This window comes from Deinococcus deserti VCD115, assembly GCF_000020685.1.
Taxonomy (GTDB): Bacteria; Deinococcota; Deinococci; order Deinococcales; family Deinococcaceae; genus Deinococcus; species Deinococcus deserti.
Window position 1 is genome coordinate 340,001 of the sequence record NC_012526.1, and the last position, 54,914, is coordinate 394,914.

At 65.1% G+C, this 54,914-nt stretch carries 52 protein-coding genes and 3 tRNA genes (1 of these 55 cut by a window edge); 27 read left to right on the forward strand and 28 right to left on the reverse strand.

The annotated features are described in order from the left end of the window. The 5 genes in view from DEIDE_RS01720 to DEIDE_RS01740 are tightly spaced (at most 36 nt apart) and all read left to right on the forward strand, a layout consistent with a single transcriptional unit that may run on beyond the window. Positions 1-196 carry the final stretch of an ImmA/IrrE family metallo-endopeptidase gene (locus DEIDE_RS01720; RefSeq protein ID WP_049760425.1) on the forward strand. 599 nt of this gene lie to the left of the window's left edge, so only the last 196 of its 795 coding nucleotides appear in the window; its start codon lies beyond the left edge, outside the window; it ends in the stop codon at positions 194-196. 29 nt (positions 197-225) lie between these two features. Next, positions 226-1,062 (forward strand): dihydropteroate synthase, encoded by an 837-nt coding sequence (gene folP, locus DEIDE_RS01725; RefSeq protein ID WP_012692246.1) that lies wholly within the window; start codon positions 226-228, stop codon positions 1,060-1,062. After that, complete coding sequence (gene folB / locus DEIDE_RS01730; RefSeq protein ID WP_012692247.1) at positions 1,059-1,424, forward strand: dihydroneopterin aldolase; 366 nt, start codon at positions 1,059-1,061, stop codon at positions 1,422-1,424. Before folP ends, folB begins: the two co-directional genes overlap by 4 nt. A gap of 26 nt (positions 1,425-1,450) precedes the next feature. After that, positions 1,451-1,939: a 2-amino-4-hydroxy-6-hydroxymethyldihydropteridine diphosphokinase gene (gene folK / locus DEIDE_RS01735; RefSeq protein ID WP_338032133.1), complete on the forward strand. Its 489-nt coding sequence runs from the start codon at positions 1,451-1,453 to the stop codon at positions 1,937-1,939. 36 nt (positions 1,940-1,975) lie between these two features. Then, on the forward strand, positions 1,976-2,470 hold the full coding sequence (locus DEIDE_RS01740; protein WP_012692249.1) for a hypothetical protein: 495 nt from the start codon (positions 1,976-1,978) through the stop codon (positions 2,468-2,470). Positions 2,471-2,668: 198 nt separating this feature from the next. Here DEIDE_RS01740 and DEIDE_RS01745 read toward each other — a convergent pair whose 3' ends face one another. From DEIDE_RS01745 to DEIDE_RS19730, 4 genes are read right to left on the reverse strand one after another with little or no spacing between them, the layout of a single operon-like run. Continuing rightward, entirely contained in the window at positions 2,669-2,980 is a 312-nt protein-coding gene (locus DEIDE_RS01745) for a hypothetical protein (RefSeq protein WP_012692250.1), read from the reverse strand. A gap of 57 nt (positions 2,981-3,037) precedes the next feature. Then, on the reverse strand, positions 3,038-3,382 hold the full coding sequence (locus DEIDE_RS01750; RefSeq protein ID WP_012692251.1) for a YraN family protein: 345 nt from the start codon (positions 3,380-3,382) through the stop codon (positions 3,038-3,040). A gap of 36 nt (positions 3,383-3,418) precedes the next feature. Continuing rightward, positions 3,419-4,102 carry an HAD family hydrolase gene (locus DEIDE_RS01755; RefSeq protein ID WP_012692252.1) on the reverse strand — a complete coding sequence of 228 codons (684 nt, stop codon included), beginning with the start codon at positions 4,100-4,102 and terminating at the stop codon, positions 3,419-3,421. After that, entirely contained in the window at positions 4,099-4,506 is a 408-nt protein-coding gene (locus tag DEIDE_RS19730; protein WP_012692253.1) for a putative dsRNA-binding protein, read from the reverse strand. Before DEIDE_RS19730 ends, DEIDE_RS01755 begins: the two co-directional genes overlap by 4 nt. Positions 4,507-4,635: 129 nt before the next feature. On the opposite strand from DEIDE_RS19730, the gene DEIDE_RS01765 reads away from it, so the two are divergent. Next, positions 4,636-5,883, forward strand: coding sequence for a uracil-xanthine permease family protein (locus DEIDE_RS01765; RefSeq protein WP_012692254.1), 1,248 nt, complete (start codon positions 4,636-4,638; stop codon positions 5,881-5,883). Positions 5,884-5,953: 70 nt separating this feature from the next. On the opposite strand, the gene uvrB is transcribed toward DEIDE_RS01765, so the two are convergent. From uvrB to DEIDE_RS01780, 3 genes are all read right to left on the reverse strand, one after another. After that, a complete protein-coding gene (gene uvrB / locus DEIDE_RS01770; RefSeq protein WP_012692255.1) occupies positions 5,954-7,969 on the reverse strand; it encodes an excinuclease ABC subunit UvrB in 2,016 nt (671 codons plus the stop codon). Between the two features lie 213 nt (positions 7,970-8,182). Continuing rightward, positions 8,183-9,088 (reverse strand): LysR substrate-binding domain-containing protein, encoded by a 906-nt coding sequence (locus DEIDE_RS01775; RefSeq protein WP_012692256.1) that lies wholly within the window; start codon positions 9,086-9,088, stop codon positions 8,183-8,185. Then, on the reverse strand, positions 9,088-9,561 hold the full coding sequence (locus DEIDE_RS01780; RefSeq protein WP_012692257.1) for an Lrp/AsnC family transcriptional regulator: 474 nt from the start codon (positions 9,559-9,561) through the stop codon (positions 9,088-9,090). Before DEIDE_RS01780 ends, DEIDE_RS01775 begins: the two co-directional genes overlap by 1 nt. 94 nt (positions 9,562-9,655) lie before the next feature. Here DEIDE_RS01780 and yedA point away from each other — a divergent pair, with 94 nt between their 5' ends. The 3 genes from yedA to aceF all read left to right on the forward strand — a co-directional run bounded on the left by yedA (position 9,656) and on the right by aceF (position 15,332). Continuing rightward, positions 9,656-10,546, forward strand: coding sequence for a drug/metabolite exporter YedA (yedA, locus tag DEIDE_RS01785; protein WP_041226984.1), 891 nt, complete (start codon positions 9,656-9,658; stop codon positions 10,544-10,546). Between the two features lie 93 nt (positions 10,547-10,639). Then, positions 10,640-13,369, forward strand: a complete 2,730-nt coding sequence (aceE, locus tag DEIDE_RS01790) for a pyruvate dehydrogenase (acetyl-transferring), homodimeric type (RefSeq protein WP_012692259.1) — start codon at positions 10,640-10,642, stop codon at positions 13,367-13,369. Positions 13,370-13,469: 100 nt separating this feature from the next. Further along, positions 13,470-15,332, forward strand: coding sequence for a dihydrolipoyllysine-residue acetyltransferase (aceF, locus tag DEIDE_RS01795; RefSeq protein ID WP_012692260.1), 1,863 nt, complete (start codon positions 13,470-13,472; stop codon positions 15,330-15,332). A 9-nt stretch (positions 15,333-15,341) separates the two neighbouring features. On the opposite strand, the gene DEIDE_RS01800 is transcribed toward aceF, so the two are convergent. Then, complete coding sequence (locus DEIDE_RS01800; RefSeq protein WP_012692261.1) at positions 15,342-16,010, reverse strand: hypothetical protein; 669 nt, start codon at positions 16,008-16,010, stop codon at positions 15,342-15,344. Next, the gene (locus DEIDE_RS17870; protein WP_012692262.1) at positions 16,007-16,600 is read right to left on the reverse strand and encodes an HAD-IA family hydrolase; all 594 of its coding nucleotides are present in this window, start codon (positions 16,598-16,600) and stop codon (positions 16,007-16,009) included. The genes DEIDE_RS01800 and DEIDE_RS17870 overlap by 4 nt, the downstream gene beginning before the upstream one ends. Before the next feature lie 61 nt (positions 16,601-16,661). Here DEIDE_RS17870 and DEIDE_RS01810 point away from each other — a divergent pair, with 61 nt between their 5' ends. Beyond that, positions 16,662-16,808, forward strand: coding sequence for a hypothetical protein (locus tag DEIDE_RS01810; protein ID WP_162485372.1), 147 nt, complete (start codon positions 16,662-16,664; stop codon positions 16,806-16,808). Positions 16,809-17,688: 880 nt separating this feature from the next. Here DEIDE_RS01810 and DEIDE_RS19350 read toward each other — a convergent pair. Further along, the gene (locus DEIDE_RS19350; protein WP_012692264.1) at positions 17,689-17,859 is read right to left on the reverse strand and encodes a hypothetical protein; all 171 of its coding nucleotides are present in this window, start codon (positions 17,857-17,859) and stop codon (positions 17,689-17,691) included. A 67-nt stretch (positions 17,860-17,926) separates the two neighbouring features. Beyond that, the gene (locus tag DEIDE_RS01820; protein WP_012692265.1) at positions 17,927-19,300 is read right to left on the reverse strand and encodes a S8 family serine peptidase; all 1,374 of its coding nucleotides are present in this window, start codon (positions 19,298-19,300) and stop codon (positions 17,927-17,929) included. Between the two features lie 64 nt (positions 19,301-19,364). Here DEIDE_RS01820 and DEIDE_RS01825 point away from each other — a divergent pair, with 64 nt between their 5' ends. Both DEIDE_RS01825 and DEIDE_RS01830 read left to right on the forward strand, forming a co-directional pair. Further along, the gene (locus DEIDE_RS01825) at positions 19,365-20,144 is read left to right on the forward strand and encodes an SDR family NAD(P)-dependent oxidoreductase (protein WP_012692266.1); all 780 of its coding nucleotides are present in this window, start codon (positions 19,365-19,367) and stop codon (positions 20,142-20,144) included. A gap of 93 nt (positions 20,145-20,237) precedes the next feature. Beyond that, positions 20,238-21,332: an App1 family protein gene (locus DEIDE_RS01830; protein WP_012692267.1), complete on the forward strand. Its 1,095-nt coding sequence runs from the start codon at positions 20,238-20,240 to the stop codon at positions 21,330-21,332. 67 nt (positions 21,333-21,399) lie between these two features. On the opposite strand, the gene rnr is transcribed toward DEIDE_RS01830, so the two are convergent. Further along, entirely contained in the window at positions 21,400-24,771 is a 3,372-nt protein-coding gene (gene rnr, locus DEIDE_RS01835; RefSeq protein WP_012692268.1) for a ribonuclease R, read from the reverse strand. Positions 24,772-26,034: 1,263 nt separating this feature from the next. Then, on the reverse strand, positions 26,035-26,817 hold the full coding sequence (locus DEIDE_RS01840; RefSeq protein WP_012692269.1) for an exodeoxyribonuclease III: 783 nt from the start codon (positions 26,815-26,817) through the stop codon (positions 26,035-26,037). Positions 26,818-26,950: 133 nt separating this feature from the next. On the opposite strand from DEIDE_RS01840, the gene DEIDE_RS01845 reads away from it, so the two are divergent. Both DEIDE_RS01845 and DEIDE_RS01850 read left to right on the forward strand, forming a co-directional pair. Continuing rightward, positions 26,951-27,259, forward strand: a complete 309-nt coding sequence (locus tag DEIDE_RS01845) for a hypothetical protein (RefSeq protein WP_012692270.1) — start codon at positions 26,951-26,953, stop codon at positions 27,257-27,259. 205 nt (positions 27,260-27,464) lie between these two features. Next, a complete protein-coding gene (locus DEIDE_RS01850; protein WP_012692271.1) occupies positions 27,465-28,250 on the forward strand; it encodes an intradiol ring-cleavage dioxygenase in 786 nt (261 codons plus the stop codon). Here DEIDE_RS01850 and DEIDE_RS01855 read toward each other — a convergent pair. The 4 genes from DEIDE_RS01855 to efp all read right to left on the reverse strand — a co-directional run bounded on the left by DEIDE_RS01855 (position 28,243) and on the right by efp (position 31,621). After that, positions 28,243-28,866 (reverse strand): class I SAM-dependent methyltransferase, encoded by a 624-nt coding sequence (locus DEIDE_RS01855; protein WP_012692272.1) that lies wholly within the window; start codon positions 28,864-28,866, stop codon positions 28,243-28,245. The two genes, DEIDE_RS01850 and DEIDE_RS01855, sit on opposite strands and share 8 nt — an antisense overlap. A gap of 61 nt (positions 28,867-28,927) precedes the next feature. Further along, positions 28,928-30,265: an acetyl-CoA carboxylase biotin carboxylase subunit gene (gene accC, locus DEIDE_RS01860; RefSeq protein ID WP_012692273.1), complete on the reverse strand. Its 1,338-nt coding sequence runs from the start codon at positions 30,263-30,265 to the stop codon at positions 28,928-28,930. Between the two features lie 90 nt (positions 30,266-30,355). After that, on the reverse strand, positions 30,356-30,895 hold the full coding sequence (accB, locus tag DEIDE_RS01865; RefSeq protein WP_012692274.1) for an acetyl-CoA carboxylase biotin carboxyl carrier protein: 540 nt from the start codon (positions 30,893-30,895) through the stop codon (positions 30,356-30,358). 168 nt (positions 30,896-31,063) lie between these two features. Then, a complete protein-coding gene (efp, locus tag DEIDE_RS01870) occupies positions 31,064-31,621 on the reverse strand; it encodes an elongation factor P (RefSeq protein ID WP_012692275.1) in 558 nt (185 codons plus the stop codon). A 255-nt stretch (positions 31,622-31,876) separates the two neighbouring features. On the opposite strand from efp, the gene DEIDE_RS01875 reads away from it, so the two are divergent. After that, positions 31,877-32,596 carry a 50S ribosomal protein L25/general stress protein Ctc gene (locus tag DEIDE_RS01875; RefSeq protein WP_012692276.1) on the forward strand — a complete coding sequence of 240 codons (720 nt, stop codon included), beginning with the start codon at positions 31,877-31,879 and terminating at the stop codon, positions 32,594-32,596. Positions 32,597-32,842: 246 nt separating this feature from the next. Further along, the gene (locus DEIDE_RS01880) at positions 32,843-33,382 is read left to right on the forward strand and encodes a DUF4142 domain-containing protein (RefSeq protein ID WP_012692277.1); all 540 of its coding nucleotides are present in this window, start codon (positions 32,843-32,845) and stop codon (positions 33,380-33,382) included. A 75-nt stretch (positions 33,383-33,457) separates the two neighbouring features. On the opposite strand, the gene sufD is transcribed toward DEIDE_RS01880, so the two are convergent. The 3 genes from sufD to sufC form a co-directional block, all read right to left on the reverse strand. Further along, a complete protein-coding gene (sufD, locus tag DEIDE_RS01885; RefSeq protein WP_012692278.1) occupies positions 33,458-34,810 on the reverse strand; it encodes a Fe-S cluster assembly protein SufD in 1,353 nt (450 codons plus the stop codon). A 57-nt stretch (positions 34,811-34,867) separates the two neighbouring features. After that, a complete protein-coding gene (gene sufB, locus DEIDE_RS01890; protein WP_012692279.1) occupies positions 34,868-36,274 on the reverse strand; it encodes a Fe-S cluster assembly protein SufB in 1,407 nt (468 codons plus the stop codon). 115 nt (positions 36,275-36,389) lie between these two features. Continuing rightward, complete coding sequence (gene sufC, locus DEIDE_RS01895) at positions 36,390-37,154, reverse strand: Fe-S cluster assembly ATPase SufC (protein ID WP_012692280.1); 765 nt, start codon at positions 37,152-37,154, stop codon at positions 36,390-36,392. 180 nt (positions 37,155-37,334) lie between these two features. On the opposite strand from sufC, the gene DEIDE_RS01900 reads away from it, so the two are divergent. Genes DEIDE_RS01900 through DEIDE_RS01930 form a run of 5 tightly spaced genes read left to right on the forward strand, consistent with a single transcriptional unit; the run spans position 37,335 to position 42,086 of the window. After that, positions 37,335-38,033: a MotA/TolQ/ExbB proton channel family protein gene (locus DEIDE_RS01900; protein WP_012692281.1), complete on the forward strand. Its 699-nt coding sequence runs from the start codon at positions 37,335-37,337 to the stop codon at positions 38,031-38,033. Next, on the forward strand, positions 38,030-38,443 hold the full coding sequence (locus tag DEIDE_RS01905; RefSeq protein ID WP_012692282.1) for an ExbD/TolR family protein: 414 nt from the start codon (positions 38,030-38,032) through the stop codon (positions 38,441-38,443). Before DEIDE_RS01900 ends, DEIDE_RS01905 begins: the two co-directional genes overlap by 4 nt. Beyond that, positions 38,440-40,542, forward strand: coding sequence for a hypothetical protein (locus tag DEIDE_RS18950; protein WP_012692283.1), 2,103 nt, complete (start codon positions 38,440-38,442; stop codon positions 40,540-40,542). The genes DEIDE_RS01905 and DEIDE_RS18950 overlap by 4 nt, the downstream gene beginning before the upstream one ends. Positions 40,543-40,568: 26 nt before the next feature. Continuing rightward, positions 40,569-41,261, forward strand: a complete 693-nt coding sequence (locus DEIDE_RS01925; RefSeq protein ID WP_012692284.1) for a hypothetical protein — start codon at positions 40,569-40,571, stop codon at positions 41,259-41,261. A 48-nt stretch (positions 41,262-41,309) separates the two neighbouring features. Continuing rightward, entirely contained in the window at positions 41,310-42,086 is a 777-nt protein-coding gene (locus DEIDE_RS01930) for a type III pantothenate kinase (protein WP_041227333.1), read from the forward strand. 64 nt (positions 42,087-42,150) lie between these two features. On the opposite strand, the gene DEIDE_RS01935 is transcribed toward DEIDE_RS01930, so the two are convergent. The 6 genes from DEIDE_RS01935 to DEIDE_RS01960 all read right to left on the reverse strand — a co-directional run bounded on the left by DEIDE_RS01935 (position 42,151) and on the right by DEIDE_RS01960 (position 47,429). After that, positions 42,151-43,149, reverse strand: coding sequence for an inorganic phosphate transporter (locus DEIDE_RS01935; protein ID WP_012692286.1), 999 nt, complete (start codon positions 43,147-43,149; stop codon positions 42,151-42,153). Between the two features lie 16 nt (positions 43,150-43,165). Then, complete coding sequence (locus tag DEIDE_RS01940) at positions 43,166-43,804, reverse strand: DUF47 domain-containing protein (protein ID WP_012692287.1); 639 nt, start codon at positions 43,802-43,804, stop codon at positions 43,166-43,168. Between the two features lie 127 nt (positions 43,805-43,931). Next, positions 43,932-45,032 carry a GGDEF domain-containing protein gene (locus DEIDE_RS01945; protein ID WP_041226990.1) on the reverse strand — a complete coding sequence of 367 codons (1,101 nt, stop codon included), beginning with the start codon at positions 45,030-45,032 and terminating at the stop codon, positions 43,932-43,934. A 71-nt stretch (positions 45,033-45,103) separates the two neighbouring features. Further along, entirely contained in the window at positions 45,104-45,853 is a 750-nt protein-coding gene (pxpA, locus tag DEIDE_RS01950) for a 5-oxoprolinase subunit PxpA (RefSeq protein WP_012692289.1), read from the reverse strand. Then, positions 45,850-46,794: a 5-oxoprolinase subunit C family protein gene (locus DEIDE_RS01955; RefSeq protein WP_012692290.1), complete on the reverse strand. Its 945-nt coding sequence runs from the start codon at positions 46,792-46,794 to the stop codon at positions 45,850-45,852. The genes pxpA and DEIDE_RS01955 overlap by 4 nt, the downstream gene beginning before the upstream one ends. Beyond that, on the reverse strand, positions 46,791-47,429 hold the full coding sequence (locus tag DEIDE_RS01960) for a 5-oxoprolinase subunit B family protein (RefSeq protein WP_012692291.1): 639 nt from the start codon (positions 47,427-47,429) through the stop codon (positions 46,791-46,793). The genes DEIDE_RS01955 and DEIDE_RS01960 overlap by 4 nt, the downstream gene beginning before the upstream one ends. Positions 47,430-47,475: 46 nt before the next feature. Here DEIDE_RS01960 and DEIDE_RS01965 point away from each other — a divergent pair, with 46 nt between their 5' ends. The 4 genes from DEIDE_RS01965 (at position 47,476) to DEIDE_RS01980 (ending at position 49,081) form a co-directional block, all read left to right on the forward strand. Beyond that, positions 47,476-48,732, forward strand: a complete 1,257-nt coding sequence (locus DEIDE_RS01965; RefSeq protein WP_012692292.1) for a nitrilase-related carbon-nitrogen hydrolase — start codon at positions 47,476-47,478, stop codon at positions 48,730-48,732. Positions 48,733-48,800: 68 nt separating this feature from the next. After that, positions 48,801-48,888 (forward strand) — tRNA-Ser (locus tag DEIDE_RS01970). 15 nt (positions 48,889-48,903) lie between these two features. Continuing rightward, positions 48,904-48,991: transfer RNA gene (locus DEIDE_RS01975), tRNA-Ser, on the forward strand. Between the two features lie 13 nt (positions 48,992-49,004). Further along, positions 49,005-49,081: transfer RNA gene (locus tag DEIDE_RS01980), tRNA-Arg, on the forward strand. Positions 49,082-49,382: 301 nt separating this feature from the next. On the opposite strand, the gene DEIDE_RS01985 is transcribed toward DEIDE_RS01980, so the two are convergent. Together DEIDE_RS01985 and DEIDE_RS01990 are read right to left on the reverse strand one after the other, a co-directional pair. After that, positions 49,383-50,582 carry an RNA polymerase sigma factor gene (locus DEIDE_RS01985; RefSeq protein WP_012692293.1) on the reverse strand — a complete coding sequence of 400 codons (1,200 nt, stop codon included), beginning with the start codon at positions 50,580-50,582 and terminating at the stop codon, positions 49,383-49,385. 114 nt (positions 50,583-50,696) lie between these two features. Further along, positions 50,697-51,047 (reverse strand): hypothetical protein, encoded by a 351-nt coding sequence (locus DEIDE_RS01990; protein WP_162485374.1) that lies wholly within the window; start codon positions 51,045-51,047, stop codon positions 50,697-50,699. A gap of 917 nt (positions 51,048-51,964) precedes the next feature. On the opposite strand from DEIDE_RS01990, the gene DEIDE_RS01995 reads away from it, so the two are divergent. Together DEIDE_RS01995 and DEIDE_RS02000 are read left to right on the forward strand one after the other, a co-directional pair. Continuing rightward, complete coding sequence (locus DEIDE_RS01995; protein ID WP_041226991.1) at positions 51,965-52,219, forward strand: hypothetical protein; 255 nt, start codon at positions 51,965-51,967, stop codon at positions 52,217-52,219. A 194-nt stretch (positions 52,220-52,413) separates the two neighbouring features. Continuing rightward, positions 52,414-54,702, forward strand: a complete 2,289-nt coding sequence (locus DEIDE_RS02000; protein ID WP_012692295.1) for a LuxR C-terminal-related transcriptional regulator — start codon at positions 52,414-52,416, stop codon at positions 54,700-54,702. The last annotated feature ends 212 nt before the right edge of the window (positions 54,703-54,914 follow it).

Below are 54,914 nucleotides of genomic sequence, written 5' to 3' on the forward strand. Positions count from 1 at the left end.
TCCGGCGGCACTGGCGCTCGATACCCGGCTTCCTTTGGCGCAGGACAGCTACGTGCCGTTCCGTTCGGGGCGCCGCATGCCAGCCTACGTCGACGCTTTCCCGGAGCGGCAACGCGTTCTGGTCAGCTTTGCCCTGCCTGCTGGGCGGAGCGAGCCCGATGCAGATAAACCGGAAGCTCCAGGGGACCAGTCCTGAAGCGGCACCAGCTGCACTTCGGCTTTCCAGTGCCCGGGGCACACCGCGCCGCGGAGGGGCGCTGGGCAGTGAACTGGACGGGCACCGCCGTGATGGGCATCCTGAACGTCACGCCTGACAGTTTCAGTGATGGAGGGCGTCACGCTGCTGTTGAAGCTGCGCTGTCCAGGGCCAGAGCCATGCGCGAAGCTGGCGTGCTGATCCTGGATATAGGCGGCGAAAGCACCCGCCCCGGTGCTGATCCGGTCCCGGCTGAAGTGGAGCTTGACCGCGTGCTGCCGGTGCTGCGCGTCATGGCGCAGGAAAACGTGCTGATCAGCGTTGACACGATGAAGGCTGAGGTGGCGGACGCCGCCCTGAAGGCTGGCGCACACCTGATCAATGACGTGACTGGCCTGCAAAACCCCGAAATGGTGCGGGTCTGTGCCCAAGCTGGTGCACCAGCCTGCGTCATGCACATGCAGGGCGAGCCCCGCACCATGCAGGAGCGCCCGCACTACGAGGATGTGGTGGCCGAGGTTTACGGCTACCTGCGAGCTCAGGCTGTCCATGTGCTGGCTGCCGGCCTGCCGGATGTTCTGCTGGACCCCGGAATCGGCTTCGGGAAGACGCGCGATCATAATCTGGCCCTGTTGCGTGCGCTGGATGATCTGACGGCTGGGCCCTTTCCGGTGCTGGTGGGAGTGAGCCGAAAGCGTCTGATTGACTTTCTGGCTGGAGTCCCGGAGGCCGCGGAGCGTGATCCGGGCACTCTGGCACTTCATCTGCACGCGGCGCGTCACGGGGCTGCCGTGGTGCGGGCGCACGCCGCCGAGGCCCATGTTCAGGCCCTGCGGGTGCAGGCAGCATTAGAATTCCAGGCATGAGCCGCGTTGTCCTGGAAGGGCTGGAATTTCATGCCCGGCACGGCGTCTACGACACAGAGGCTGTGCTGGGCGCCCGCTTTGTGGTGGACGTGGAGCTGCATTACTCCTTTGCAGATATAGGTGACGACCTCTCAGAGGCCGTGAACTACGCCGTGGTCTATGCGGCTGTGAAGGAGGAAGTCACCCAGCAGCGCCACCAGCTGATCGAGGTGCTGGCCGCCAGCATTGCCCGGCGGCTGCTGCGCGACGAGCCCCGGTTGCGGCGTGTCCTGGTGCGGGTCCACAAGCCGTTCGCCCCGCTGCCTGGGGTGTTCCGTGACGTATACGCTGAACTTAACCTGGAGCAGGAGGAGGCCAGCTGAGCGTCTCTAATGACGCCTACGTCGCGCTGGGAGCGAATCTGGGCGACGCCCACGGCACGCTGTGCTGGGCCCGTGAAGCCGTCACCAGCCTGGGGGACGTGCACGCGTCATCGCGTTTGTACCGCACGGCCCCGGTGGGTGGTCCCCCTGGCCAGCCGGACTACCTGAACGCTGCGCTGCACCTGCGGACAAGTCTCGACCCGCACGCGCTGCTCCAGGCCCTGCACCGTCTGGAGGACCAGGCCGGGCGGGAACGTCGTGAGCGCTGGGAGGCGCGGGTGCTGGACCTGGACCTGCTGCTGTATGGCGATCAGGTTCATGCGGGCCCCCTTCTCACACTGCCGCATCCCCGTGCCTGGGAGCGGGGGTTTGTGCTGTGCCCCCTTAACGATCTGAACCCGGCTCTGGCTCATCCATTGACTGGGGAGACCGTGGCGCAGGCGCTGAAGCGGGTGGAGCTTACCGGTGTAAGTGTGGCTGGGCTGGAATGGTCTCCCTTCAGGGGACACAGATAGGCCCGGGGCGCGTGGAGCGGTATGCTGGGTCTCAGCATGAGTAACCAGACCTCTTCCTCCCGCCGTGGTGGTGCCGGACGCCCACTGCTGTGGCTGGCCATTCTTCTGAGCCTGCTGCTGCTGGGCTTTGTGGTCGTTGTGACCAGCCGCGCCAACCCGCTGTACAGTGACCGTGACACCCACGGCATCAGCAAATACAAGTTCCTGCAGGAGTGCAAGGAACACGCCGAGGATACGGAGAACCTGACCGTGGGCGCCATGGGCCAGAGCATTCCGCTCAAGACCCTCGTGTCGCAGGGGCAGCCGCTGGGCCCGAACGATCACGTTCACGCCGAATTCGAGGCGGATTCCGTCGAGCTTGTCAAGGCCGTGCAGCCGGTGCAGCAGGGTGGCTGGACCATGACCCTGCCGGTTACCATCGGCCTGACCCGTGCGGGTACGGCCCAGACCCTGGGTGAACTGCCGCTGGTCTGCTCGTACAGCAAGAAAGAAGGCAAAATCGTCGCGCAGGTGCAGCTGCCCAATCAGTAAGCATCGTGAAGCCGCAGGCGCCGCTCCGGAAGAGAGTCCAGAAGCGGCGCCTGTTTCTTGTGTTGAATCCCCCCGGTTTTCTCCAGACTCCGTTCCCTTCGTTTCTTCAGCAGGACGATAGAGGGCAGGATCGTTAACCGCGATTTCGAGGGGTCGTTGCGCCCGGAGCTCAGTGGCGCCGTGAAGAGGCAGTTCGTGTTACAGCGCCACCTCACCGCTGAGGCATTCCTCGGCGATGGCGCGGGCCAGCGGGTCACGGGTGCTGCGGGCGTAACTTACTCCCAGATGCAGGTGCTCCTGGCCGTCCTGACTGCCTCCCAGCGCAAGGGTCTGGTAGAAGGCCAGATGGGTGTGTGCAAGCAGTACATCGCGCGTCCGCTCCGGGGGGAGGCCACGCAGCAGAGACAGCGCCTCGCTGTAGGCGTCCAGGGCCCGGTGCTGCTCACCTTCCACCGCCCACTCGCGCCCAAGCTGCAGGGCCCGGGCAGCGGTCAGGTAGGCAGGTCGCATATTCCGGATTCTAGCTCATCGTGAATTCTGGCCTATGGTCGTCTGTGGTCTGAGACCCTAGGTGTTCAAGGGAAGCACTTGCAGCACACCGTTGTCTGCCGGACCATCGATGGTCACGACCTCCAGCCGGCACGGCAGGTCATCGCGGCCATGTTCGCGTATCAGGTAACTCTGGGCGGCGCGGTGCATCAGCGCCAGCTTGCGTGACGTGACGCTTTCAGCAGCACTTCCGTGCCTCCGGGTGCGGCGCTGACGCACTTCCGTGAACACCAGCGTTCCGCAGGGCTCCCGCGTGACCAGATCAATTTCACCGCCCCGCATGCGGTAGTTGCGCTGCAGGAGCTCGCGGCCCAGGCCCTGCAGATGGGCAGCGGCGCGAGCCTCGGCGTCAGCTCCCCTCATGCTGGCCTCTTCATGCCGGACCACTCACCGGGGGCTTCATGCCAGCCAGCTGCTCCACTCCCGGAAGTCGGGCACGGCCAGCTCAGCCCCGGCGCTCAGCAGGGCGTGGGCCGGGGCAGTGGTGCTCAGGGCCACCACCCGGCAGCCGGCGCCCGCTGCGCTGCGGACGCCGTTGACCGCGTCCTCGTGGGCCAGGCAGTCGGCCGGATCAAGTCCCAGGCGTGCGGCGCCCATCAAAAAGGGCTCGGGGTGAGGTTTGCCACGCGTGACGTCCTCACCCAGCACCCGGTAGCGGAAGCGGTCTCCGAACCCCAGCGCCTCCATGCCGAAGGCGACGTTCACCGCGTCGGCGCTGGTCACCAGGGCGAAGGGAATGCCGCGTGAATCCAGCACGTCCAGGTACCCACTCAAACCGGCCACTTCCCGCAGGGCCCCCTGAGCCAGAGCGCGGTAGCGGCCCTCCTTGGCGTCGTGAAAGGTCCGGGCCAGCGTCTCGTCCGGCACCCGGCCGGTCAGGCGTTCGATGATCTCGGGATTGCGCCCACCGTCGACCTTGGTATCCAGGTCGTGCTCGGACAGATTCAACTTCAGCAGTTCGGCGGCGACCTCCTGCCACGCCTGACGGTGAAAGGCATTGTTGGCCGTCAGCACGCCGTCCATGTCGAACAGCACGCCGGCAGGCCGCCAGGGCCAGCCCTGCGCCCGTGTGACGGCGCTCATTCGCTCAGGGGCCCGTGCCCCAGGTCCTGCAACAGGCCGCGGTACAGCCGGGCGGCGGCTCCACGCACCTCGTCCAGTGACGCTTCTTCAGGAGCCAGTTCTAGAGCGGTTTCCAGAGCCTGAGCCAGCACAGCCGAGTAGATAGGCCATGCACCGTCAACCGGTCCTTCCGCCGCGGCCTGTGGGCTGCGGGGGCTGCCCAGTGCCTGCAACGCTTCTTCCGCTGCCAACCGCTCAGCGTCCTTCTTGCTGCGGCCCTCGCCGGAACCCAGCTGCTGCCCGTCTACCATCACCACTGCACGGAACAGCCGCTCGTGTGCGGGGCCGTGGGTTTCAACCTCAAACACCGGGGCCGCGCGGCCCAGCGTTACCAGCCGGGCAATCAGGTCACCTTTCGCGTTCATGTGCTCAGCGTAGCGCGTGGGTATGCCACGCCCCGCCCTGCGCTAAGCTGCCATTCCGGAACAATTGAATGGGTCTGTGTCCCAGGTCGCCCACTATGGCGGCGGCGCAGCCTGACTTCCGGAGGATTCATGACCGACCTACGAGCGCACGCCGAACCCGCCCGCCGCCTTGTTCTGGGCCTTCAGCATTCCATTGCCATGTTCGGCGCTACGGTCCTTGTGCCGATCCTGGTGGGACTTTCGCCGAGTGTGGCGCTGTTTGGTGCCGGTCTGGCCACGCTGCTGTTTCACCTGCTCACGCGGGGGCAGGTCCCGATTTTCCTGGGGTCGAGCTTCGCCTTCATTGCGCCGACTGCCCTGGTGGTCAAGGAGATGGGACCAGCCGCTGCCGCGGGTGGATTGATCGCGGCTGGTGCGATGTATCTGCTGTTTTCAGGACTGGTCAAGGTGTTCGGGACCCAGCGCCTGTTGCAGGTATTTCCGCCGGTCGTGACTGGACCGGTCATTATCGTGATCGGCTTAGGCCTGTCCAGCGTGGCTGTGAACCAGGCCAAGAACAACTGGTGGCTGGCGCTGGTCACGCTCGGCGCCGCCGTCATTGCGAGCCTGTGGGGCCGCGGGCTGTTCCGGATGATTCCTATCCTGATAGGCGTCGTCACTGGATATCTGGTCTCGCTGCTGACAGGTCAGGTGGACGCCGCTGCCCTCAGGGCGGTGGCTGAGGCGCCGCTGCTGGGCCTGCCTGACTTTCATGCCCCGACCTTTGACTGGCGGGCCGTGGCGATCATCGCGCCTGTGGCGGTCGTGACATTTATTGAGCACGTGGGAGACGTGATCGTCAACGGCCGTGTGGTCGGGAAGAACTTTCTGGAGAAGCCTGGACTCAGCCGGACCCTGTTCGCCGACGGAATCGCGAACATGAGCTCGGCCGCGCTGGGCGGCCCAGCGGCCACCACCTACGCCGAGAACACCGGCGTGCTCGCCCTGACCCGGGTCTATGACCCGCGTGTCCTGCAGATCGGCGCGGTGTTTGCCGTCCTCTTCGGCTGCTCTCCCAAGCTGGCTGCTGTTCTCAAGAGCCTGCCGCAGGGCGTGCTGGGCGGCGTGAGCGTCCTGCTGTTCGGCATGATCGCCTCGGTAGGCATCCGCACCCTGTCAGAGGCAAAAATCGACTTCGCACATAGCCGCAACCTGATCGTCGTGTCTCTGATCCTGGTGCTGGGCCTGGGCGGGGCTGCCTTTCCAGTGGAAATTGCTGGCACCAACCTGCAACTGCAGGGCATGGCCCTGGCAGCCCTGGTGGGCATCATTGCGAACCTGATTCTGCCAGCACAGCGGCCTGAGGCGGACGACCCTAAGGAGCGAACCCTGCACTGAAGCAGGCCACACGACACAGGGGCGCCTCTCAGATAGGAGGCGCCCCTGTCTTGTATCGGTCAGCTTACGTCTAGCGGCGGCCCTTGCGCCGGACCTTCTGTCCGGGCACGGTGGCCTGCTGGAACTCCTTGCCCTGCAGCTTGGCTTCAATGGCGCGGATCTGGTCGCGCAGGCTGGCGGCGCGCTCGAAGTCCAGGTCCTCGCTGGCCTGCCACATGTCGAGTTCCAGGTCGGTGAGCTGCGCGGTCAGGCTGTCGCGGTCGTTGCCCAGGGTGGCAGAGCTGATTTCCTCAGGCTGTTCCTCACCGCGGATCACGTCACGCACCCCCTTGATAACGGTGGTTGGCGTGATGCCGTGAGCTTCGTTGTAGGATGTCTGTTTCTCACGGCGCCGGGCCGTCTCTTCCATCGCAAACTGCATGGCTGGGGTAATCGTGTCTCCGTAGAGGATCACTTCACCGTTGACGTTGCGGGCGGCGCGCCCGATGGTCTGAACCAGCGCACGCTCGCTGCGCAGGAAGCCGGGCTTGTCGGCGTCCAGAATGGCCACCAGGGAGACTTCCGGCAGGTCCAGACCCTCGCGCAGCAGGTTGATCCCGACCAGCACGTCATAGTGTCCCAGCCGCAGGTCCCGGATAATCACCTGACGCTCCACCGAGTCGATGTCGCTGTGCATGTACCGCGCCTTGACTCCTTTTTCCAGCAGGTACTCGGTCAGGTCTTCGGACATGCGCTTGGTCAGGGTGGTGACCAGGGTGCGCTCGCCGATGGCGGTGCGCTCGCGGATTCGCCCCAGCAGGTCTTCTACCTGCCCGTTGATGGGCCGCACCGTGACCGGCGGGTCCACCAGACCGGTCGGCCGGATGATCTGGTCCGAGACGGCGTCGCTGACTTCGCGTTCGAAGGGACCCGGCGTGGCCGAGACGAACACGGTCTGACCGGTCTTGTCCATGAACTCCTGGAAGTTCAGCGGGCGGTTGTCCATGGCCGAGGGCAGGCGGAAGCCGTAATCCACCAGCGTCTGCTTTCTGGCGCGGTCCCCGTTGGCCATGCCGCCGATCTGCGGGACCGTGACGTGCGACTCGTCGATAAAGGTGACGAAGTCGTCGGGGAAGTAGTCCAGCATGGTGTAGGGCGTCGCGCCCGGCGCCCGGCCGTCGATGTGCCGCGAGTAGTTCTCGATGCCCGAGCAGTAGCCCAGAACCTTGAGCATCTCCAGGTCGTACAGGGTGCGTTCCTTGAGGCGCTGCGCCTCGAGCAGCTTGCCCACCGATTTGAAATAGTCCAGCCGCTCGTCGAGCTCCTGCTGAATGGTGCCGATGGCCCGCTCGATATTTCCGGCGCTGGACACGTAGTGCTTGGCGGGGTACACCACCGTGGCGTCGAGGTCTGCCAGCCGGTCTCCGGTCAGCGGATGCACCACGCTGATGCGCTCCACGTCGTCACCCCACAGCTCAATACGCAGCGGCTGCTCGTCGTAGGCGGGCCACACCTCGATCATTTCGCCTTTGGCCCGGAAGCGGCCTGGCATCATCTCGATGTCGTTGCGCTCATATTGCATGTTCACCAGCCGTCCCAGAATCTCGTCGCGGCTGACCGCATCGCCCTTTTTCAGAATCAGGTTCAGCGCGGTGTATTCCTTGGGGTCGCCCAGACCGTAGATACACGACACCGAGGCCACCACGATGGTGTCCCGGCGGGTCAGCAGGCTGCGGGTGGTTGAATGCCGCAGCCGCTCGATTTCCTGGTTGACCGCCGCGTCCTTCTCGATAAACAGGTCCTTGCCGGGGACGTACGCTTCAGGCTGGTAATAGTCGTAGTACGAGATGAAAAACTCCACCGCAGCGTCCGGGAAGAACTCCCGGAATTCACTGGCCAGCTGGGCCGTCAGGATCTTGTTGGGCGCCATGATCAGCGCGGGGCGCCCCGTTTCCTCGATCACTTTGGCCATGGTGTACGTTTTCCCGGTACCGGTGGCTCCCAGCAGCGTCTGGAAGCGCAGGCCGCTGTCCAGGCCGTCCACCAGGGAACGGATCGCAGTGGGCTGGTCGCCAGACGGGGTAAATGCGGATTTGACCTTGAGCATGAAACCTCCACAGGCAGAGAGCACGGCAGAACGGGCGGGATGGCGCAGGCTGAACGCCGAACGAATCCCCCCAGTTTACGCCCCTGACGTAAGAGGAAGGTAAGCCGGATGGCGGACGTGAATGCTTGGGCAAGCCAGTGAGGCAAGCAGCAGAGTGGAGCGGCGCCTGCTCTACCCGGCGCAACTCCGGGTAGACGCTCCAGAAGTAAAACGTCAGAGAGCCTGCTGTTCCTGTGCGTCCAGCGCCTCGCGCGCCACCGTCAGAAACGCCTTCACGATGGGATTGGCCGGCTGGCGCTGGCGGTTCCACACCGCCACGATGTCCACCAGGGGAGCGTCCTCCAGCGGGCGGTACACCACTCCCGGCAGGGCCAGCCGGCTGAAGAACTGAATGGGCAGGAACACGCCCACGCCGGCGGCCACCAGGGACAGCAGTGTTGGGACCTCAATGGCCTCCTGCACGACATTGGGCGTGTAGCCGGCCGTGGACGTCCAGCGCATGACCTGGTCGAAGTACGTGGCGCGCAGGTGCCGTGGGAAGAACACGAAGGGCTCGTCGCGCAGCGCGGCAATGGTCAGGCGGCGTTTGCGTGCCAGCGGGTGCCCGGCCGGAAGCGCCGCGACCAGCGGCTGGCGCCACAGCGCGCGCGAATCCAGCCCCGGATCCCGGACGGGCAGCAGCATCAGGCCAATGTCAATCAGACCGCCGCGCAGGGCAGCTTCCTGTTCCTGCGCGGTCAGCTCACGCAGGTCCACGCTGACGTTCGGGTACAGCTCGCGGAAGCGCCGCACGATTTCCGGCAGGCCCCCAAATGCCAGACCGCTGACGAAGCCGACCGTCAGGCGGCCGACCTCTCCACGGGCCGCGCGCCGGGCCCGGTCCACGCTCTGACTTGCCAGCGCCAGCGTTTCCCGCGCGCCGATCAGGAATTCCTGCCCGGCCGGAGTGAGCTGCACGCGGCGGGTAGTCCGAAGCACCAGCGGCACGCCGATTTCGTCTTCCAGATTACGGATCGAGTTGCTCAGCGCCTGCTGCACCACGAAGACGCGCTCAGCTGCCCGGCCAAAATGCTCTTCTTCGGCCAGGGCCACGAAATGTCGCAGGTGGCGGAGTTCCATCAGCGTCCCCGCACCGGGGCTGCGCCCGGAACGGTGGACAGAGGCACGCTCGAAAGAATGATCGAGGTCACCGGTTCGCCGTAACGCTTCATGACGCCAATGACGGTCTCCAGGTGCGAGGTATCGGCCACAGCCAGTTTGAGGACGTAACAGTCTTCTCCAGTCACGCGGTCAGCCGACAGGACCTCCGGCAGCCGTCCCAGTTCCGCCACAAAGGCGTCCTCCTGCCCGTACCGCAGGGTCAGGCGCAGGTAGGCCTGCAGTCCCTGGCCCAGCGCGCCAGGATTGATCTCGGCGCGGTAGCCACGGATGACGCCCGCGTCTTCGAGTCGGCGGAGCCGCTCGGCCACGGCCGGTGCACTGAGTCCCACCCGGCGGCCGAGTTCACTGAAACTTAGCCGCGCATTCTCCTGAAGGGCCGCGAGGAGAAGACGACCTGTTTCGTCGAGAGGACGCGGGGAATCGTAAGTCATACCTGCCCAGTACTTTAACATTGGGGGTTGCAGTGCATTTACACCTTAGATTCTGACTGTACGCGCCCCTGCCCTGACTCTTAAGATTGCGTTCATGACGACACGGCCCTTGCTTCAACCTGCTCCTCTGACGTTAACGGTGCTGGGGGCCCTCGCCGTGGTGTACGTGGTTTGGGGCAGCACCTATTACGCCATCAAGGTGGCTATCGGCAGCCTACCTCCTCTGGGAATGCTCGGGGTGCGCTTCGTGGTGGCGGGCATACTGCTGTACCTGTTCCTGCGGATGCGGGGTGCTGCGGCCCCGACCCGGCGCGAGTGGGCCTGGAGCGCAGTGATCGGCACCCTGCTGCTGGGTGGTGGCACCGGCTTCGTGACCCTGGCCGAGCGCGACGCGAGTTCCAGCGTCGCGGCCCTGATGATTGCCGTGTCGCCGCTGTTCGCCGGCATTTTTGCAGCGCTGTGGGGAGAGCGCACCCGGCGCCGGGAGTGGCTGGGGATCGGTGTGGGTCTGGTTGGGGTCGTGTTGCTCAACCTGGGAGAGCTGCGCGCTACACCTCTGGCGGCCATGCTGCTGGTGCTGGCGCCGCTGTGCTGGACCTTTGGCAGCCAATGGTCGCGCCGTCTGCCGCTGCCTGGGGGCCTGATGGGCAGCGCCGCGCAGATGCTGACCGGCGGGGCGGTTCTCGCCCTGCTGAGTGTGCTGACGGGAGAACGCTGGGGCACTCCTACGGCCGCCAGTGTCTGGGCGCTGGTCTATCTGACGGTCTTCGGCAGTCTGCTTGCCTATAGCGCTTACATGTATCTGGTCGCCCATACCCGCCCGGCCCTGGCCACCAGTTACGCCTACGTCAACCCGGTGGTGGCGATCATTCTGGGCGTGATGCTGGGTGGAGAGCAGCTGGGAGCATTGGGTTGGGCGGCCCTGGCCGTCATCGTGGCGGGGGTCGGACTGGTCGTATGGCCAGGACAGCGCACAGAGGGGTGACGCTGTCTTCGCCCCGATTAACCAGCACTCATGGTGAGTCCATGCATACTCGCGTGTTGGAAGTGTGGAAAGCAGAAGCCTAGACTGGGGAGCATGACGAAAGCTGCCCTGAAAAGCCCGCCCCGTGCGGGTCTGCCTCCGCAGGAACGCGCGGCGCTGAACAGCGTCGAAACGCAGGAATGGCTCGACTCGCTGGCCTATGTGGTGGCGAATGCGGGTACCCGGCGCGCCGCTGAACTGCTCGAAGACCTCGACCACTACGCCTACTTTCACGGTGCGCCGATCGAGTTCAAGCAGACCACGCCGTACATCAACACCATTGCGCTTGAAGATCAGCCCGAGTACCCCGGCGACCTGGAACTGGAACGGAAGATCCGCAACATCATGCGCTGGAACGCCGTGGCCATGGTGGTCAAGGCCAACAAGAAGAGCGAGGGCATCGGCGGACACCTGTCGACCTACGCCAGCGCCACCGAACTGCTGGAAGTGGGGTTCAATCACTTCTTCCGTGGTCACGGCGCCGGCCAGGACCGCGACCTGGTGTTCTACCAGGGGCACGCCTCGCCCGGGGTCTACGCCCGCTCGTTTCTGGAGGGCCGCTTCGACGAGGCCCGCCTGAACCGTTTCCGCCGCGAGCTGAGCAAGGAAGGCGAGGGCCTGTCGAGCTACCCGCACCCCTGGCTGATGCCGGACTACTGGGAGTTCCCGACCGTCAGCATGGGCCTGGGACCGATTCAGGCGATCTATCAGGCGCGCTTTATCAAGTACCTGGAAAACCGGGGGCTCAAGCCGGCCGGTGACGCCAAGGTCTGGGCGTTCCTGGGCGACGGCGAGATGGACGAGCCGCAGTCGGTGGGCGCCATCCGCTTCGCCGCCTACGAGAACCTGGACAACCTGATTTTCGTGCTGAACGCTAACCTGCAGCGCCTGGACGGCCCGGTGCGCGCCAACTCCAAGGTGATCCAGGAGTTCGAGGCGCTGTTCCGCGGCGCAGGCTGGAACGTCATCAAGGTCATCTGGGACAGCAAGTGGGACGAACTGCTCCAGAAGGACTACAACGGCCACATCGTCAAGCGCTTCGAGGCGCTGGTGGACGGCGAATCGCAGCGTTACGCCGCTTTCGGGGGCAAGGAACTGCGCGAGCACTTCTTCAACACCCCCGAGCTCAAGGAACTGATCGCCGACTGGAGCGACGCCGACCTGGAGCTGCTTAACCGTGGCGGTCATGACGTGCACAAGGTGTACGCCGCCTACGCCAGCGCCATCAAGCACAAGGGCCGGCCCACCATCATCATCCCGCGCACCGTCAAGGGCTACGGCCTGGGCGAGACCGCGCAGGCCCGCAACGTCGCCCACCAGGTCAAGAAGCTGGAGTTTGACGCGCTGAAGAACCTGCGCGACCTGCTGGAACTGCCCCTGACCGACGAGCAGGTCGAGCACCTGGACTACTACCACCCGGGCGAGGACAGCCCGGAAGTGAAGTACGTACGAGAGCGCCGCGCCGCGCTGGGCGGTCCGATTCCTGCGCGCAAGGTGGAGTATCCCAAGCTGGACGTTCCTACTGGCGAGTTCTACGAGGAATTCAGCAAGGGCAGCGGCGAGCGCGCCGTGAGCACCACCATGGCCGCCGTCAGCATCCTGAGCAAGTTGCTGCGCGACAAGCAGATCGGCAAATACATCGTGCCGATCGTGCCGGACGAGGCGCGTACCTTCGGGATGGACGCCCTGGTGCCGCGCATTGGCATCTACAGCCCTCGCGGCCAGACCTACCGCCCGGTGGACTTCGGCTCGCTGATGGCCTACAAGGAAGCCAAGGACGGTCAGATGCTCGAAGAGGGCATCACCGAAGACGGCGCGATGTCCTCCTGGATTGCCGCTGGTACGGCCTATGCCCACCACGGCGTGCCGACCATCCCGTTCTACGTCTTCTACTCGATGTTCGGCATGCAGCGCATTGGGGACCTGGTGTGGGCCGCCGCTGACCAGCGCGCGCGCGGCTTCCTGCTGGGGGCCACTGCCGGGCGTACCACCCTGGCGGGCGAGGGACTGCAGCACCAGGACGGCAACAGCCAGCTGCAGGCCTACGTCGTGCCCAACCTCAAGGTCTATGATCCGGCTTTCGCCTACGAACTGGCTGTAATTTTCGAGACCGGTATCCAGCGCATGTACGTGGACGGCATCGACGAGTTCTATTACGTCACCATCGACAACGAGAACGAGCAGCAGCCCGCCATGCCCGACGATGGGCGCAGCCGCGAGGAAATCCGCGAGGGCATCATCCGCGGCCTCTACCGCTTCCAGTCGTCCGGGAACACGGGCGCCAAGCTGCGCGCACAGCTGCTGGCCGGCGGCCCGGCGATGGGCGCGGCGCAGGAAGCTGTCAAACTGCTAGGGAACTACGGTGTGGCAGCTGATCTGTGGAGCGTGACCAGCTACAAGGAACTGCATCAGGACGCCCTGCTGGCCCAGCGTCACAACATGCTGCACCCCCTGGAAGCCCCCCGCGTGCCCTACGTGGCGCAGCAGCTCAGCCAGGAAAACGCCCCCGGCGTCCTGATTTCGGTCAGCGACTACGTGAAGCTGGGTGCCGACGGCCTCAACGGTCACCTGGACCGCAAGCTGTGGACCCTGGGTACCGACGGCTTCGGCCGCAGCGAGGCGCGCGAGGAACTGCGCGACTTCTTCGAGGTGGACGCCCGGCACGTCGTGCTGGCCACCCTGTACGCCCTGCAGCGTGACGGTCAGGTCGCCGGCGACGTGGTGGCCAAGGCCATCGCTGACCTGGGCATCGACCCGGAGCGCGAAGCCCCGGTTCTCCGCTAAGCGTTAAGGCGAGCCCGCGTAGACGGGTGGGCCCGGACTGAAACAATAGACACCGCGCCCGCCCCCACCTTTTTTCCTGACCCATAAGGAGCCGTGAGCCATGGCGACCCAGCTGAACCTCCCCGACGTGGGGGACAACATCGAGAAAGGTACGGTCGTGACCGTGCTGATCAACCCGGGTGACACCGTCACCGAAGGCCAGCCGATCATTGAGATCGAGACCGACAAGGCCGTGGTCGAAGTACCGGCCAGTGCGTCAGGAACCGTAGAAGCCGTGAATGTGAAGGTCGGAGACACCGTGCCGGTGGGCGGCCTGATTGCCACGCTGGGGGGCGGAACTGCCTCTGGTGCCGCACCAGCCACCGCTGACGCAGGAGCCGCGAAGACTGGCAACCTGCCCGACAACGCCGCCGAGCCGGATTCCAGCACCGTAGCGGATCAGGCAGAAACGGCCCACCGTGTCGCAGCTGCCCAGGTGGAAAGCCAGAAGGAACAGGCGCATCAGGGTGGGGGGCAGGTGCCGGCAGCCAGTGCGCCAGCCCCGCAGCAGGCTGCACCGGCCGCTGGTGGCTCAGCCCAGCAGGTCACGCTGCCGGACGTTGGAGACAACATCGAGCAGGGCATCATCGTGTCCATTCTGGTCAACGTCGGGGACACGGTCACCGAGGGCCAGCCGGTGGTGGAACTGGAGACCGACAAGGCCGTGGTCGAGGTGCCTTCCAGTGCGGCCGGCACCGTTGAGGCTGTGAATGTGAAGGTCGGAGACCCGGTGCGGATCGGTGGCGTGCTGCTCACGCTGGCAGGAGGAGCTCCGGCAGCGGCGGCGCCCGCAGCTCAGGACAACGCACCAGCTCAGGCAGCTCCCGCCCAGTCCGCTCCTGCGCAGGACGCGCCGGCCACCGCCAGTCTCAGTAGCGAACGCCCCGCTGCAGCCAACAGTGCCAGTCTGCCGCCGGAACGCGCCCAGCCCGCCACCCAGCAGCCGGGAGCCGAGCGTCCCTACAACACCCAGTCCTACGACGGCCGCCAGCTCATTCCTGCGGCTCCCAGTGTGCGGCGCCTGGCGCGGGAACTGCGCGTGGACATTTATGAGGTGCAGGGCACCGGCATTGCCGGGCGCATCAGCGAGGAAGACGTGCGGCGCACCCTGGCTGGCACTCAGGGCCAGACGACTGCTGCTGCGTCGGCTGCTCCAGCGGCCCAGGCAGCTGCCGCGCCCCGCGCTGCTGCACCTGTGGCTCTGCCCAACTTCGAGAAGTGGGGTGGGGTGCGCCGCGAGGACATGAGCGGGATCCGCAAGGCCACCGTGCGCTCCATGACCGCCTCCTGGAGCACCATTCCCATGGTCACGCACTTCGACAAGGCCGACGTGACCCTGATGGAAGAAACCCGCAAGCGCTTCGCGGCGCGCGTGGAAAAGGCCGGCGGCAAGCTGACCATGACCCACATCCTGATGAAGGTCGTGGCCAATGCGCTGCACAAGTTCCCCAAGTTCGGCGCGAGCCTGGATCTGGCCGCCGAGCAGGTGGTGTACAAGGATTACGTGAACATCGGCGTGGCCGTGGACACCCCGGTGGGCCTGCTGGTCCCGGTCGTCAAGGACGCTGACCGCAAGAGCATCACCGACCTGGTGCTGGAACTCAGCGAACTGGCCGGGCGTGCCCGTGACCGCAAGCTCAAGCCTGACGAGATGCAGGGTGCGACCTTTACCATCAGCAACCTGGGAGGCATTGGCGGGCACGCCTTCACGCCCATCGTGAACTCGCCCGAGGTGGCCATCCTGGGAGTCTCACGCGGCGGCTTCGAGCCGGTGTGGAACAAGGAGACCAGCAGCTTCGAGCCTCGTAACATGCTGCCGGTCTCGCTGACCTACGATCACCGCCTGATCGACGGTGCGGACGCTGCCCGCTTCGTGCGCTTCATCTGCGAGTCGCTGGAAGATCCTTTCCTGATCTCGCTCTGAGCCACCCCTTCAGAAGGGCCCCGACTCGTAGAGGTCGGGGCCATCTTCATGGCCAGTCAGGCGGCCCAGCACGGCGACCTGCCGGGCCAGTGCCGTCAGTGTCCAGGCAAGGTCTGGCGGGTGGGCCCAATCATCCTGTGAAGGCACCTGTTCTTTCGCCAGAAGCCCGAGCTGCTCCAGCCCAAGCAGGGCAGCGCTCGCTTCCTGCCTGGAGAGCCCGGTGACTGTGAATGGCGTGCTGACCAGCAGAAACCCGGAAAAAGGATCGATAGGGTCGAGTCCCCGGAAATACTCGACAAACACACGAAGTTCACGGTCAGAGACGGCCTCGATCAGCCGGAGCGTCTGAAAGCGGTCGATCGTGGGAGTCACGTAAGACAGGGTGCAACTTGCCAGCGCGCGGGCAATAAAGCGCAGCTTGTCTTCGGATTCGGCCACCTCAGCGGCACGGACCGCCTGAACCACATTGGCCTCAAACGCATCCGAGCGCAGATAGGCGTGATCCACCTGCGCCGGGAAGGTCCTGAGAATCACGCCGAATTCCTCTTTCAGGTGCTGTGCCAGCCGCGCCGCCTGCTTCTGGTTGGCGTAGGCATACCAGCCCTGCAGGGACCCTGCGGGCAACCCAAGGGGTTCAAGGGTCTGCAGGACAGGAAGCAGCGGCTCCAGCGCGTTCATGTGCCCTGGCCTGACATGACCCGCCCAAAGTGGGTCTGGCCGATATACAGGTGAGCCTGCCAACCTGCCGCCCGCGCTGCTGCGACATTGTCAGCACTGTCGTCCCAGAACACGATCTGCTCCGGAGCCAGGGCCAGCCGCCGGGTCACTTCCGCATAGTATTCCGGGTCCGGCTTGCGGTAACCCACCGTGCAACTTGCGAACTCGCCGTCCACCACCTGATTCAGGCCGACTTCATGCAACAGGTGCCGGGTGCGGTGCGCTTCCTGATTGGTGGCCAGATAGCTGCGCCAGCCGGAGGCGCGGAGCTGACGAATATCGTCGAGCAGCGGCGTGTTTGGGTGATTCTCCGACTCCAGCCACTCGCGCAGGAACTCGTCAGTGGTCTGGGTGCGCCCCAGAGCCGCGATGAACGGAGGCAGGTGTGTGCGCAGGTCGCTCTTTCCGGTCGAAGCGGAAAAAAAAGCAGTCTGGAAAAATTCCCGGGTCAGCTCCGGGTGCTCACGCAGGAGCCTGACACCGAACCATTCCGGCGGGGTGACCAGAACGCCATCGACATCAAGCAGCAGGACATGGGTGTCAGGGTGCACCGCGTGAGTCTAACGGGAATGGCCGATGCGCCGGAGCACCGACGCACGTGACACTCTGACCATGCGGATTTCTGTGTCTGACGGTCTCCCAGGGCAGGTCTCCTGTGTAAAAGGTGACCCGCTGCTGATGCTCAGCGCTGGCCCCCGCTGCGTGACTTCCCTGGAAGACCTGGCCCAGGGGCAGGCGCTGCTACGTACCGGGCAGTGAAGACGGCGCGGGTCCTGAGCATTCCGGTTACTCCGGCAGATCTGTGCTGCTGGCAGAGCTCGCTTGCCTCACAGAGACAGCCCTTTTTCCTGACGGCCAGAGAAAGTCGGGATCTGGGCCTGTCCACTCACCCTCACAGTGGATAGGCCTGGACTCCGGAGGAGCGCGACACTTCACCATCTGGAATGTGGCCGGGGAGGCCGACCGGGTTGCCTGGCTGACGGCCAGCCAGTGGGCAGGGCTGGCACAGCCTATGCGGCGGGCATTGCTCTATACACAGGTTCGGCACAGACGAGGCAACGTGCCGCTGGGCCAGCACTATGCCGACCTGCTTCCAGCGCTTAAGAGGGGGCGCTTCCTCTCGAGGCCTGAACCGCTGACGCCGACTGTCCTCAATCGCCTTTTTGCGGGCGGGGCTGCCCCTGCCAGCATGGCCGGGTGCCGCAGGAGGTGTGTGACCGCGCCGCGCCACTGCTGCCGCGTGTTCAGGAACTGGCGGGAACATCTGCTGCAAAAGGCCAGGCTGGCAACTGCTTTGGTGCTGTCATGGGAGCAGCAGGCCTGACAGGTGCCGAGCACGCCTGGATGCAGCGCGTTCCTTTTGAAGCTTTTCTCCAGAAGCGTGCGTCGCCTGGCGGACGGGTCGATCAGCCGGGCACGCTCCTGATCTGGCGCAGCACAGATGGTCCGAGCCAGCATGCTGCCGTCACCCTGGGCGGTGGTTGGGCTTTTTATAAACCTTCGCAGTCGTGGATGACGCCCAGGCAGGTGCTCCCGGTGCATACGATCACCCAACGCTTCCGCACGCGGGGCCACCACCTGTCACGCTTCACCCTAAGCTCACTCCCGGTCGTCCGCCGGCTTACTCCGGACGCTGACTTTACTTTCCGTGTCGCGTCAGGCGCCACAGGGTGATGCCGTTGACGACCATCAGCAGCGCGCACAGCCCGGCCATCACCAGCTCACCGCGTTGCACGAAACGGAGCGCCAGGACTCCCCACAGAGCCACCAGCGCCGTCACCAGCCAGACACGCCACGCAGGAGCGTTCATTTGCTTGACCTCATGAAAGCCAGCCTACCGGTTCAGGCAGGGCAGGTGGTCCCGGCGGGATCACCGCTCAGCGGCTCGTCGCTCCTGAAGAGCCTCGGGCAGGGGCAGGCGCTGGGCGGACCGGCGCTGGGGACGCCTTCACGCCAGGTCCTGGGCTGGCTGCTCCTGTAGCTGAGGCCAGCGCGGCCCGCAGCGCTCCCGAGGCGTTCAGCAACCCCGCGCCGCAGGTCCGGGCAGGATCAGGATCACAGCCGCCCGAAAACGGGGTGGCGGTGCGGGTCAGCAGGTCACGCACCTGCGCTGGCGTCAGGCGGGGCCGGACGGTCAGCAGCAGGCTGGCTACCCCCGTGACATGTGGCGCAGCAAAACTGGTGCCGTCGGGGCTGCGTTCCCCATTCATGCCGCTCAGGCTGCTGGCAGGAATCCCGTGACCCTGCTCTCCGCCGGGGGCACCCAGGGCGACACTCCGGCCCCAGTTGGCATAGGTCGGGCGCTGCCCGCTGTGCGTCACGCTGGTCACCGTCAGCACGTTCCGGCACCCGGCTGGTGAGTATCCGGCAGCGTCGGCGCCGTCGTTGGCTGCCCCGGCAATCACGAGCGTGCCGCGGGCGGTCACGGCGTCCACGGCCGCCTGCACCCGAGGGTCGCAGCGGGTCAAGGGAATGAAGTCGGCATACAGGCTCAGGTTCAGCAGCCGGGCCGGGTTGGGGTTGGTCGGCACTCCAGGCACCGGAATCCCAGCAGCCCATTTCAGACTGTCGACCAGATCCCCCACTTCAATTAGACCGTCGTTGCCCGCCACGCGCACATGCACGATCCGGGCCTGCGGGTTGAGCCCCGCCATGCCGCGCCCGTCGTGTGCGGCGGCAATCAGGTTGGCAATCACCTCGCCGTGGTAGGCGTACTGACCGGTGGCACTGGCGTCGCGGTCACGGCCGTCGCCGTCTCCAGAGCGGGCAGGGTTGCTGACAAAGTCGTAGCCGTTCACCACCCGAGCGCGCAGTTCGGGGCTGTCGACATACCCGGTGTCCAGCACGGCCACGGTGACCGGCGGGCCCCAGGACCGGTTGGCAGGCAGCTGTGCCCAGGCTCCAGGCACCTGAATACTCTGTAGGTTCCACTGGCGCTCAAACAGTGGGTCGCTTGGGCGGGGAACCGGCGTGGACGTTACAGGTGCAGGTTTCGGGGTGGGCTTCGGCGCTGTCAGGGGTGTAGGACGAGGCGCGGCGGTCCCAGGCTGCGGGGTAAACACGGGCACCAGTGACGGAAGGGGAGAGACAACCGGCTGCAGCTCGGGCAGGGCTGCCGGGCTGCTGATCGGCCGGGCAGGGATTGAAGCAGCCTGCTGAGCACTGACAGAACCTGACAGCATCGCACCCAGCACCAGCAGAAGCGAGAACCCTGTCGGGAAGGAGACCGGCAGACGTGAGGTGCGGCGCATATCCCGCAGTTTCCTCTGAGCGCCTGATGTTCACCTGAGCCCCGCTTGGGGATACCATCACGCTATGACCACAACCCAGCCGAAACAGGTCCTGCCCAGCGTGGTGGTGCTGACGGGTGCTTCCAGCGGGATCGGGCGGGCCACGGCACGGGAACTGGCCTCCCGGGGGCACACCCTGGTGCTGGCCGCCCGCCGGGCCGATCAGCTGATGCAGCTGGCCCTGGAACTGGACGCCAGTGGCACGCGAGTGATTGCCGTGCCAACCGACGTAACCAGCCCTGACGCCCGCCGTTATCTGATTGAGGTCGCCCGCGGACACTACGGGCACATTGACGTGCTGATCAACAATGCCGGCGTCACGGTGGAGCAGGGCTGGTGGTGGGAGGACCCGGACCCCATGAGGGTGCTGCGGGTCAATCTTGAAGCCCCCATTGAGCTGACCCGGCTGGCGCTGCCGGATATGCGCGCGCGTGGTTCCGGCCACATCATCAACATCGGCTCGGTGGCCGGGCGCGCCGCGACCAACGGCATCTACAGCGCCAGCAAGTTCGGCCTGCGCGGCTTCAGCCTGGGGCTTCGCCGCGAACTGCTGGGGACAGGCGTGAACGTCAGCCTGATCGCCCCCGGCTTCGTGAAAAGCGAGATGACCGCCAGCGCACGCCTGCCCATGCCGGGGCCGGAAGTCGTTGCGCGGGCCGTGGCCGCAGTCATGGACCACCCGCAACGGGAAGTGATTGTTCCCGGGGCTTACCGGGCGCTGGCCTTCCTGGACGCAGCGCTTCCTGGCGTGGGTGACCTGCTGGTTCGCCGGCTGATTCGCCGGCGCTACAACCACCCGAACTGACGTGCCTGCTGGGACCCTGAAGTGATCTCCAGATCACCGCTGCTTTAAGGCCACCTTGAGGCGAGCGGGCTGAAGGCCGCTTACACTGGGCGGGTGAGCTCCGCCAAGACTGCTTTCAAGGCCCTGTTGCCGGTACTGGAACGGTTGGTGACCGTGGTCGACCGGGTGGCCAGTGGCTACCTGCAACCCCGCCGTGCCCGGGGCAAGCTGATTCTGCAGCCTTATGTCGGCTGGGGCACCCCCGAGCAGGTCGAGCTGTCGGGCCGGGTGCTGCTGCCCCGCACGATTCATCCCGCCCGCAAGGGCGACCGCCGGCTGCGCAACGTTCAGAACATCCTGCGCCGCATGATGTCGCGCGAGGTCGGCGGCGTGACGGTTACAGGCACCCTGGGAGGCCAGAGTGTTTCCGCCGTCAGTGATTCGGACGGGTACTTCACGCTGACGTTTGCGCCGGCTGAAGCGCTGGCCAGTGGCTGGCATCAGGTCTCACTGCAGATCGGCGGCCGCGAGGGCGTCACGCCTGGTCGCGTGCAGGTGGTTGCAGCAGCCCGCTACGGCATCATCAGCGACCTGGACGACACTGTGATCAAGTCGGACGTGACCAGTGTGGCGCGCATGCTGCAGACCGTCATGAGCGGCAACGCTCGGACCCGCCTGCCGTTTCCAGGTGTCGGGGCCCTGTACCGTGCCCTGACCCGCGAGGGTGAGGCCCGCAACCCTATTTTTTATGTTTCAAGCAGCCCCTGGAACTTCTTTGACTTGCTGTGGCAGTTTCTGGAATACCGCCGGATTCCGCTGGGGCCGCTGTTCCTGCGTAACTGGGGCTTTGATCTGCTGTCCGGCCACGGCACTTACAAGCACACCGTCATAGAGCAGCTGTTTCGCAAATACCCGCAGCTGCCTTTCGTGCTGGTCGGAGACAGCGGTGAGAAGGATCCCGAGATCTACGCCGAGGTGGTGCGCCGTCATCCCAACCGGGTTCTGGCGGTGTATATCCGTGACGTGACCGAAGCTTCCCGCGATCAGGGTGTGCTGAAGCTGCGTGAGGAGGTCCGCAAGGCTGGAGTGGACCTGGTGCTGGCCGCCGACAGCCTGAACGCGGCCAGCCACGCCATGGCCATGGGCCTGATCACTCCGGGGGAATACCGCAGCGTCCTGACCAGTGTGGCGCGCAGCTACGAGACCTGAGAGGCCTGGATGCACATGAGCAGGGGCCACAGCGCACATGCTGTGGCCCCTCGCTTATCGGTCTTTTTCAGTCCTGGGACTGGCCACCGGTACCGCCGCGGCGACCACGGCGGCGGCGGCGGCGCTTGGCCTCGTCGCTCTGGCTGTCACTGACGGGCGCCGCCGCCTGTGGAGCGCGTGGAGCCGGCTGCGTCTGCCCCTGAGGGCCGCCAGGACGGCCGTTCACACGCCCTACTGCGCCGCGGTCATTGCTGCCGCGTGTGTATCCGCGGTTGCCGCGCTCGCTGCTGGCGCGGTCGGGACGGTCAAAGCGTCCTCCGCGCCCGCCCTGCGGTTCTTCAGGCGGCATGTTCTCCAGGGTCCAGTCTCCAAAGTACATGCGCTGCACGGTGATGTTGACCGGACGCAGGTGCTCGTTACGGGGACGCTCCAGGGTGATCACGCGGCGCGCACCTCCCTGAAGACGCGGCCCCATGGACACGCCGCCGAAGGTCCGGCCCTGCTGGCCAGGGCCGCGGCGGTCGCCACTGCGGTCACGCTCGTAGCCGCGTCCGCCTGCGCCCGTACGTTCCTGACGGGCCGGAGCGCTCTGCACGGCTGGCTGAGGGTCATCCAGCGTGAACTTGCGCGGCGCAGTGGGCGTGACGCTCTGCAGCTTCTCGCGCCGCTCGGCTTCGCGTTCCTCGCGGCGACGGGCGCGGGGTTTTACTTCGTTCATGTCTCTCTCCTGGGTGCTGTCCCCGAGGGTCAGGTCAATCATGCGGGCCATCGGGTTGACGGCACTGATGGTCACGGTCACCGAGTCTCCCAGGCGGAAGGTGCGGCCGCCCGAGCGTCCGCGCAGCATCTGCGCGTCCTCGATATACACGTAGTAGTCGTCGTCCAGGTTGGAAATATGAAGCTTGCCTTCCACCCCGTTGTCCAGCGCCACGTACAGGCCGCTGGCCACCACACCAGACACGTTGCCGGCGAAGGTTTCCTGCAGGTGCTCCTGGGCCCACTTGGCCTGATAGTACTTGGTCAGGTCACGTTCGGCTTCGGCGGCTGTGCGCTCGCGGTCGCTGGTGTGGTCCCCCATGGCTGGCAGGCGGCCCTGCAGCTTCGCAACCTCGCGGTTGCCAGCCTTGAGCTCCCCACCCAGCACGCCCTTGAGCACGCGGTGCACCATCAGGTCAGGGTAACGGCGGATCGGCGAGGTGAAGTGCAGGTACTCGTCGAAGGCCAGCCCGAAGTGTCCCAGGTTCTCGCCGGCGTACTTGGCCTGCTGCATGGAGCGCAGCAGCAGGGTATTGACCACGCTTTCGCGCGGTGTTCCGCGGACCTGCTTCAGGACCGCCTGATACGCCTGCGGCGTCGGCTCGCCGCCGGGGAAAGCCAGCCCCAGCCGCCCGATGGCCTGCGAGACTTCCTGGAAGCGTTGCAGGGTCGGTTCCTCGTGAATACGGAACAGGGTGGGAATCTCGCGCTGCAGCAGGTAGTGCGCGACCACCTTGTTGGCCAGCAGCATCAGGTCCTCGATCATGCCGCGCGCAGTTTCCTCGCGGATCGGAATGAGTTCCATGCGGCCGTCGGGGCCCACGTCCACCTTGACCTCGCGCATCTTGAAGTCCAGCGAGCCTTCGCGCAGGCGCTTCTGACGCAGCTTGGAGGTGATCTTGAGCAGCAGGTGCAGGTCGCCTTCCAGGTGGCGGGCGTGGTCCGGCAGAGTCGCGGTGGCCTCGCTGTAGGCCTGCACCTCGTCGTAGGTCAGCCGCGCCTTGGAGTTGATCACGCTGGGTGCAATCTTGACGTCCAGGATGTCGCCCTCGGCGCTGAGCTCCACCAGGGCCGTCATGGTCAGGCGGTCCTGGTACGGCACCAGGCTGCACACTCCGTTGCTGAGGTGCTCGGGCAGCATGGGCAGCACGCGGCCCGGCAGGTACACGCTGGTGGCGCGTGCGTAGGCTTCATCGTCAAGCGGTGTGCCTTCACGCACGTAATGACTCACGTCCGCGATGTGCACCCCCACCACGAAGGTACCTTCTGGCGTGGGCTGGATGTGAATGGCGTCGTCGAAATCCTTGGCGTCGCGGCCGTCTACCGTGAAGATGTTGAATTCACGCAGGTCAAGCCGCCCCACCAGGGCCTCGGCGGGAATCTCGGTCGGAATGGCAGCCGCCTCAGCCATGACCTCGCCGGGGAACTCCCCGCGCAGGCCGAACTTCACGATCACCGCTTCGGTTTCGGTCTCAGGATCATCCTGCTCGCCCAGTACGCGGACAACCTGACCAAAGACCTCATCCTCACCGGTATTTTCCGGCCAGAACAGCTCGGTGACCACACGGGCGCCGGCCTGCAGGCCTTCGAGCCCTTCGGGCAGTACCAGGATGCGGTGACGCGCGCGGTGGTCGTCGGGCTTGAGGATGGGGTGGCCGTGGTGGAATTCCAGCGTCCCGACCAGCTTCGAGTAGGCGCGCTGAACGATACGCACCACCGAAGCGCGCGGATTGCCGTCGCCGCGCTGCCCACGGCGGGGGCCCCCACCGCGGCCACTGTCACCGCGTCCTTCCATACGGACCAGCACGATGTCACCGTTCCAGGCTTCCAGGGTCTGCTCGGCCGGGATGTAATAATCTTCGCCACCGGAATCCGGCACCACGAAGCCGAACCCCGCAGCCGAGGCCTGGAATTTGCCGCGCACCAGGCTCATCGCCTCGGGCAGGCCATAGGTGCGCCGGCGGGTGCGGACGACCGTGCCGGACTCCACCAGGGTTTCCAGCAGGGCTTCCAGATCACGCCAGTCGCCCAGGCGATTCATCATCTGGCGGGTGAAGGTGCGCTCCAGATCCCGGACATGCACCGGGCGGCCCAGCTTACGCAGCTGTGCCACGACCAGTGCCTGCGCAGGATCGCGTTCGAGCAGGTCCGTGTCGGTATCCGTGTCTTCTGAGGCTTCAGAAGCGGGTTCAGGGTCACTTTCAGGAGTGCTGGCCACAGGGGCCTCGTTCTGCACCTGGACTTCCACGTCAGCCGTCGGTGTGGCAGCTTTGGCCTTGCGGGGGCGGCGGCTGGGCCTGGGGGCGGCTGGTTCGGACAGCGGTTGTGCGGCCCCGCCGGTGACGACGGCTCCCGCCGGATCAGCGTTGACCGCCGAGGAATCCACCAGGGGTTCCTGGGTGGTCTGGGTGATGGTCTGGACCGCAGCGGCAGGCGCCTCGCCGGCTTCTACTGGTTCCACACCATCAAGCAAAGGCAGCGCAGCCGGCTGCTTACGGGGCCGCCCGCGGCGTTTGGGCACTTCCAGAATGACAGGCTCGGCGCTCTGGCCGCCGCCAGCAACTTCGATGGGCTCTGCATCGGCTAGCGCAGGTGTGGGTTCCATCGCCTTGGCCCGGGGCTTCCGGCCACGCTTGACCGGCGGTGTGGCGGGTTCCGCCTCGACCGGGTCCGGGCTGAGCATCGGCCGAGGGTCATCCAGGATGGTGTCATCATTGGCCGCGGTTGGAGCCGCCGGCTCGGCTGCGGCGACCCTGGCAGGACGGCCCCGGCGTCTCTTGACGGAAACAGGGACCGGGGCTGCCGGCTCATCCGCAGCAGTTTCGGGAAGCGCAGCACTCTCGGGAATGGCATCTTCCTGGACTGCGTCAACAGCAGCTGGTGAAGCTGCCTCAATCGGTGGCGTGGCGGCTTTGGGTTTACGCCCGCGTTTGACAGGTGCACTCACCTCAGGCTCGGGAGGCGTGAAAGCAGGCAACTCGGCTTCTGTGGCAGAGGCTGGCGTTTTGCGTGCTGGGCGGCCACGCCTGGCAGGCGCAGCCTGGGCGACAGGCGCTTCAGCTGCAGCATTTTTCCGGCGGCGGGTCACGGGCGCGTCGGCTGCCGGCTCACTTGCCGGAGCCGCCTGACCACGTCTGGCGGTAGATTTCTTGGTCGTAACGGTGTCCTCCGTCTGTTGCGGCGCGGCGGCCTTGTTTCGGCGCCGCTGGCCTGAGTTCTGTATGGGTTGTTCGGCGGATACGGCGTCAGTCACAGCTTCGACCGGCACCTCACCTTGTTTTTTCACTCTTGGCATGAACGCACCTGGGTGTTCAGGACGCGCCCGGAGGCTGTTGTCTGTGGGGTGGAGCAGGCCAGTCTTAAGTTGCTGACGCGCTGCTGCTGTCCCCCTCGGCCCCCGGGAACTGGTTTTTCGCTTTACTCGGGCCGCGCCTGGTTCACCACTGCCCCGCAGGCGTCTGTGTGGGGGCGCTGTCCTGTACCCGGCAGCATAAGCAGCATAACACGGCCCGCCTGACGCAACCTTTACGCACCCTGAGCGCTTGGCGCAACGCACCTGGGAGTAGGAAATGGATGAACCGGCTGAAACGAAACGAGCAGCACAGTCTGCGAAATGCTGGAGAGCACTGTTTTGAGAGGGTTGAAGCCCAGAACCGATGGGCCACCCGAAGCCAGAGATAAAGAACGAGCAACCTGCTGGGGTTTCTGCATTGGCAAGGCGCTCCAGCGGGCTCCGGCACCTGGAGCGCCGCAAACCCTCCGAGGAAACACCTGTCTGGTCGCATTCGGGCCTGTCGCAACAAAAGTCAGTTCTTCCAGCGGACTCGGCGCTCTATGCAAGGTGGCGTGGAACTGCCCCAGGACAGACTGATGGTGCATTCACCCTGCTCTGCAAGAACCACGCTGAGTCTGGTCAAACCCATGTTTCCTATCTGGAATCCGGGTTTCAGGAACGCTCCACCCAACCCGTGAGCGGAGCGTGGTCGCTCAGGCGCGCCTCGCGGTCCACGCACACGCCACGCACCTGCACCCCGGCCGACAGCAGGTAGTCGATGCGCCAGCCGACATTGTTCGCATAGGCGTTGCCGCGGTTGCTCCACCAGGTGTACTCCGCCGCTTCGCCCAGGCAATTGCGGTGGCAGTCGACCAGACCGGCCGAAAGATGGGCCGTCATCCATTCACGTTCGTGCGGCAGAAAGCCGCTGTTCTTCCGGTTGCTGCGCCAGTTTTTCAGGTCAATTTCGCGGTGGGCGATGTTGTAGTCCCCACCGATCACCACCGGCGTCTGTTCATCCAGCAGAGCCTGGACCCAGGTGTGGTAGTCGTCCAGTATGCGGTCCTTGAACCCTTGACGGAGCTCGCCGCTGCTGCCGCTGGGCAGATACACGCTGACAAAGCGCACCCCCTGCACCACGGCGCTGACCACCCGGCCCTCAGCGTCCATCTCATCGTGCAGCATGCCTGCCCGGATGTCGCGCAGGGGGTGGCGGCTCAGCACTGCCACGCCGCTGTAACCCGCCTTCTGCGCCGGAAACCAGGCGCCGTCGTACCCCAGGTCTTGCAGCGCTTCGGGCATGGGGCCGGCCCGCACTTCCTGCAGCAGCAGGACGTCAGGTGCTTCGCGTAACAGCCAGTCGCGCAGACCCTTGCGCAGGGCGCTGCGCAGGCCATTGACGTTTAGGGTGGTGACCTTCAGGGCAGAGGCTGAAGACGGAGAGGCGGACGTCATCGTCTCCGAGGATAGCGGCCTCCTGACGCAGCAGCGCCGCTCTTGCAACTGGCTATTCAGGCCGGGCCGTTTAGGCGTCGTTCAGTCAACTCACGTCCAGGGGGCCGCGCCTGACCGTTACGCTAAAGGAATCATGACCGACATTAAATTCCGCAATGAATCGGATGGGCTCGAGTACGAGATGACGCATCCCAAAGCTGCGCGGGTGCTGCAGGACGTGCAGCAGTGGGCACAGCGCAACGAGTTCACGCACGTCACGTTCTGGCGTGATGCGGCCGACGAGCACAAGCTCTGGGTGCAGCTGGGCGATGACCGCCTCAATTACTGGATTCATGACACGACCTTTACAGAAGGCAAGCACGATACCGTGGAAATGCAGATGGACTACGCGCGCGGTGCCCAGCGCCGAAGTGCTGCTGGCTACGAAAAATTCGATAAATAACCCGCATTTCTAAAGCAAAGGCGCCGGTTGAGCCAACAGGTCCTCTGAAAACTTCAGTGAGTCCGGAGTGGTGGGCGGTGCAGGGTGCTGATGAAAAGAGCTGAACCCCAGCCTCGACTTCTGGTGCCCTTCTAACCTGCACGTCCTCGTGGGGGTGCACACTGCCTTCAGATGAAGGCCACCCGCCTTCGGAAGGAGGGTCTGTATGCACGAGCACCCCAGCCAGAACCATGACCTGGAAGATGACGATCTGCCGGTAGGCCAGGTCCTGGACCGCCGCCACGCCTTGCGGTTATTAGGTCTGGCGGGAGGCGCGGCGTTTGTCGGCGGGCTGGCACTGGCCCGCCAGACTGGGCCGGGTCGCCCGGCTCCTGCAGCCGCTGGTCTCCCGGGCTGCGTCGTGCGGCCACAGTCGGCTCAGGGCCCGTTCTTTACCGACGAGCGACTCAGACGCCGCGATATCCGCACGGACAGCGCCAGCGGCAGGGTGGCGGCCGGCGTGCCCCTGACCCTCACTTTCCAGGTGTCGCGGGTGGGGCTGCGGGTGTGTGAGCCGCTTGCAGGGGTGGTCGTGGATGTCTGGCACTGCGACGCGCTGGGGATGTACAGCGACGTCAGCGACCAGAGTTTCGACACCAGAGGCCAGAATTTTCTGCGCGGGTACCAGATCACCAACGCCCAGGGACGCTGCAGCTTCCAGACGATCTATCCCGGCTGGTACCGGGGCCGCGCGGTGCATCTCCATTACCGCCTGCGCACGCTTGACGCCCGTGGCAGGGTCAGCGGCGATTTCGTTTCACAGCTGTTTTTCGAAGAGGCATTGAATGAACAGGTGCACGCTCTGGCGCCCTACCGGCAAAAAGGACGCCGTGACACGCTTAACAGCACCGACAGCCTGTACCGCAACGGAGGTAATCAGATGCTGATCCGTGCCACCGGAACGCCTCAAAAAAGCCTGATGGCCACCTTCGACGTGGGGCTGCTCAGCTGAAGCGCGCAACGTAGACACTCAGGTGTAGCGCGTCCTCTACCGGGAAGCGCTGGCTGCTCACCGGGACTCTCAGCGCGGAAGCCTGAACCAGCTCGCGGGCATGGGCTTCTGTGACCTTCACGCGCACCCGCACGTCAAGCCGAACGGCCACAAGAGCAGCGGCCTGAAGGGCTTCGCGCAGTGGTGCGTCCGGCCCCCGATCAGAGCCGGGACGCCCCAGAGCCCGCCATGTAGACGCCAGATGCCCGGGTCCATGGGCGGCCAGAACCAGCTGGCCGCCCGGCCGCAGGACCCGCTGGGCCTCCGCCAGGGCCACCAGAGGACGCGGCAGGTGCGAAAGCACCCGCACCAGCAGCGCGGCGTCGAAGCTGCCAGGCAGATAGGGCAGGGCTTCAGCCTGACCGTGACGGACGCCAGCTCCGGGGCGCGTATCGATCCCATCCAGGGTGCCGGCGTGTCCGCGAGCTTCCAGTTCACGCAGCAGCAGACCTGTTCCTGCACCGACGTCCAGTACAGCCGCGGTGGTGGGGAGGTCCAGCAACTCCAGAAGCGGTCCAGCAGGCCAGTTTTCCCCGCCCAGACGGAAGCACAGGGCGTCACGCGCAGCCAGGGTCATGGCTTCAGCATAAAAAAGAGAGGCAGGCGCGTGCCTGCCCCCCTGCGCTGCGGCGCGAGTTTTACATCTCCATGCGTGTTTTCAGGAAGTTGGTCATGACCGCGCCTCGTTTGTAGAACGGGTTGTCCATGATCTTCACGTACAGCGGAATGGTGGTTTTGGGCCCCTGAATGACCGTCTCTTCCAAGGCTCTTTTCATGCGCGTGATGGCCTGCTCGCGGTTGTCGTGATGCACGATCAGCTTGCCAATCAGGCTGTCGTAGTGCGGCGGAATGACGTAACCCGAGTAGCAGTGGCTGTCCACCCGCACGCCAGGACCACCTGCGAAGTGCACATCGTCGATCTTGCCCGCCGCCGGCCGGAAATCCTTGTCGGGATCCTCGGCATTCAGGCGGCATTCGATGGAGTGGCCCTGCAGCTTGATGTCTTCCTGCTGCAGCGTCAGACCGTGTCCCGAGGCGATTTCCAGCTGCAACTTCACGAAGTCCAGCCCGGAGATCATCTCGGAGACGCAGTGTTCCACCTGAATGCGGGTGTTCATCTCCATGAAGTAGTAGTTGCCGTCGCGGTCAACAATGAACTCCAGTGTGCCGGCCCCGGCGTAGTTCACATGTTTGGCCAGCCGCACGCCCGCATCCAGGATTTCTTGGCGCAGCGTGTCCGGCAGGGTACTGGGCGCTTCTTCGATCAGCTTCTGGTTGCGCCGCTGGATCGAGCAGTCGCGCTCGCCGATGTGGATCACGTGGCCTTTGCCGTCCCCCATGACCTGCACTTCGACGTGCCGGAACTCTTCGAGGAACTTCTCCATGATGACTGCCGGGTCGCTGAAGTACAGCCGCGCTTCTTCCTGCGCCTGTGCGAAGCCCTTGGCGAGTTCTTCCTGGGTGCGGATGACCTTCTGGCCGCGCCCGCCGCCCCCCGCCGAAGCCTTGAGCAGCACCGGATACCCGATCTGCTTGGCCGCCAGCAGCGCGGCGTCTACGTCTTCCAGGACCCCGGTACCGGGCACGACCGGCACGTTGCTGGCCGCGGCGATTTCACGCCCGCCCGCCTTGGAACCCAGCGCGCGCATACTCTCGGGCGTGGGCCCGATAAACACGATGCCGTGCTCGCGGCACATCTCGGCAAAGTCCGGGTTCTCGGCCATGAAACCGTAGCCCGGGTGGATGCCTTCGGCGCCGGTCATCAGCGCAGCAGACAGGATGTTGGGAATGTTCAGGTAGGACTGGTTGCTGGCTGGTGGCCCCACACACACGCTTTCGTCCGCCAGCAGCACCGGCAGGCTTTTCTCGTCGGCAGTGGAATACACCACCACAGTCTTGACGCCCAGTTCGCGCGCAGTACGGATCACACGCAGGGCGATTTCGCCACGGTTGGCGATCAGGATTTTTTTAAACATCGCTTCTATGCCCCTTTTCAGCGAAGAATCTGGTGACAAGGCCCGGTGGGAGCCGCTTGACGGCGGCTGCCCCCATACCTGCGCGCTCGATCACTCGATGATGAACAGCGTCTGACCGTATTCGACGGGTTCGGCGTTCTTCACCAGAATCTCGCGCACCGTGCCGCCCTGCTCGGCTTCGATCTCGTTCATCAGCTTCATGGCCTCGATGATGCACAGGACCTGTCCGGCCTGCACGGTGTCGCCCACCTTGACGTAGGGGGGAGCGTCGGGGCTGCTGGAGGCGTAGAAGGTCCCCACGATCGGTGCCTTGACCGGAGTCCCGGCGCTGACGGGCTTGACCGGAGCAGGCGCAGCTTCCACCTCGGGCGCGGGCGTCGCTGCAGCGGGAAGGGCCGGAGCGGCGTCCGTTGCCGGTGCCACAGGCGCGGGTGCAGCCGGAGCCGCAGGAGCGTGACCCGCGCCTGGCATAAAGATGGGTGCTGGTGCGCTGGGCGCCGGGGACGGGTAGGACACGGCCTGGGGACCGCGCTTGAGGTCCATGGCAAAGCTGCCGGTCGAGAGGCTGAATTCGCGGACATCTGCCACGCTCAGGGCATCGAGAATCTTCTTGAGGTCTTCGGGATTCATGGGTCCTCCTTGTGGCGGCGCCGGTTGGTCCGTGCTGTAGCTGCTTCATCATGCAGCGCTGCCAGGGCCACCTGTCACCTAACGGTCGTTTGGCTGAACGCAGTCTAACGAAAAAGCCGGGAGGCGCCGCTCCGGTTTCCCAGTGGCGACGCCTCCCAACTCAGACACTCAGGCGCGGCTCAGGTACTGGCCGGTACGGGTGTCCACCTTGACGTTGGTGTCCTGTTCCACGAACAGGGGCACCTGCACCACGGCGCCGGTTTCGAGCTTGGCCGGCTTGGTGCCGCCCGAAACCGTGTCGCCACGCACGCCGGGGTCGGTTTCCACGATCTTCAGGATCACCTGGTTGGGCAGCGTGATGGTCAGGGCCTTTTCCCCGTACATCGCCACTTCCACTTCGGTGTTCTCCTTCATGAACTTGGCCGCGTCGCCCACCAGCGAAGGCGGCAGGATCACCTGTTCGAAGGTGTCCATGTCCATGAACATGAAGTCGGCGCCGTCTTTGTACAGGTACTGCATCTTCTTGCCCTCAACGTAGATGTCCTGCAGCTTTTCGCCGCTGTTGAAGGTGCGGTCCACGATGCTGCCGGTTTCCATGTTGCGGAACTTGGTCACGACCTTGGCGCCGCCGCGGCCCATCTTGAGGTGCGAGTAGTCCAGGCACTCCCAGAGGCCGCCGTCCATTTCCACTTTGGTACCGTTGCGCAGTTCCGTCACACTGATCATGTCTTTCTCCTTGTCTCTGTCCGGGGCTACCTCTGGCTTCCTGGTAAGGCTGTGACTAAGGGAAGCAGGGAGCCGCGCGGCAACAGTGCGGAGTTTAGCAGAGCCATGCATAGCCCTTCCACCTGACAGGCGGGGTTTGCTACACTGTCACGGTTGCACGTCCGCCCCCGCCCCCGGTTTGGCTGGTCTGTAGAGGCCTGAAAGTCCGGCGCGCGGCGAGAGTGAGGCGGCGAAGAAACGCTAAGGAGAGAGCACATGGAACTGAACGCCAAACCCCGCAAGAGCCAGGAGAAACTGGCCGAAGGCCTGATCCCCGCCGTTGCCTACAACAAGGACAACAATATTTCCTTTGCTCTGGACCGCAAGGCCTTTGACCGCGCGTTCCGTCAGCAGAGCACCACTGGCCTGTTCGATATCACCGTTGAAGGGGGCGAGACCTTCCCCGCACTGGTCAAGACCGTGCAGATGGACAAGCGCCGCCGCACGCCCATTCACGTGGACTTTTACATGGTCACCTACGGTGAGCCCATCGAAGTGTCTGTCCCGGTGCACACCACGGGCAAGAGCCAGGGCGAAATCATGGGCGGCCTGGTGGACATCGTGCTTCACAACCTGAGCATCGTGGCTCCTGGTCCCCGCCGCATTCCCCAGGAACTGACCGTAGATGTCAGCCGCCTGAACATCGGTGACCACATCACTGCCGGTGATGTGAAGCTCCCCGAGGGCTGCACGCTGGCCGTGGCTGCAGACAGCGTCGTGATCAGCGTCCTGCCGCCGCGCATGACCGCTGATGAAGCCGCTGCTGAAACCCAGGCTGCCCAGGTGGCTGGCCTGGTCGCCGCTGGTGAACTGTCCGAGGAAGCCGCAGCCGCTGTGCTCGAAGGCGACGCGAGTATCGAGGAGATCAAAGCCGAGGCCCACGCCGCCGAAGGCACCCAGGCCGAGGGCAGCACCGAAGAAGGCCAGCAGCAGTAACTTCTGCGCTTCAGGGCCGGCACCTTCTAAGGTGCCGGCCCTTTGCTGTGCTGGCCAGGACAGTCTTCTCCTGCACGAACTCAGAGAACTCATCTCATACAGCCGCTGCCCCTAGAAGCCGCTAAGAGAGAATCAAGAGAAAAACAGGACGCCTTCACAGAGCTTACGGAGCTTCGTGGAGGCGTTTGCCGCAGCCTGAGGCGCAGAGGCGAAAGCTCCTCGTACTTCAATTTCCGGAGGTCTTTGATGTTGAAACCTGTATCCGTGCTGCTGGCCCTGACCCTGATGACCCCCACCACGCTTGCCGGAGGTGCCGGCATGCCGCCCATGACGGCAGGTATGTCCACCGCACAGATGAGCAACAACTCCGACGTGCTGTTCATGGAGTCGGCGACCATCAGCAACCTGACGGAAATTGCCACCTCACGGCTGGCCCTGCAGCGCAGCACGAACCCAGCCGTCCGGGCTTTTGCACAGCGCATGATCGCCGAGCACACCATGGCTCAGGCTGAACTGAATCGCATCGCCTCCACCCGGGGCATCCGGCTGACCGACAAACCCGGCCCGGAACAGCGCCTGATGGCCAACAAGCTGGCCACCCTGACGGGGGCGGCTTTTGACGCCATGTACAAACGCGTGCAGGTTCTGGGTCACCAGATGACGCTGGATTTGATCATGGCCTACCGCACCATCGGCCGTGACCAGATGGCGCTGGCTTACGCCGCCAAGATGCAGCCGGCGGTCGAGATGCACCTCCGGGATGCCATGGCCCTGCCCGGACAGTAAGACCACACTCCGGCTCAATAAACAGATGGCCACCCACGTCCGTGTGGGTGGCCATCATGATCTGAATGACGCTGCTTAGGCGGCTCCGACCTTTTCGGCGATGATGCCTTCGATGTACTTCACGACGCTCTGAAGCGGCACGCGCGCCAGGACGTCCTCCAGAAAGGCCGTGACCAGCATCTTCTCGGCCAGTTCCTTGCGGATCCCGCGCGAACGCAGGAAGAACAGCTGCTCCTCGTCTACAGGTCCCGTGGTGCTGCCGTGGCTGCAGCGCACGTCGTTGGCGTTGATTTCCAGCTGGGGCACGCTGAAGTTGCGGGCCTCGCTGGACAGCATCAGCGTGCGGTGCTTCTGGTAGGCGTCGGTTTTCTGGGCACCCAGGTCCACCTTGATCATGCCGCTGAACACGCCCACGCTCTGACCGTCGCCCACACCCTTGTACAGCAGGTCGCTGTGGGCGTTGGGGGCGGCGTGGTGCTGCAGGGTGTAGTGGTCGAAGTGCTGGTCCTCATTGGCGAAGTACAGGGCCAGCATCTCGCTGTCCGAACCCTGGCCGCGCAGGTAGGACTGCATCTCGGTGCGCGAGAGCGTGCCACCCATGGTGACCACCAGGCTGTTGAGGGTCGCGTCGCGCGCGACGTCGCCACGCTGGCGCTGAATGTGCGTGACGCCCTTGCCCCAGTTCTGGATGGACACGTAGCGCAGGCGTGCGCCCTGCTTGACCACCAGTTCCACCGCGCCGATGGCGTAGGTGTTGGGCAGATCCTCGCTGTCCTGCTCGTCAATGAAGGTGACCTGGGCGTTTTCCTCGGCCACCACCAGCGTGCGGGTGGCAGTGTAGGTACCAGCCTCGCTCATGACGCGGAACGAGCCCAGGGGCAGTTCGACTTCCACGCCGCGTGGGACGTACACGAACGCGCCGTTGGTCCACAGGGCCGCCGCCAGGGCGCTGAACTTGCCCTCGCTGGGGTCCGGGCTCTTGCTGGGCGTGGTGCCGGGCGCGGCGATGGTCGTGTCGTCGGGCACTTCAGCTGGAACCACCGAGTACAGGTGAGCCTGCACCAGGTCGGCGTGCTGTTCCACAGCCGTCTTCAGATCGGTGAAAATGACGCCCTTCTCGCGCAGATCGGCGGGCAGTTCGGTGCGGTAGACCACATCTGGGCCGTCCAGCACCAGGAAGGCGCCCACGTCGGTCCCCTGCAGGCGCTTCTGAACACTCTGAGGCAGCGCGGCCAGGTCCAGCGCCACTCCGCGCTTGGGGTGAGGCTGCAGGGCGTCGAAGTCGACCTCGACCTGGGTGTACTTCCAGGCTTCGACCTGCTCGGTAGGCACAGAAAGGGCGTTGAACAGCTCCAGGCTTTCCTGGCGCTTGGTGGTCAGCCACTCCGGGCCGCCGGTCTGGGACAGTTGTTCGGTAAATTTGGTCATTGTTCCTCCAGCAAGGCGCGGATGTCACCTTGTGGCGTCCGCGTCCCGCCACGCCGCTTAGCCGACGCTGCCTTCCATTTCCAGTTCGATCAGACGGTTGAGCTCCACGGCGTACTCCAGCGGCAGTTCCTTGGCAATCGGCTCGATAAAGCCGCGCACGATCAGGCCGGCTGCCTGGTCCTCGCTCAGACCACGCGACTGCAGGTACAGGATCTGCTCGTCGTTGATCTTGGAGACGGTCGCCTCGTGACCTACGCGCGCATCTTTTTCCTCGATCTCGATGTACGGGTAGGTGTCGGTGCGGGCTTCCTCGTCCAGCAGCAGGGCGTCGCACTCCACGTTGGTCTTGGAGCCCTTGGCGCCTTCGTAGATCTTGACCAGACCGCGGTAGCTGCTGCGGCCCGAGTCCTTGGAGATGCTCTTGGACACGATGGTGCCGGAGGTGTGCGGCGCAAAGTGCACGATCTTGGCGCCGGCGTCCTGGTGCTGGCCGCGGCCGGCCATGGCGATGCTCAGGACTTCGCCGCGCGCGCCCTCTTCGAGCAGGTAGCAGGCCGGGTACTTCATGGTGACCTTGCTGCCCAGGTTGCCGTCCACCCACTCCATCACACCGTTGCCGTACACGGCGGCGCGCTGGGTGACCAGGTTGTAGACGTTGTGGCTCCAGTTCTGGATGGTGCTGTAGCGGAAGCGCGCGCCTTCCTTGACGATGATCTCGATCACGCCGGAGTGGAACGAGTCGGCGTTGTAGGCGGGGGCGGTGCAGCCTTCGATGTAGTGGGCCTGAGCGCCTTCATCGATGATGATCAGGGTGCGCTCGAACTGCCCGCTGCTCTCGGCGTTGATACGGAAGTAGGTCTGAAGGGGAATGTCCACCTTGACGCCCTTGGGCACGTAGACAAAGCTGCCGCCTGACCACACCGCCGAGTTGATCGCCGCGAACTTGTTGTCCTCGGGTGGCACGACGGTCGCGAAGTACTCGCGGAACATCTCGGGGTACTGGCGCATGCCGTCTTCGATGCTCAGGAACACCACGCCCAGCTTCTCCCACTCCTCCTTGAGGTTGTGGTAGACCATCTCGGACTCGTACTGCGCGCCCACGCCAGCCAGCGCAGCGCGCTCGGCCTCGGGGATGCCCAGACGCTCGAAGGTCCGCTTCACGTCTTCAGGCACGTCGTCCCAGGAGCGGGCGTTGAAGCCCTCGGGCTTGATGTAGTAGTAGATCTCGTCGAGGTTGAGGCCCGACAGGTCGGCGCCCCACTCGGGCATAGGCTTGGAGTTGAAGATGTCCAGCGCCTTGAGACGGAAGTCCAGCATCCACTGCGGCTCTTCCTTGGCCTTGGAGATCATTTCCACGACGTCACGCGAGAGGCCCTTAGGCGCCTTGATCGCGTAGCGTTCGGGGTTGCTCCAGCCGTATTCGTATTCGGTGTTGATGTTGGACGCTTCAGGATTAACGGTCATGATGACTCCTTAAAGAGGTCTGTTTGGGAAGGCACGTCGCAGGGGGCGTGACAGGCTCCGCGAAAAAGGCGGATGGGGAAGAGGTTCACCGGTCACGTCCTGCGCCGTGAGCGCTTCAGGCAGTCGCCAGTTCCTTGACCCAGTCGTAGCCTTCGGTGTCCAGCTTCTTGGCGAGTTCGGGGCCGCCGCTCTGGACAACCCGGCCCTGCACGATGATGTGGACCTTGTCCGGCACGATGTAGTCGAGCAGACGCTGGTAGTGGGTGATGATCAGGCCGCCGAGGTTCTCGCCGCGCATGGAGTTCACGCCCCGGGCGACAATCTTCAGCGCGTCGACGTCGAGTCCGCTGTCGGTCTCGTCCATGATGATGTAGTTCGGATCGAGCATCAGCATCTGCAGGATTTCGTTGCGCTTCTTCTCGCCGCCCGAAAAGCCCTCGTTGAGGTAACGCTCCACGATGCTCTCGTCCCACTCCAGCACCTTCAGGGCGTTCTGGAGCTTGCCGTAGAACTCGGTGAAAGACACTTCCTGGCCTTCTTCTTTCCTGGCCTGCATGGCCAGACGCAGGAAGTTGGCAATGGTGACGCCGGGAATCTCGACCGGGTACTGGAAGGCCAGGAACAGGCCCAGGCGGGCACGCTCGTCGGGCTCCATCTCCAGGATGTTCACGCCGTCCACCAGCACCTCGCCTTCGGTTACGGTGTACTCGGGGTCGCCCACGATGACCTTGGCCAGGGTGCTCTTGCCGTTGCCGTTCGGGCCCATGACCGCGTGCAGTTCGCCACGGGGAACAGTCAGATTGATGCCGCGCAGGATGGGCTGATCGCCCACGGACGCGTGCAGGTTACGGATTTCGAGCTGGTGAGGCTGGTTGGTCATACGGTCTCCTTGGCCGGGAATCTTGTTAGGAATGATTCCTGATTTCCTGGTCATTTTACGCGTCTTCGGGTCTAAAGTCGAGTGACTTAGTGTGGATTGCAGATGGTGCATTTGTTGGATTTATGAGGCTCCCCATGCGCAGTTCACGCTTGCCACAGCCCACCGTGTTAACCGTTACGAGTGAGTCCACTTGATCTGCTGCGTGCCGCCGGCCCCCTGCTCTGGGTGCTGCTGGCTTTGTCCCTTTATGTGGTGTACCTCACGGCCATGCGAATCCAGGCCATGCGCCGGCTGGGTCAGGATGCCAGTGCCCTGATCGAGCGGGCCCGCGCCATTACGGCTGAAAGTGGCCCGGCTGCTGCCCTGGCAGAGGTGGACCGCTCTGCTCACCCTGCTCCTGCGGTTCAGGTGTTGCGGGCGGGCCTGCACCGCGCTGACCGGGGCCCGGACGCGGCAGTCTCGGCCATGCAGTCAGCGCTTCTGGCCGAAGACAGCCGCCTGTATGCCGGCTTGAGTGCCCTGAGCACGGCGGCCCAGGTCGCGCCGCTGCTGGGCCTGCTGGGCACCGTGATCGGGATGGTGCGCTCGTTTCTGGTGTTCAGCCAGACCAGCGCGCCCACCCCGGCCCAGCTGGCCACCGGGATCAGCGAGGCCCTGGTCAACACGGCAGCCGGTCTGGTCGTGGCCATCATTGCCTATGTGGCCCGGAATGCCCTGCGCGCGCGGGCTGACCGGATTGCCACCCAGGCCGAGCGGGTCCGTGAGGATCTGCCGGGCTGGCTGACCCCACGCCTCGCCGCTGCGCATGTGCCGACCCCTGTGGTCAGCCTGCCGCCCCGCCCTGAAGTGTCTCTGAGTTTTGACGGAGCGCACCGGTGAGACGCCGCTTCCGCGAGGGCGCAGACGAGGTGACCTTCGATTTTGCTCCCATGGTGGACATCGTGCTGCTGCTGCTGATCTTCTTTTTCCTGACCAGCAGCCTCGGAGCGCGAAACAACGCCCTGCCGCTTGACCTGCCGCGCGCCAGTACGACGGTTCAGGAGACGCCAGCGTTGCCTGTCGTCAGTGTGGACCGCGCCGGGAAGGTCTTTCTGAACGGCAAGGCCACCACCCTGACCCGGCTGGGCAGCCAGCTCAAGCCGCTGCTGGCCACTTCCGGCGGCACTGTCGGGCTGCGCGCTGACGAGCGGGGCAACTATGGCGCGGTTGTGCGCGTCATGGACGAGATCAAGAAGGCTGGGGGCGAACGGCTGGCGCTGGGCACCCGCAAGGCGGCCGGGACTCCATGACCACCCTGCCCCAGCGCCCGGGCCCACGATCTTCTCCTGAACAGCGCGACCGCTGGCGCGCGGCCGGGGTGACGGCGGCGCTGCATGCGGCCCTGCTGCTGGGCCTGCTGGTGTCCCGGCCCTATGACCCCGAACCCCGCCGAACCCCCGCCGACGCCCGCCGCGCCCCTCTGGAAGTGGTCACCCTGGCGCCTGCTCCGCAGCCCACCCCACCGCCGGAGCAGCCGGCTGAGGCGGCGGCCCCGTTGCGCCCGCCCGCAGCGCAGCCGACTCCGCCCAAACCGGCGCCCACAAAACCGGAGCCTGCAAAACCAGCTCCGGCGCGGCCCGTTGCTGTCAAGCCGCCGCCCGTAAAGACCCCAACCGTTACGCCGCCAGCACGGCCGACACCAGTGCCTCCAGCAGTGGCGCCTGCTCCTGCCACGCCGGCTCCCTCCAGGCCCACCACTGGGCGGGATGCACAGAGCAACAACACGCCACAGGCGGCGTCGGGTCCGCCCAAAGCCACAGCGGCGCCAGCGGTTGAGGCGGCGGGAGCGCCGTCATCACAGGTGGCGGGGGCAGCTCCGGCGCCCCGGACGACAGTGGACACGCCTGTGGCTGTAGCCCCGTCACCTTCTGCGCCGGTTGAAGAGCCTGCCGAGCTGACCCCCGAGACCTCACAGGCCCCGGGCCCGGGTGAGCTGGACCCAGTGGCTGCTGAGCCTGGGGCCAGTGAAGCACCTGCCCCTGAGCTGGCGCCCTCAGAAAGCGAGGCCGTGGCTCCGCCAGAGCCCGAATCGGTGGCGGCCCTGCCTCGCCGGGACGAGATCACGGCCGCTCCGGAAACTGAGCCAGAGCGGTTGCCGGCCGCACCTGAGCCCATTCAGGCGCCAGCCCGAACCCCCACGCCAGCCCCCGAGGGAGCGACGAGCCCGGTAGCAGCCATTCCTGCGCGTCCGGCCCAAACGTCTGCGAGTCAAACCCTGGAGGTGCCGGCTGCGCCAAGGGGCACGCTGGCTCCGGCTCCAGCGTCGGAGGTGGCCCCGGTTCCAGCCCGGCCCATTCCTCGCGCACCCGAGGTTCCAGCTCGTCCACCGGCGGCGAGTGTCGCGCCTGCTCCTCAGGCAGCGGCACCTGCGCCGGTTCCTGCTACGCCAGCGAACCGGCCAGCAGCGCCGGTCAGTGCGGCAGCGGAGGCTCCCAGCACTTCAGGCCCTGTTCCCTCCAGGTCCACAACCCCCACATCCGGTACAGCCGAGGAGCGACCCGTTGAGGCTGCCCGCCGCAATCCGGACCGTACGCCCGCTGAGACACGCGCCCCTGCCACCACCCCTGAGCCGCGCCCGGCCACGGGCGCAGGCGGCAGTCCAGTAGCGCAGGCGCCGTCTGCCCGGGCCGGAACTAGGAACCCCGCTGCGGGAACCCCAACAGCGGGAACTGCGCCGGAGAGGCCCGCTGCGACCAGAACCCCGGCGGCCACAACCCCAGCAGCCGGAACTGCACCCGCTGGAGCCGCGCCGTCCGGTACAGCGCCTGAGAGCACGGCTCCGGGTGGCACGGCACCATCCGGGGCGGCGCCAGGTGGCGGCACTTCAGGCGCTACCCCGGGCGGAAGCGGGACTGCTCCTGCCGGCAATGGGCCAGGAGCGGGAAGCGCAGGACCCGGCGCTGGTACCGGTACCGGCGGCCCGGGTGGTGGGGGCGGCAATGGTGGGGAGGCGGCGCGTCCCGGCACGGGAGGCAACGGCGCTGCGGGGGGCCAGGAAGACCGGCCGCTGAGCTGCACGGTGGTTGTCGATGTGCGTGGTCTGGGGAATTTCCAGCGGGCACAGAGCAGCTTTGTGATGTCTGGGGGCGCACAAGTCTGGCCCGATCCGGAGCTGATCAAGGGCGTGAGTTCCGACCTCGTCATGGAAGGCAACCTGCACACCTACGTCACGTCTGAAGCGGGCCTGGCTCCTTTCAAAAACGTGACGCGGGTCAAAGCAAGCCGCGTTCTTCCTTCCAAATTCGCACCCAACTCCGACTATCTGGCAGATGTCGAGCTCTCGGCCGCTGCTGCCCGTGAATTCCGCTCGGCGGGCGAGGCCTGCCGGGTGGTCTATTTCAAGGATTGATCTCATCACTTTTCTGGAGGTTCTCAGTGCATAAACCGATTCTTCTGACCGTCACCCTGCTGCTCTCCACTTCTGCCCTGGCCTGGGTGCCTCAGCTGGAGCAGACCACCGCCCGGAACGTCATCGACAGTGCCTACGGGCGGCGTGACCCGGTCAACACCTTCCTGACCCTGGACCTGGGCGTCAGAGAGGGCCAGTTCGTGGCTGGTAAGGAGGCGGTCAAGGTCTTTGACGGTGAAGCGTCGTGCGTGGCCGACTGGCTGGCCGCGCCGCAGGATTTCAGCAAAGGCAGCCGCCCGGTGGCAGTCACCGCCAGTGGGCAGGCCGACCAGCTGGCTTTTCAGGCCACCGAGGCCCGTGACCGGTTCCGGAACCTCAGCGTGACTGACGCTCTGGGCGCTGAACTGGCCGGTGCACGTCTGCCTGACGGGCAACTGCGCGTGGATGTCAGCGTGCGGGGCCTGCCCACCGAAAAAGCCCGCGGCGCCTATCTGGCACGGCTCAAGGGGCTGGAGGGCAAGCTGATCTCCCCGGTCCGCAGCAGCTACGTCAATGACTTCAAGGAGGAGGCCGGCAAGTGGAGCGGCACCCTGGTGTTCTACTTCGAGCCGCTCAAGGCCGGTCTGGGCGCCAGCGATAAGATCGAGCTGTTGCTGCGCACCGAGGCGGACACCAACTGTGCCTACAGCGTGACCCTGGACCTAGCCAGCTTCCAGTAGGCAGTCACTGACCCAGGCGGGCAGCGCACGGCACGTACAATGCCGGGTGTGCCCGCCTTTCCCCTTCTGGCCGTGGACATCGGCAACACCAGCACCGTGCTGGGGCTCGCAGACCAGTCCCTGACCCTGACCCATACCTGGCGCGTACGCACCAACCGCGACATGCTGCCGGATGACCTGGCGCTGCAGCTGCACGGTCTGTTTGCCCTGGCCGGCGCACAGGCGCCGCACGCGGCTGTCCTGAGCAGCGTGGCGCCGCCTGTAGGGGAGAACTACGCCCTCGCTCTCCGGCGGCACTTTATGGTAGAAGCCTTCGACGTCAACGCGGACAATCTTCCGGACGTAAGGGTCGAACTCGATCAGCCGGGTGTGGTGGGCGCCGACCGTCTGTGCAACCTGTTCGGTGCCGAAAAGTACATGGACCATCACGACTACGCCGTCGTGGTGGATTTCGGCACCAGCACCAACTTCGACGTGGTGGGCAAGGGCCGCCGCTTTCTGGGCGGAGTGCTGGCCACCGGTGCTCAGGTCAGCGCCGACGCGCTGTTCTCACGCGCGGCCAAGCTGCCGCGTATTACGCTTGCCGCGCCGCAGACCGCTATTGGCCGCAACACCGTTCATGCCCTGCAGTCCGGGCTGGTGTTCGGCTACGCGGAGATGGTCGACGGGCTGCTGCGGCGCATTCGCGCTGAACTTCCCGGTGAGGCCGTGACCATCGCCACGGGGGGTTTTGCCCGGACCATCGAGGGTATCTGCCAGGAGATTGACCATTTCGACGAAACGCTGACCCTGCGCGGGCTGATCGAACTCTGGGCCAGCCGGTAAACGCAGCGAAAGTGCCCCGGCCTGTAGCTGGCCGGGGCACTTTATTTTTCCTCGTCGGTGCGGCTTACCCGCCGCTGAGCAGAATCAGCTTGTGAAAGGCCCAGCCCAGTGCAATGCACACCGGAATGGTAAACACCCAGGCCTGCACGATACGGCCGGCAACCTGCCATTTGACCTTCCGGAATCCCTTGGTGGTGCCGACACCCATGATGCTGCTGCTGATGGTGTGGGTGGTGCTGACCGGAATGCCGAGCTGGGTGGCGGCGGTAATCACAGCAGCGGCGCTGGCCTCAGCCACAAAGCCGTCGACTGGCTTGAGGTCCACGACCTTGAAGCCCATGGTCTTGATGATCCGCCAGCCCCCCATGGCCGTGCCCAGGCCCATGGCAATCGCGGCAGACAGAATCACCCACAGGGGCACGACCTCGACCTGCGTGCCCAGGTAAGCACTGAGGGCGAAGGTCATGATTCCCATGGCCTTCTGGGCGTCGTTGCCGCCGTGCGAGAAGGCCATGAAGGCCGCTGAGCCGATCTGCAGCCAGCGGAAGCTGCGGGTCACAGTACGCGGCTTCATCCAGCGCAGCACCAGCCAGGACAGCAGGGCCATCAGCACAATCGGCACGATAAACCCCAGGGTCGGGCTGGTCACCAGTCCGATCAGGGTTTTGCGCACGCCTTTGGGCACGATGATGCCCCAGCCGCCAGCGGCCACACCTGCACCCACCAGACTGAAGATCAGCGCGTGGCTGCTGCTGCTGGGCAGACCTTTCCACCAGGTAAACAGGTTCCAGAGGATGGCGCTGAGCAGCGCAGCGCCGGTAAGTTCCAGCGTGGCGAAATCCTGCGGAACAATGTCGGTGGCGATGGTCTTGGCAACAGCCGTGCCCGACAGAGCCCCCACCACGTTCAGGATAGAGGCCATGGCAATGGCCTGAGCAGGCGTCAGCACTCTGGTGGCGACGGAGGTGGCGATGGCGTTGGCGGTGTCGTGAAAGCCGTTGATGAAGTCAAAGGCCAGAGCCAGGGCCAGAATAATAATCAGGCCGATCAGGGCAGGTTCCATGTGGGTCAGCCTGCCTTCACGCGTTCTTGAGCAGGATGCTCTCGACGGTCTTCGCCACGCGCTGGGCCTGGTCAGACGCGTCTTCGATCAGGTCCACGATCTCGCCGCCACGCATGGCGCGGATCATGCCATGAACGTCGTTGACACCCTGATACAGGCTGCGCTGCACCTCGTCGCTGATGGTATCGCCCTCGTCTTCGAGCTTGCGGATCTCGACGGCAATCCTGGCCAGATCCGGACCCCTCCGGGTGTCCTCGATCATGGGCATGCCCTCGGCCAGCAGCGCGCACTGGCGCTCGACCACGCGGGCGAGCTGCGCCATCTGCGGCAGGGGGGCCTCTACGCCGTACAGGCTGAGCTTGCGCGCGGCGTCTTCCATGTCGTCGACTAGATCGTCGAGTTCATCGTTCAGCGCAATGATGTCCTCGCGGTCAAATGGCACGATGAACGACTCGGCCAGCAGGTTGGTGATCTCTCGGCTCAGGCGGTCGCCCTCGTGTTCGAGGTCGCGCACGCGCTGCACCTTGCGCTCAACGTCGGTGTAGTTCTCCAGCAGATCCACCAGTGCCTGGGCGGTCACGTGGGCGTTGCGGGCGGACTCCGCAAACTTGGCGCTGAACTTCGGATTGTGGGGCATGAATTTTGACAGAACCATGATAATCCTCCTGATTGTCTGCCCTTATGTCATGGAAATGTCAGGACACCGGGGCAAAGGAAGGGGAGGTCCCAGCTGAACCCCCCGACTTCCCTTCAGTGTAGGCCCTGCCAGGGCCGGCTGGCTCTTACCCGGCCCTGACTTCCGGACCGCTAGAGGCACTGACCTGCACGCGGTTGAACGCCCCGGAAGTGACGTCGTTCAGGGCATGCTCAGCGTGCATCAGGCTGTTTTCGGGAGTGTCATGCAGATCCGAGAGCCCCACACTGATGCTGGGATTGACCCCCTCGATAGGCCGAGACGCCACCCGCAGCCGCAGCCGCTCGCAGGCCGCCCGCCCTGCCCGCGCATCCGGGACGCGCAGCAGCACCATGAACTCCCGGGCCGAGAGCCGACCCACCAGATCATCGTCTCTCACGCATTCGACCAGGCTCCGTGCGACATGCGCCGTCAGCCGCTCCATAAAGGCCTCGCCTCGTTCGGCTTCCAGGCGCTGGGCATGGTCGATCCGCACCACAGCCACCGACACGCCAGCAGGCCGTGCGGACAGCTGGCGCAGGCACCGCTCCAGAGCGCTGCGCTGCGGCAGGCCGGTCAGGGGATCGCGCGGCCCGCTGTCCAGGTCAGCCCAGGCTCCGCGTTTTGTCTGGCGCCGGGTCAACTCCAGTACCGAACGCTGGGCAGTCAGCAGCACGCCGCAGCCCAGGAGCACCTGAAGCAGTAGCGCTGTGCCTTCGCCTGCTCCCCGCGCAAGTGCACCCACAGTCAGCCCCAGCAGCCCCAGCAGCCCTGCGTTGGTCAGCCACCTGGCTTCTGCGTGTGGCAGCCGCCAGGTATGTGAGACCATCAGCGCGGGGATCCACAGCAGGACGGGAGCCAGGGCCTGGACCTGGGATCCGGCTGGCAGGCTGAGCACCACAAAGGCGGCCTTGAGCAGCACATAGCTCCAGGCCCCCACCATGGCCACGCGGGCTGCAAGAAGAACAGGCAGCGGAAAGTAACCTGCCGCCGCCAGATTCATGGCGATCAGCAGGCCCAGCAGCGCTGGCAGGGCGAAACGGTCAAAGGCCGCCACTTGCGGATGGGTCGGCCAGAGCAGCAGTGCCACCCCGGCCAGCACAACCAGAGGCAGTTCCAGGCGGCTCGCGGGTGGAAGCGCCGTCAGTGGGCGAGAGCGGCCCTGCCCGGCATTCAGGCTTTCCAGGGACAGGGGAGGAGCGTCACGCATACCGCTTCAGCGAACCATGACGGGCATCACGCGACCCTGACAGCCCTCTACTCTAAACAGGTTGGCAGCGCTCAGATCGGAGCCAGCACCCGCACCCCGGCGCCTTCCAGCGCCACTCGCAGGGCCCTGGCCAGTGTGGCGGCTTCGGCGCCGTCTCCATGCAGGCACAGCGTCTGTGCAGGCACGCTGACCACTTCGCCGCTGACCGCCACCGTCTGCCCCCGTGTGGCCAGGGCGATTCCCTGAGCCACTGCCGCTTCCTGTTCCAGCAGGGCCCCCACCTGCCCGCGCGGCCACAGGCTGCCGTCCGGTGCATATCCCCGGTCCGCAAAACCCTCTCCAACGGGCTTGAGGCCGGCCAGACGGGCTTCGTGCAGCATGACGCTGTGCTGTCTGGCCAGACCGTAATACAGGGGCACGCCGCTGTCGGCGGCTGCACGCGCAATGGCTGCCGACAGGGCCGGGTCCTTGACCGCCATGTTGTAGAGCATGCCGTGCGGTTTGACGTGCGCAAGCCGGACTCCCTGCTGCGCAGCCACAGCCTTGAGGGCCTCGATCTGCTCGCGCACGAACGCCGTGACCTCAGCAGGTGGGAAATGCAGTTCACGTCGCCCAAAGCCCTCGCGGTCAGGAAAGCCGGGATGGGCACCAGCGGCCACACCATGACGTGCGGCAAGCTGGAGGCTCTCACGCATACTTTCTACGTCTCCGGCATGCCCACCACACGCGATATTCGCGCTTGTCACGAACGGCATGATGGCCGCCTCATGTTCGCTACCTTCTCCCAGATCGGCATTCAGGTCTATGCGGCGTTCGGTCATGTCCTGTTGTACCACCAGCGCAGCGCGTCTTCGGCCAGACGCAGCGACTGCTCACGGGCCTGAAGCGCGGCCCTGGCCTGCGCGGTGTCCACCAGCGTGAAGTGCAGCCGGTCGCCGGGCCGAAGCTGGCCCAGGCGCGGCAGATCTGCGCTGGCCACCACCAGCGGCGTCGGATAGCCGCCGTGGGTGCCGGCGTCGGGCAGCAGCACGATCGGGCGCCCATCCGGGGGCAATTGCACCGCCCCCGGCACATTCGGCAGGCTGACCCGGCCCGGATCATGCGGAGCGCGGAAAGTTTCAGTCAGGCGCGCGCCCATGCGGTCTACCTGGGAACTGACCGTCAGCTCTCTTTCCAGCAGGGACTCAAGCAACTCTGGGGTGGCTTCCGCAGTTGCCAGAACCCGCAAGCTGTGCTGCGGACCCACCGGCGTGTACAGCTCCGGCGACACCCTGGCCCGTGACGCGGCCGCGGGTGGAGGGTGGCTGGCCAGGGTCAGCCGGTCGCCGCGCTGCAGGGCCCGTCCTGCCAGCCCGCCGAAGCCGCTGCGCAGGTCGGTGGACCGGCTGCCAAAGACCTGCTCGCCTGCCAGCCCGCCGCGCACCGCCAGGATCGCCCGCAGGCCGCGGGGTGTGCCGCCGATGGTCAGGGTCTGTCCGGCCCGCACCTGCACCGCCTGCCACAGCGGCAGCGCAGCGGCCTCCAGGCTGGCTTCAAATGGGGCACCGCACAGCGCTACCAGCGCCCCGGCGTGAAAGTGCAGTGCCGGGCCCTGCAGGGTCAGTTCCAGGGCCGCTGCGTGGGCCGGATTGCCCACCAGCGCCTGGGCCATCCGCAGGGCCACCGGGTCCGCAGCCCCGCCGGTCGGCACCCCCAGGGCCCGCGCCTGCCGGCCGGTGTCCTGCAGCGTGGTCTGCAGCCCCGGCCTGAAGACCTCGATCATGGGATCACCGGGTCAAAGCGCACCCGGTCGCCGGGCTGCCAGAGCAGAGGCTCGGGGCGGCGAAGATCGAAGAGCGGCGCGTCTGTGTGGCCAATCAGTCGCCAGCCGCCCGGCGTTTCCCGCGGATACACCCCGGCCCAGGGCCCGCCCAGCGCCACACTGCCAGCTGGCACGCGCTCACGCGGGGTGGTCAGACGCGGCATCTGAAACCTGGGGGGCAGACCGGTCAGAAAGGCAAACCCAGGTGTGAAGCCCAGAAACGCCACCTCCAGAGAAAGCGCACACAGGGCCTCAACGAAAGCCGGCACGCTCAGGTCCACATGTGCCGCGCACCACGTCAGGTCCTCTCCGTCGAACGTGACCGGGATGATCAGGTCGCGCCCTGCACCGATATCTGCGTCATCCAGATGCCTCAGGCGGGTAAGCAGGGCCGTTTCGATCTCGTCCGGCTCGACCAGCAGGGGGTCGAACAGCACGGTCAGCACATTCAGCGCCGGAACACTCTCGCGCACGCCGGGAAGGGGAGAGGCCAGCAGGCTGGCTCTCAGGGCCTGAGCGCGGCGGGAATGCACCACCAGGGCCGCGTCGCCCAGCAGCTCGAAGCGCGGTGTCTCCGCAGGCAGGCCTTGGGTCACGCGCGCATCATTTCACGTTGCGGCGCATCGCGGGTACGCTGGGTTCATGGCGTCCGGTGACCGGCATTTCCGTGTGGTGGCTGTCCAGCCCAAGTGGCACGCCGAGGATTTCATCAGCGCGGCGGCCTTTCGCCGGTGGATGCGGGCGCAGCTGGAACAGGCCCGGCCCCACATGAGACCGGACCGGCCAACCCTGGTGGTCCTGACCGAACTCAATGGCCTTCCTCTGGTCTTGCGCGGATCGCCCTGGGCACCCCGGCTGCGCACCTTCGAGCGGGCCGCCGCCGCGTTGTTCGCCACCCGGCTGGTCAGGACCCTGCCGCTGATGCTGCGTGAACGGACCGGCCCGGTGCGCGCCCTGCAACTGGCAGGCAGCGAGGAGAACACACGGCTGTACCTCGAGACCTGCCGGGACCTGGCCCGCGAATACGGCGTCTACCTCTGCTGTGGCAGCACGCCCATGCCCCGCTATGTGCGCCGCGGCCGCTCTCTGAGCCGTGAGCCTGGCGTGCTGACCAACCAGACGGTGTTGCTTGATCCCAGTGGGAATCTGATCGGGGTGACCGACAAGGTGCACCTCACTCCCGACGAGCAAGGAGACGGCGTGGACCTGACCCCCGGCCGCCTGAATGAACTGCGGGTGTTTCCGACACCGGTCGGAGACCTGGGCGTAGCTATTAGCCTGGACGCGTTCCGGGCCGATGTGATTGAGCGCCTGGAGGCTCAGGGCTGCACGGTCCTGCTGCAGCCCGATGCCAACGGTGCCCCGTGGACCTCCCTGGAAGGTCTTCCGCCTGACCCCCAACAGGTGCGTGATCAGCCGGTGGCCTGGCTGGAAAGCAGCTGGACCGCCACGACCAGCGGCCGGAATATCCGTTACGCCGTCAATCCCATGGTGGTCGGCAACCTGCTGGACCTGACCTTCGACGGACAGAGTGCCATTACTGGCCGTCCCGAGGACGCCCCCGAGCCGCGCAGCTATGTTCTGACGTCGCCCCGCCCGGGCTTTCTGGCCCTGGCGCCCTGGGTAGAGGAAGGTCCGCCTGAGCAGCTGCGGCAGACAGGTCTGGATCTGGCGGCCCACAGTGGTCATCCCCGCGAGAACACCTACCGCACAGACGTGCTGTTCGCAGACCTGAGCCTGCCGGCCAGCACATGCCCAGTGCCGCCCCGCACCCCCCACGAAGAGGCGCTGGATGAACTGCTACGCGGCCGTATTCAGTCGTCCCGGCGCGCTCCAAGCTGGATCATGCTAGGCACCCTGATGCTGGGCCTGCTCAGGCTGATCCGACAAAAGCGTTGACAACTTCCGACCTCCCCCCTATACTTCCCCTCGCGCTCAGGACAGCACCTGAGACGCACCCACCGCAAGGGGGGTTGGCCGAGTGGTTGAAGGCAGCAGTCTTGAAAACTGCAGTAGGGCAACCTACCGGGGGTTCGAATCCCTCACCCCTCGCCATAAATACCCAGAGTTGGAGAGGTGGGTGAGTGGTTGAAACCGCACCCCTGCTAAGGGTGTATACCGCAAGGTATCGAGGGTTCGAATCCCTCCCTCTTCGCCAAAACTTACAGGATGTGCCCGTAGCTCAGCTGGATAGAGCGTCTGACTACGGATCAGAAGGCCAGGGGTTCGAATCCCTTCGGGCACACCACAAGAAAGCCCCGCGTGAGCGGGGTTTTTCGTAGTTTTCAATTTTTGGAAGCTAAAACCTCGAAACAGCTTGTCCATTTATGAGATCAATTTCTGCGGCGCGGTCGTGACGAAGCACGTGAGGAGATCCATAGGCTCGTAGGCTCGCCAGCCAGTCCGTGACCTGCGCGGCGGGTGTCCAGCACGGTCCATAGGCACGGGCAGCAAAAGTGCCGATCAATAATTCCTGAGGTCAGCAGAACAGCCCTCCCATGCAGGAGGGCTGTCTCAGGTCAGGGTGGAACTGGGGTGAAGCAGGCGTTTTAGTCCAGAAAATCGCGGAGGCCGGCGTTCAGGCTCTCGCCGTACTTGAGTTTGCGCAGAGCCTTGCTTTCAATCTGGCGCACGCGCTCACGCGTGACACTCAGAAGCTGCCCCACTTCTTCCAGCGTATGTTCGCGGCCGTCCACGAAACCGTTGCGCAGCTTCAGGACCAGCGCTTCACGTTCTCCCAGCGAGCTCAGTGCGCGTTCCAGCGCCTCACTCAGGAGCGTCTGACTGGCGTTCTGCACGGGCGAGCCGAAGCGCTCGTCCGGAAGAAAGTCTCCGTAGAAGCTGTCGCCCTCGTCCCCAATCGGTGTTTCCAGAGAGATCGGCTCATGGCCCACCTTCTGCGTATCCGTCACCTTCTCGGCGTCCCAACCCGGTCCCATCGCTTCGGCCATCTCCTCCGCGAGAGGTTCACGCGACAGTTCCATCTCCAGCTGCCTGCTGATGCGGCTGAGCTTGTTGATGGTCTCCACCATGTGGACAGGGACGCGGATGGTGCGTGACTTGTCTGCGATGGCGCGCGTCAGGGCCTGACGGATCCACCAGGTGGCGTAGGTGGAGAACTTGTAGCCCCGGCGGTATTCGAACTTCTCGACCGCACGAATCAGGCCCTGGTTGCCTTCCTGAATCAGGTCCAGAAGATTCAGTCCACGGTTCGCATATTTCTTGGCAATACTGACCACCAGACGGAGGTTGGCCTCAGTAAGAGACTTCTTGGCTGCTTCACCGTCCTCGACGAGCCGCTGCAGGTGCCGGCGGTGGCGGTCGTCGAGGTCCGGGTTGCTCTCCAGTTCATTGCGGGCCGCTTCGCCCTCCTCGTACCGGCGCGCGAGATCCATTTCTTCCACGGCGCTGAGCAGTTCGATCTGTCCAATCTCGTGCAGGTACTGCCGGAGCGAATCACCCTGATAGGCGTCCGCGCTGATGTGAATTTCGAGTTCCTCAGCGTCCTTAGTGGCGTCAACCGGAGCTGAATCCAGGTCCGCTTCCAGACCCAGGCCATCGTCCAGCACTTCCGGGTCCACAGGAGCAGCCAACTGGTCCAGTGCGGTGAGCTCTGTAGGCCGATCGAGTTCCACTTCAGCGGCGGGGTCATGGGCAGCAGACTTGGGGGTTGTGATCCGGGCCTGCCGGGGTGCGCGTGCGCGCTTGGGAATGGGTGTGGAGGAATTCAGTGTGGATTTTGCTGGCATGGTAATTGTCGTCTCCGTAGTGCCCAGGCGACGCTGGCCGCCGGAACATGGCGAGAGGTTGGGATCAGTGGCAGGCGGTCAGGAAGTGCGAGAGGTGCGGCCGTTCTCCAGAGGTCAGTTCAGCTTCCGCTCGATGTGACCCAGTTCGCCAATCACGTTTTTTATGGCTTTTACCAGAGCGCTTGCGGCCTGACTGTCCGTGCTGTTTGCGCGGCGCTGCTCGTAGGCGCCGCGAAAATCAGCGAGGGCCAGGAGAAATGTGGTAAAGAGTTCGGTCTGCTGGGCGCTCTGGAATCCCGGTTGACCAGCACCGCTGGTCATGAGGGTATGGCTTGCCTGGTACAGCTCGCGTTTAGCGCGTTCGTGCCTCTGGACACCCTTGATGAGATGCCCGCTTTGCAGGAATTCTTTCGCGGCACGAAGTTCCTGGGCGGCTGTTACCACGGCATGCACATCAGCAGACATCTCTGACGGATGGTGCATGTAGGTCATCGGTGGTCCTTTTAATACGGGCTGAGGAGGTACCCCTCAGTCTGGTGAAAAGAGAGTGTGCTTGAAGAACAGCTGAGTGCCGTTCTGTCTCGTGTTCTGGTTCGACGTCTGCCTATGGTCCGCCCAACGGAGGATGTAAACCTGACGGGCCGGAAGTGGCAAGGCGCCATGTAACAGGGAAGGCCGCCACAAGAGAGCCGCAATAGTCCTGAGGTCCTTGAAAGCAAAGTGTGGGGTCTCAGTGCGCAGTCGCCGTGAACAGCAGAGAGGTGGTTGGCCAGTCAGGCCACGGTCTACAGTCAATTGCTGCAGACCCCAGGAGAAGGGCGGACATTTGAGCTTGCGAAGACGTGCATCGCAAGGGGAATCCGTTGACTTGTGCAGCGGAGCCGAACCGCGCAGGACTCCAATAATATGCGATTGATACTGCTTATGTCAACGTTTTTGCCGTAACAGTTGTAGATTTCTGAGCATGATGGGTATTCAATGACAGATGAGCGGTCTGAAGTGTTCGCCATGCGGCACCGTCCGCATCTACCGCCATCAGCTCACGCTACGACTAGTTTGGAATCTGGCGCTGAGGGGCAGGTGAGCGTCCGGGTCATCTAGGAAGCCTGTTTTCTGGCTGCGGTGTTTTACTTGCCCTTCATACGGCTGACTTTCCGCTCATCACAGTTATGGCCTGAGGGCGGCGTCCATTTCGCAGAACATCAGGCCGTATGCCACTGTGGATCATGCTGTGGTCGGCCCTTCCGAAGGTACGAGTGTAAGCCACGAGTGTGATGCATTGTTGCTCAATTCAAATGTCAAACCGTCCTCAGTAGCAACTGGTTCCTAAAAAGTAAATCCAGTGTTCAATAGGAAGGTACTTATTGGCATAGAAACGTTTAGTGCTATACGAGTACATAGGCCGGGCTTTTGCGGCGCTCGATGAAACGCTGCGGTCGGAGGGGTACCCCATCAAGCAGGTGTACGGGGAGTTCATCATGGCGGAAGTGTTCTACACCGGCCCGTGGGACACGGACAATCTCGGAGCGCTGGAGACCGGTGTCCGCTGGCTGCTTCATCCGCAGGACACCGGCTCGATTCACCGCAGGCTGGTCGTATCACGGCCATCAGGGTGTGCCCGCCCTGTCCGGTCCTGAGCATTCCTTCGGCTGTCAGTGCAGTTCCTTTGGCCGGTGCCAGAGACCGGCCACTCCTGGAGGAGCCATATGCACCCTCCCTGGAACCTGAAACAAAAATCTCCCCATGGCAACGTGGACAGCAAGGCACTTTTGGAAGCCTCCGCCGGGCGTGAGAGCCGCCGGGGTTCCTCTGACCCGGCTGAGGGCACGGTATGAACGCCCCGCGCTCCCCGCAGGCCACCAGTCGTCTGCCTCCCCGCCCGAACCCTCTGCTGGGCCGGGAGGACATCCTGCTCACCGCCAGCCGCATCCTGAGTGACCGCCGGATCCGGCTGCTCACCCTGCGCGGCCCTGGAGGCATCGGCAAGACCCGCCTGGCTCTGGACCTCGCCTACCGCCTGAGCCCGGAATTCGAGCGGGGAGCCGTGTGGGTCAACCTGGCAGAGCTGCGGGAGCCGTCGGAGGTGGTGCCGGCTGTCGCCCAGGCTCTCGGAGTCCCGGCTGGCGACCGTGCGGACCTGATCGCCCAGCTGGGACCGCAGAGTGTCCTCGTGGTGCTCGACAATTTTGAACATCTTGCCCCGGCGGCCTCCGATGTGGCTGCCCTGACTGCCGGAGCTCCGAACCTGCGGATTCTGGTGACCAGCCGCACCGCGCTGCATGTCCGTGGAGAACAGGAGTTGCCGGTCGGCCCGCTGCCCTTGCCCGCACTCAGGGAACCTGGGCTGGCGAGTCCGGCAGTTCGGCTGTTCGTTGCGTGCGCGCAGACGGTCGATCCGCTTTTCCAGCTGACAACCATCAACGAGCCTGCAGTAAGGCGCATCTGCGAATTGCTCGAAGGCATTCCGCTGGCGCTGGAACTGGCCGCCGCACGGCTGCGCGCCGTCACCCCGCAGGGGTTGCTCGAGTGGCTGGAGCGGCCCCTGGAGGTGCTCTCAGACGGCCCGCGTGACGGCCCCCACCATGGACACTCGCTCAGCAGCACTATCGGCTGGAGTGTGGACCTGTTGACCCCAGAGCAGCGCGAGGTGTTCGCGGTGTGTGGGGCCTTTATCGGCGGATTCACCCTGCCGGCCCTGGAAGCTGTGACGGAAAAGGCGTCGGCGCGTCAGGCCTTGATCGGACTGGTCGAGCACAGCCTCGTTCAGCCCGCCGAGGGCCCGCAGCCCCGATGGCGCCTGCTGGAACCGGTTCGCGAGTACGCCGCAGATCTGTTCGGCACCCTGAATGAAGCTGAAGGCCTGCGCGAGCGGCACGCACGGTATTACCTCGCGCTGGCAGAGCAGGCGAAGCGGCGTGGAGAGCACCTTGCCCCGGAATGTTTCTCGCGCCTTGCCCCGGACGACGCAAACCTGAATGCGGCCCTGAAATGGTTCGTGGAAGCGGGCCGCACCGCGCAGGCCCTGCGGCTTGTCAGGGCGTTGGGACCCTACTGGGGGCATGAGGCGACGCAGAAGCACCATGGCTGGTTGCGTCAGATCGTCACCATGACGGACGCGGCAGACGAACCCGCGCTGCTGGCAGACGCGTTGTGCGCCCTGGGTCAGACCAGCATGAGCCTCCAGCAGCTCGATCAGGCCCGGCAGGCGCTGGGGAACGCGGGTGAGCTGTACCGCAGGCTGGGGAACGCGTCTGGTGAGGCTGACGTTCTGCTTATTCTCGCCTCGGTGACTTCCCGGGCAGGCGACCATCTCGAGGCCCTGAAGCTGTTCGTGCGCGTGCAGGCCCTGTACGAGCAGCTCGGCGAACCACTGGCCCTGCGCACGGCCGTGAACAACATGGGCGTGGTGCATCTCCGCCTGGGGCAGTTGCCTGAAGCCTCCCGGTGCTTTGAGCGTGCGCAGGCCCTGAGTGAGGAATACGGCGGTGGAGAGGGCGCTGCCTTTGCGCTGGGGTTGCGAAGCTGGGTGGCCTACCTTCAGGGCCAGCAGGACACGGCGCTGCCGCTTGCTCAGGTGGCCTGGCAGCACATGCTCAAGGTGCCGAATGCGCTGCTGAGGTATGTGCTGCTGCATCAGATGGCTTTCCACGCGCGGGATGCCGGACAGCTGAGCCTGGCGGCCCGGATGGTCGGGTGCAGCGAGGCGATGCGGGCCAGCACCGGGGAGCCCTGGGACGTGTGTTTCGCTCCGCATGTGAGAAGGCTGGACACCGCGTTGCGAACCGCCATGGGTGAACGGTACGAGGTGTGCCGCCAGGAAGGAAGCGCCTTACGGCTGGAGGACCTGGTACCGGACGTCGCCGCGATGCTGGAGAACGCGGTCCAGACCACATACGCAGAGACCAGAGTCACCCCCTTGACTGGACGGGAGCAGGACGTGCTCAGGCTGCTTGCCCAGGGCATTTCAGACAAGCGGATCGCGCAGCAGCTCAACATCAGTGCGGCAACCGTGAGCAAACACGTTTCGAGCATGCTGAGCAAACTCGGGGTCCATAACCGGGTGGAGCTTGCCCGCTGGGCCCTCAGAAACGGGCTGGCTGAGTCCTCCTCCTCGTCCTGAGCAGGTCCGGAGACGTCCCTCCTTTCTGTGCTGCGCCGCCATCAGGTACACCCGACTTCCCGGCATGCTTACGGGGTCTCAGCTGGCGTCTATGACGCTGCCCTATGCCGTGCCCGGCAGGCAGCGTCCGGTTGACACCTGATCGCTGCGGCCAGAGAGGGGCACGTTGAGTCTTTGTGTATGCACCGCTGCCATGAGTAGGACTGCCGTTC

Coding starts and splice junctions, on each gene's coding strand:
- folB (WP_012692247.1), top strand. CDS start 1,059: ATGAGCCGCGTTGTCCTGGAAGGGCTGGAATTTCATGCCCGGCACGGC.
- DEIDE_RS01740 (WP_012692249.1), top strand. CDS start 1,976: ATGAGTAACCAGACCTCTTCCTCCCGCCGTGGTGGTGCCGGACGCCCA.
- DEIDE_RS01745 (WP_012692250.1), bottom strand. CDS start 2,980: ATGCGACCTGCCTACCTGACCGCTGCCCGGGCCCTGCAGCTTGGGCGC.
- DEIDE_RS01750 (WP_012692251.1), bottom strand. CDS start 3,382: ATGAGGGGAGCTGACGCCGAGGCTCGCGCCGCTGCCCATCTGCAGGGC.
- DEIDE_RS01755 (WP_012692252.1), bottom strand. CDS start 4,102: ATGAGCGCCGTCACACGGGCGCAGGGCTGGCCCTGGCGGCCTGCCGGC.
- DEIDE_RS19730 (WP_012692253.1), bottom strand. CDS start 4,506: ATGAACGCGAAAGGTGACCTGATTGCCCGGCTGGTAACGCTGGGCCGC.
- DEIDE_RS01765 (WP_012692254.1), top strand. CDS start 4,636: ATGACCGACCTACGAGCGCACGCCGAACCCGCCCGCCGCCTTGTTCTG.
- uvrB (WP_012692255.1), bottom strand. CDS start 7,969: ATGCTCAAGGTCAAATCCGCATTTACCCCGTCTGGCGACCAGCCCACT.
- DEIDE_RS01775 (WP_012692256.1), bottom strand. CDS start 9,088: ATGGAACTCCGCCACCTGCGACATTTCGTGGCCCTGGCCGAAGAAGAG.
- DEIDE_RS01780 (WP_012692257.1), bottom strand. CDS start 9,561: ATGACTTACGATTCCCCGCGTCCTCTCGACGAAACAGGTCGTCTTCTC.
- yedA (WP_041226984.1), top strand. CDS start 9,656: ATGACGACACGGCCCTTGCTTCAACCTGCTCCTCTGACGTTAACGGTG.
- aceE (WP_012692259.1), top strand. CDS start 10,640: ATGACGAAAGCTGCCCTGAAAAGCCCGCCCCGTGCGGGTCTGCCTCCG.
- aceF (WP_012692260.1), top strand. CDS start 13,470: ATGGCGACCCAGCTGAACCTCCCCGACGTGGGGGACAACATCGAGAAA.
- DEIDE_RS01800 (WP_012692261.1), bottom strand. CDS start 16,010: ATGAACGCGCTGGAGCCGCTGCTTCCTGTCCTGCAGACCCTTGAACCC.
- DEIDE_RS01810 (WP_162485372.1), top strand. CDS start 16,662: ATGCGGATTTCTGTGTCTGACGGTCTCCCAGGGCAGGTCTCCTGTGTA.
- DEIDE_RS19350 (WP_012692264.1), bottom strand. CDS start 17,859: ATGAACGCTCCTGCGTGGCGTGTCTGGCTGGTGACGGCGCTGGTGGCT.
- DEIDE_RS01820 (WP_012692265.1), bottom strand. CDS start 19,300: ATGCGCCGCACCTCACGTCTGCCGGTCTCCTTCCCGACAGGGTTCTCG.
- DEIDE_RS01825 (WP_012692266.1), top strand. CDS start 19,365: ATGACCACAACCCAGCCGAAACAGGTCCTGCCCAGCGTGGTGGTGCTG.
- rnr (WP_012692268.1), bottom strand. CDS start 24,771: ATGCTCAGCCCGGACCCGGTCGAGGCGGAACCCGCCACACCGCCGGTC.
- DEIDE_RS01840 (WP_012692269.1), bottom strand. CDS start 26,817: ATGACGTCCGCCTCTCCGTCTTCAGCCTCTGCCCTGAAGGTCACCACC.
- DEIDE_RS01845 (WP_012692270.1), top strand. CDS start 26,951: ATGACCGACATTAAATTCCGCAATGAATCGGATGGGCTCGAGTACGAG.
- DEIDE_RS01850 (WP_012692271.1), top strand. CDS start 27,465: ATGCACGAGCACCCCAGCCAGAACCATGACCTGGAAGATGACGATCTG.
- DEIDE_RS01855 (WP_012692272.1), bottom strand. CDS start 28,866: ATGACCCTGGCTGCGCGTGACGCCCTGTGCTTCCGTCTGGGCGGGGAA.
- accC (WP_012692273.1), bottom strand. CDS start 30,265: ATGTTTAAAAAAATCCTGATCGCCAACCGTGGCGAAATCGCCCTGCGT.
- accB (WP_012692274.1), bottom strand. CDS start 30,895: ATGAATCCCGAAGACCTCAAGAAGATTCTCGATGCCCTGAGCGTGGCA.
- efp (WP_012692275.1), bottom strand. CDS start 31,621: ATGATCAGTGTGACGGAACTGCGCAACGGTACCAAAGTGGAAATGGAC.
- DEIDE_RS01875 (WP_012692276.1), top strand. CDS start 31,877: ATGGAACTGAACGCCAAACCCCGCAAGAGCCAGGAGAAACTGGCCGAA.
- DEIDE_RS01880 (WP_012692277.1), top strand. CDS start 32,843: ATGTTGAAACCTGTATCCGTGCTGCTGGCCCTGACCCTGATGACCCCC.
- sufD (WP_012692278.1), bottom strand. CDS start 34,810: ATGACCAAATTTACCGAACAACTGTCCCAGACCGGCGGCCCGGAGTGG.
- sufB (WP_012692279.1), bottom strand. CDS start 36,274: ATGACCGTTAATCCTGAAGCGTCCAACATCAACACCGAATACGAATAC.
- sufC (WP_012692280.1), bottom strand. CDS start 37,154: ATGACCAACCAGCCTCACCAGCTCGAAATCCGTAACCTGCACGCGTCC.
- DEIDE_RS18950 (WP_012692283.1), top strand. CDS start 38,440: ATGACCACCCTGCCCCAGCGCCCGGGCCCACGATCTTCTCCTGAACAG.
- DEIDE_RS01935 (WP_012692286.1), bottom strand. CDS start 43,149: ATGGAACCTGCCCTGATCGGCCTGATTATTATTCTGGCCCTGGCTCTG.
- DEIDE_RS01940 (WP_012692287.1), bottom strand. CDS start 43,804: ATGGTTCTGTCAAAATTCATGCCCCACAATCCGAAGTTCAGCGCCAAG.
- DEIDE_RS01945 (WP_041226990.1), bottom strand. CDS start 45,032: ATGCGTGACGCTCCTCCCCTGTCCCTGGAAAGCCTGAATGCCGGGCAG.
- pxpA (WP_012692289.1), bottom strand. CDS start 45,853: ATGACCGAACGCCGCATAGACCTGAATGCCGATCTGGGAGAAGGTAGC.
- DEIDE_RS01955 (WP_012692290.1), bottom strand. CDS start 46,794: ATGATCGAGGTCTTCAGGCCGGGGCTGCAGACCACGCTGCAGGACACC.
- DEIDE_RS01965 (WP_012692292.1), top strand. CDS start 47,476: ATGGCGTCCGGTGACCGGCATTTCCGTGTGGTGGCTGTCCAGCCCAAG.
- DEIDE_RS01985 (WP_012692293.1), bottom strand. CDS start 50,582: ATGCCAGCAAAATCCACACTGAATTCCTCCACACCCATTCCCAAGCGC.
- DEIDE_RS01990 (WP_162485374.1), bottom strand. CDS start 51,047: ATGTCTGCTGATGTGCATGCCGTGGTAACAGCCGCCCAGGAACTTCGT.
- DEIDE_RS02000 (WP_012692295.1), top strand. CDS start 52,414: ATGAACGCCCCGCGCTCCCCGCAGGCCACCAGTCGTCTGCCTCCCCGC.